This window comes from Novosphingobium tardum (assembly GCF_042652045.1).
GTDB classification, from domain to species: Bacteria; Pseudomonadota; Alphaproteobacteria; order Sphingomonadales; family Sphingomonadaceae; genus Novosphingobium; species Novosphingobium tardum.
In genome coordinates this window covers 1,068,908-1,121,618 of sequence record NZ_JBHSDR010000006.1, presented here as the reverse complement: position 1 = coordinate 1,121,618, position 52,711 = coordinate 1,068,908, and the positions used below count along the sequence as shown (strand labels likewise).

The following is a 52,711-nucleotide window of genomic DNA, read 5'->3' as shown; positions in this document are numbered from 1 at the left end:
TCTTCAACACCGACAAGGGCTTCGGCTTCATCCAGCCCGATGGCGAAGGCCCCGACGCTTTCGTGCACATCAGCGCGGTGCAGGAATCGGGCATGACCACGCTCGATCGCGACCAGCGCGTGAGCTACGAATTGACCGCGGACAAGCGCGGCAAGCAGGCTGCGACCAACATCAAGCCTGCCTGATCGCCTACCGGTGACGATGTCGCGGCGGGGTGCCTGACCAGGTCCTCCGCCGCGCCGTTCGAACCACCCTGCGGGGCATGGCCCCGCTCCGTCATCAACGAGGACACCGCCCGATGGCCCACCAGCACGAATTCTTCCGCGCCCGCGCCGACGAGGCTCGTGCCGAAGCCGGGGCGGCGAAGCTCGACAACGTACGCGAGCGGGCCCTGCGGGCCGCGGCCGCGTGGGAAGTCATGGCCGACCGCGAACTGCGACTGCAGGCCGAACGCCAGCGGCGCGACGCGGAAAAGGCGCACAACGCCGAAGTCGCGAGCCTTGCAGCCGATGACGCCGACGACAATTCCGGCGAAGTTACGGTTGACGGTGCCGATGCAGGCGCGTCTTATCCCCTGACCGCGGTCGAAATCCAGGAAGACGCCGACGAGGTCGTGCGCGCTACCGCAGCGGCCTGACGCTTTCCTGAGACCACGGCACCCTCGTGCCGGATCCGGGCGGCCACACATCGAGGCCGCCCTTCACCACCCTGGCTCCGCCTCAAGGTCACTGACAGACCGGTCAAGCCGCGCGCAGAACTCCGCGATATTCCTGCTCTTCCAACGCCCGGCCAGCGCCAAGTGCGACACAGCTTAGCGGGTTATCCGCAAGGCTGACGGGAAGCCCGGTTTCCTCTGCCAGGACGGTGCCGATCTCAGGCAGCAGCGAGCCGCCCCCGGTCAGGATGATCCCTGCATCGATGATGTCGGCCGCGATTTCTGGAGCAGTCTGTTCCAGCGCGGCCCGGACCGCGTGGACGATCTGGGCGACGGGTTCGGCAAGTGCCTCGGTCAGTTCGCCCTGCTCGATCTCGATCTCGCGGGGAACGCCGCGCGCAACGTCGCGGCCCTTGATCATCGCCTTCAGCGTCGCGCCCGTCGGCACGCGCGCGGTGCCCATTTCCTTCTTCACCCGCTCGGCGGTAGCCTCGCCGATCAAGAGGTTGTGGTGGCGGCGCACCACCGCCGAGATCGCCTCGTCCATCCGGTCGCCGCCCACGCGGACCGACATCGCAAGGTGCAGGCCCTGGATCGAGATGACTCCGACTTCGGTCGTGCCGCCGCCGATATCGACCACCATAGAACCGACCGGCTGCGTGACCGGCAGGTTGGCGCCGATCGCCGCCGCCATCGGCTCGTCGATCAGCCAGACCTTGCGCGCGCCGGCGTTCGACACCGCATCGCGGATCGCCCTGCGCTCCACCTGGGTCGAGCCCGATGGAACGCAGATCACCATTTCGGGAGCCGGTCGCAGCCGGCCCGCGCCGCGCGCCTTGGCGATGAAATGCTTGATCATCTGCTCGGCGATCTCGATGTCGGCGATCACCCCGTTGCGCAACGGGCGGATGGTCCGCACGTTGTCGGGCGTCTTGCCCATCATGAGCTTCGCGTCATCGCCCACCGCGCGCACGCTGGTATGGCCGTTGATCGTCTCCATCGCCACGACCGACGGTTCGGCCACGACCACGCCCTTGTCGCGCAGGTAGACGACCGTGTTGGCGGTGCCGAGATCGATCGCGAGGTCGGCCGAAGCCCCCCGGAACATATTGAAAATGGACATTCGACCCCAATCCCTCTCCTGCGGCCAGGACCCTTCCGGCCGTGCAGGTGCACGTGCGTTGCGGCCACGAAAGATGAGCGCCAGATTAACCATTTAGCGATGTCCGGCGGCGATGCGACGAAGCGCCGCGCAGCGGGGTCTTGTGGAGCCTGATGCAGCTTGCGAGGCTTGAGCGAGGCGCGCTGGCAGAGGCTCGCCAGACCGGCGGGATCGGCTTGACCTTTTGGACGAATCCCACTAGGGGCCGGCGCATCCGGAACGGGGTCGCTCCCCCTTCGGGCAGATAGAGCTGAACATTGTCGGCTTTGAGCGGAGGGCCTTGAGGGCGGCGAAAGCCGGCTCACAGGGTCTTTTTCTATTGGACGGTCTTCCGTGCCTTCGGGCGCCAGCGGCCACCCTTCGCTTGGAAACGGCACAGTAACCGGCGCTTCCCGCTTGCGGATGGGGCGTCAACTGACCGGGCACTGTCGCTCCGGTCAGCCAAAAAGGTGAAGCATTCATGCCAACGATCAACCAGCTGGTCCGCAAGGGCCGGGTGCCGCAGAAGGTGAAGTCCAAGGTTCCGGCCATGGAACAGAACCCGCAGAAGCGCGGCGTCTGCACTCGCGTCTACACGACGACCCCGAAGAAGCCGAACTCGGCGCTGCGCAAGGTGGCCAAGGTCCGCCTGACCAACCAGCGCGAGGTCATCAGCTACATCCCGGGCGAAGGCCACAACCTGCAGGAGCACAGCGTCGTGCTGATCCGCGGCGGGCGTGTGCGCGACCTTCCCGGCGTGCGCTATCACGTCCTGCGCGGCGTGCTCGACACGCAGGGCGTCAAGGACCGCAAGCAGTCGCGCTCGAAGTACGGGGCCAAGCGGCCGAAGTGATCGCGCGCGGCGGTTCGTTCCGCCGCGTTCCGCATCACGCTGGTTTATCGGCCCGCGCCGCATAGCGCGCCGGCCCGATTAGAAGGAATTATCCGATGTCACGTCGTCGTCGTCCCGAAAAGCGGGAAATCCTGCCCGATCCCAAGTTCGGTGATCAGACCCTGTCGAAGTTCATGAACAACCTCATGCTCGACGGTAAGAAGTCGGTTGCGGAGAGCATCGTCTACGGTGCGATGAGCACCATGGAAACGCGCGCCAAGGCGGATCCGCTGCAGCTGTTCCACGATGCGCTCAACAACGTCCGTCCCCAGATCGAAGTGCGTTCGCGCCGGGTCGGCGGCGCCACCTACCAGGTCCCGGTCGAGGTTCGCCCCGAGCGCGCCCAGGCCCTGGCGATCCGCTGGCTGATCTCGGCCGCGCGCAACCGTTCGGAAACGACGATGGCCGCACGGCTTTCGGGCGAGCTGATGGACGCCGCCAACAACCGCGGCAACGCGGTGAAGAAGCGCGAAGACACGCACCGGATGGCCGACGCCAACCGCGCGTTCTCGCACTACCGCTGGTAACTTTCGTAACTATATAGCGCGAGCGCCAGGCTGCTGCCTGGCGTTTCCCGCCACCCAAGGACAAAGATCATGGCCCGCAGCCATCCGCTCGCCAAATACCGCAACATCGGGATCATGGCGCACATCGACGCCGGCAAGACCACGACCACCGAGCGTATCCTCTATTACACCGGCAAGTCCTACAAGATCGGCGAAGTCCACGACGGCGCCGCGACCATGGACTGGATGGAGCAGGAGCAGGAGCGCGGGATCACGATCACGTCGGCCGCGACGACCTGTTTCTGGAACGACCACCGGATCAACATCATCGACACTCCGGGCCACGTCGACTTCACCATCGAAGTCGAGCGTTCGCTGCGCGTGCTCGACGGCGCGGTCGCGTGCTTCGACGGCGTTGCGGGCGTCGAGCCCCAGTCGGAAACGGTGTGGCGCCAGGCGGACAAGTACAAGGTTCCGCGGATGTGCTTCATCAACAAGCTCGACCGCACCGGCGCGAACTTCAAGTATTGCGTCCAGTCGATCATCGACCGTCTCGGCGCGACGCCGGCGGTGCTCTATCTTCCCATCGGCATCGAAGCCGACCTCAAGGGCCTGGTCGATCTCGTCAACAACCGCGCGATCATCTGGAAGGATGAGTCGCTGGGCGCCGAGTTCTTCTATGAGGACGTCCCGGCGGATATGGTCGACGAAGCGGCCGACTACCGCAACAAGCTGATCGAGCTGGCCGTCGAGCAGGACGATGCGGCGATGGAAGCCTATCTCGAAGGCAACGAGCCCGACGTCGACACGCTCAAGGCGCTGATCCGCAAGGGCACGCTGGCCCAGGCGTTCGTTCCCGTGTGCTGCGGCTCCGCGTTCAAGAACAAGGGCGTCCAGCCCCTGCTCGACGCGGTCGTCGACTACCTGCCTTCGCCGCTCGACATCGAGGACGTCCAGGGCGTCAAGATGGACAGCGACGAGCCCGACAGCCGTCCGCCGGCCGATGACGCGCCGTTCAGCGCACTCGCGTTCAAGGTCATGAACGATCCGTTCGTGGGCTCGCTCACCTTCATCCGCATCTATTCGGGCACGCTCAACAAGGGCACCTACCTGAACTCGGTGAAGGACAAGAAGGAGAAGGTCGGCCGCATCCTCGAGATGCACGCCAACGAGCGCAAGGACGTGGACGAGGCCTTCGCGGGTGACATTGTCGCGCTGGCCGGCATGAAGGAAACCACGACCGGCGACACGCTGTGCGCCGAACGCGCGCCGATCGTGCTCGAGCGGATGGAATTCCCCGAGCCGGTCATCGAGCTGTCGGTGGAGCCGAAGACCAAGGCCGACCAGGAAAAGATGGGCGTCGCGCTCAACCGCCTGTCGGCCGAGGATCCCTCGTTCCGCGTTTCGACCGATCACGAATCGGGCCAGACGATCATCAAGGGGATGGGCGAGCTTCACCTCGACATCATCGTCGATCGCATGCGCCGCGAGTTCAAGGTCGAGGCCAACGTCGGCGCCCCGCAGGTTGCCTATCGGGAATACCTCGCGAAGAAGGTGGACATCGATTACACCCACAAGAAGCAGTCGGGTGGTTCGGGTCAGTTCGCCCGCGTCAAGTTCACGGTCGCCCCGGGCGAGCGTGGCTCGGGCATCATCTTCAAGGACAACATCAAGGGCGGCAACGTTCCGAAGGAGTACATTCCTTCGGTCGAGAAGGGCATGCGCGAAACCGCGGCCTCGGGCAGCCTCGTCGGGTTCCCGATCATCGACTTCGAGATCGAGCTCTATGACGGTGCCTACCACGACGTCGACTCGTCCGCCCTGGCGTTCGAGATCGCGGGCCGTGCCGCCATGCGCGAAGCCGCGCAGAAGGCGGGGATCAAGCTGCTCGAGCCGATCATGAAGGTCGAGGTCGTTTCGCCCGAGGAATATCTCGGCGACGTCATCGGCGACATGAACAGCCGTCGCGGCCAGATCCAGGGCACCGACAGCCGGGGCAACGCCCAGGTCGTCGAGGCGCTGGTCCCGCTCGCCAACATGTTCGGCTACGTCAACCAGCTCCGGTCGTTCACGCAGGGCCGGGCGAACTATTCGATGTTCTTCTCCCACTACGACGAGGTCCCGGCAAACGTCGCGGCCGAGGTCAAGGAGAAGCTTGCCTGACCGGCAGGATCGTTCTAGGGGCGGCGCCTGATTTCAGGGCGTGATTCTGGCAGTCGCCGCTCCCACGCACTTATCAATTCCAAGCGAAAAGAAGGTTTGAACAATGGCCAAGGCTAAATTCGAGCGGACGAAGCCGCACTGCAACATCGGCACCATCGGTCACGTCGACCATGGCAAGACCACGCTGACCGCGGCGATCACCAAGGTGCTGGCCGAGACCGGCGGCGCGACGTTCACCGATTACGCCAACATCGACAAGGCGCCGGAAGAGCGTGAGCGCGGCATCACCATCTCGACCGCCCACGTCGAGTACGAGACCGCCAACCGCCACTACGCGCACGTCGATTGCCCGGGCCACGCCGACTATGTGAAGAACATGATCACCGGCGCCGCGCAGATGGACGGTGCGATCCTGGTCGTGAACGCCGCCGACGGCCCGATGCCCCAGACCCGCGAGCACATCCTGCTCGCCCGTCAGGTCGGCGTGCCTCAGCTGGTCGTCTACATGAACAAGGTCGACCAGGTCGACGACGAGGAAATCCTCGAGCTCGTCGAGCTGGAAGTTCGCGAGCTGCTCAGCTCGTACGGCTTCGAGGGCGACGATATTCCGATCATCAAGGGTTCGGCTCTCGCCGCGCTCGAAGGTCGTGACGACAACATCGGCAAGAACTCGATCAACGAGCTGATGGCCGCTGTCGACAGCTTCATCCCGCAGCCGCCGCGTCCGACCGACAAGCCGTTCCTGATGCCGGTCGAAGACGTGTTCTCGATCTCGGGCCGCGGCACCGTCGTGACCGGCCGTGTCGAGACCGGAATCGTCAAGGTTGGCGAGGAAGTCGAGATCGTCGGTCTCAAGGACACCCGCAAGACTGTCGTCACCGGCGTCGAAATGTTCCGCAAGCTGCTCGACCAGGGCGAAGCCGGCGACAACATTGGCGCGCTGGTTCGCGGCGTCGGCCGTGAAGAGGTCGAGCGTGGCCAGGTTCTCTGCAAGCCCGGTTCGGTTACGCCGCACACCGAGTTCAGCGCCGAGGTCTACGTGCTGTCGAAGGACGAGGGTGGCCGTCACACGCCGTTCTTCGCCAACTACCGCCCGCAGTTCTACTTCCGCACCACCGACGTCACCGGCGAAGTGATCCTTCCCGAGGGCACCGAGATGGTGATGCCGGGCGACAACGTCTCGATCGGCGTCAAGCTGATCGCGCCGATCGCGATGGACCAGGGCCTGCGCTTCGCCATCCGCGAAGGTGGCCGGACCGTCGGTTCGGGGGTTGTCAGCACCATCACCAAGTAATATAGGCCGCGCTCCGCCGGACGCCTCGCGAGATTCGCAAGGCATCCGGCGGCCGGTTTTTCGCGATCCGCGTGATGCCTCGGCCTTGGAAAAGGCGGGATTTTGCGCGGGCCGTTTTGTTTTTTGCTCTTTCGCATCGGTAGACGGACATGGAAGCCCAGAATATCCGCATTCGCCTGAAGGCATTTGACCACCGCGTGCTGGATCAGGCCACTGGCGAGATCGCGGATACCGCACGCCGCACCGGTGCGCTGATCCGGGGCCCCATTCCGCTCCCGACGCGCATCGAGAAGTTCACCGTGAACCGCGGCCCGCACATCGACAAGAAGTCGCGCGAGCAGTTCGAGGTGCGCACCTACAAGCGGCTGCTCGACATCGTGCAGCCCAACGCCGCCACCGTGGACGCGCTGATGAAGCTCGACCTCGCGGCCGGCGTCAACGTCGAGATCAAGCTCGCGTAACTATTTTCCTCCGGCCTCGGCCGGATGCTGATCGACCGCTTCGGCGGCGCGATCGGGACAAAGGGATACCTCCGGCGTACTGCCGGGCAAGCGTCCCCCGTCTCGCCTTTTCCTTCGCGGGGATCGGCACTCAGCCCAGACGGGGCTCGCTCTAATCTCGGGCTGAACACGCCTGTCGGATGGTCCGGCAGGCCTCTGTAAGGAGATTGATCATGCGCACAGGCGTGATCGCGAAGAAGGTGGGCATGACCCGCCTGTTCCAGGAAGACGGCCGGCACGTGCCGGTCACCGTCCTCGCCCTTGAGGATTGCCAGGTGGTTTCGGTACGCACCGCCGACCGTGACGGTTACGTCGCGCTCCAGCTCGGTGCCGGCGAAGCCAAGCAGAAGAACGTCGCCAAGCCGCAGCGCGAGCATTTCGCGAAGGCCGAGGTGCCGCTCAAGATGCGAGTTGCCGAGTTCCGCGTGTCCGACGATGCGTTGCTCGATGTCGGCGCCACGATCGCCGCTTCCCACTTCGTCGCCGGCCAGATGGTCGACGTCACCGGCCACACGCAGGGCAAGGGTTTTGCCGGTGCGATGAAGCGCTGGGGCTTCGGCGGCATGCGCGCGACGCACGGCGTCTCGATCAGCCACCGTGCCCACGGTTCGACCGGTCAGCGCCAGGATCCGGGCAAGGTCTTCAAGAACAAGAAGATGGCCGGCCACATGGGTGACAAGCAGCGCACCCAGCAGAACCTCGAAGTCGTGCGGATCGACGATGCCCGCGGCCTGATCTTCGTCAAGGGCTCCGTCCCGGGTGCGAAGAACAGCTGGATGCTGGTTCGCGACGCGGTGAAGCTGCCGCGCCACGCCGATGCGCCGTATCCCGGTGCCGTCCTCGACAAGAAGGGCGCCGCTCCCGAGCACGAGGAAGCTCCCGCCGGCATGGTTGAACCTGCCGCCGAGCACGAAGTCGATACCGGCCCGACCGCCGAGGAAGCCGCTGCGCTCCTCGCCGAGCAGCATGCCGGCGCTCAGACCGACGCCGAGATCGAACAGACCGCCGAGGGCAATGCCACCGGTGAAGAAAGCCAGGAGGGCTGAACGTGAAGGTCAAGGTCCAGAACCTGGATGGCACGGCGGCGAAGAACGCCGACGTCGAGCTGTCCGATGCCGTATTCGGCATCGAGCCGCGCGCCGACATCCTCCACCGCGTTGTCACCTGGCAGCTCGAGAACCGCCGCGGCACCGCCCGCGCGGCGCGCGAGCGTTCGGACGTGGCCCGCACCGGCAAGAAGTTCGGTCGCCAGAAGGGCGGCGGTACGGCTCGTCACGGCGATCGTCGTGCTCCGATCTTCATCGGCGGCGGCAAGGCCCACGGTCCGCGCAAGCGTGACTTCGAGCAGTCGCTGAACAAGAAGGTCCGTGCGCTCGGCTTGCGCATGGCGCTTTCGGCCAAGGCGAAGGACGGCCTCGTCGTCGTCGACAGCCTCGAGCTGAAGGACGCCAAGACCAAGGCGCTGAGCCAGCAGCTCGCCGGCCTTGGCTGGGGCAAGAAGGTCCTCGTGATCGATGGCGACGCAGTCGATCAGGGCTTCGCCCAAGCCTGCGGCAACATCGTCGGGATCAACGTGCTCCCCGCGGTCGGCGCCAACGTCTACGACATTCTCAAGCATGATACGCTGGTGCTGACGCGCGCCGCGGTCGAGAAACTGGAGGCGCGTTTCAATGGCTAAGGCACCTGCCAAGAAGGCGTCGACCGGCGTGGTCGACACCCGCCACTATGACGTGATCGTGGCTCCCCACATCACCGAGAAGACCACCCTGCTGTCCGAGCACAACGCGGTTGTCTTCAAGGTCGCCGGCAAGGCGACCAAGCCGGAGATCAAGGCCGCGGTCGAAGCGCTGTTCAGCGTGAACGTCACTGGCGTGAACACGTTGACCCAGAAGGGCAAGACCAAGCGGTGGAAGGGCAAGCCCTACCGCCGCTCCGATGTAAAGAAGGCGATTGTCACGCTGGCCGCCGGCCAGTCGATCGACATCACCGAAGGCGTCCGGGGCTAATCCGATGGCACTCAAGAACTACAAGCCGACATCGCCCGCGCGGCGCGGCCTCATCCTCGTCGACAAGTCGTCACTGTGGAAGGGCAAGCCCGTCAAGGCGCTGACCGAAGGCAAGCACAAGACCGGCGGCCGCAACAACAAGGGCCACGTCACTTCGCGCGGCATCGCGGGCGGTCACAAGCAGAAGTACCGCTACATCGATTTCAAGCGCCGCAAGTGGGACGCACCCGCGACGGTCGAGCGCCTGGAATATGATCCCAACCGCACCGCGTTCATCGCGCTGGTGAAGTACGCCGACGGCGAGCAGACCTATATCCTGGCGCCGCAGCGCCTGGCGGTCGGCGACGCTGTCGTCGCGGGCGAGAAGACCGACGTGAAGCCGGGCAACGCCATGTTGCTGGGTCAGATGCCGGTCGGCACCATCATCCACAACGTGGAGATGAAGCCGGGCAAGGGTGGCCAGATCGCCCGTTCGGCCGGCACGTATGCCCAGCTCGTCGGTCGCGACCGCGGGATGGTCATCGTTCGCCTGAACTCGGGTGAGCAGCGCTACCTGCGCGGCGATTGCATGGGCACGGTTGGCGCGGTTTCGAACCCCGACAACTCGAACCAGAACTTTGCCAAGGCCGGTCGCAGCCGCTGGATGGGCAAGCGCCCGCTGACCCGCGGCGTCGCCAAGAACCCGGTCGATCACCCGCACGGCGGTGGTGAAGGCCGGACCTCGGGCGGCCGTCACCCGGTCACGCCGTGGGGCAAGCCGACCAAGGGTGCGCGCACGCGCAACAACAAGCAGACGGACAAGATGATCATCCGTTCGCGGCACGCGAAGAAGAAGAGGTAACCCCTATGGCTCGTTCCATCTGGAAAGGTCCGTTCGTCGACCTCCATCTGCTTAAGAAGGCAGAGACCGCCCAGGACACCTCGGCGCGTTCCGGCCCGATCAAGACCTGGTCGCGCCGTTCGACGATCCTGCCGCAGTTCGTTGGCCTGACCTTCAACGTCTACAACGGACACAAATTCATTCCCGTCTCGGTCAACGAGGACATGGTGGGTCACAAGCTGGGTGAGTTCGCGCCGACGCGCACGTTCCCCGGTCACGCCGCCGACAAGAAGGGCAAGCGCTGATGGGCAAGGAAAAGTCTGGCCGTCGCGTGGGTGACAAAGAAGCACTGTCGGTGGGCACGCAGATTCGCGGCTCGGCGCAGAAGCTGAATCTCGTCGCTGCGCTGATCCGCGGCCGCAAGGTCGAGGAAGCGATGAACATTCTCGCTTTTTCGAAGCGGGCCATGGCCGTCGACGCGCGCAAGGTGCTCGCCTCGGCGATCGCCAACGCCGAGAACAACCACAACCTCGACGTCGATGCGCTGGTCGTTTCCGAAGCCAGCGTCGGCAAGTCGATCACCATGAAGCGGTTCCACACGCGCGGACGGGGCAAGTCGACCCGCATCCTCAAGCCGTTCTCGCGGCTGCGCATCGTCGTCCGCGAAGCCGAGGAGGCCTGAGCCATGGGTCACAAGAGCAATCCGATCGGGCTTCGCCTCCAGATCAACCGCACCTGGGACAGCCGCTGGTACGCCGAAGGGCGCAACTACGCGCAGATGCTCAAGGAAGACCTTGAGATCCGCAAGTTCATCATGACCTCGCTGCCGCAGGCCGCGATCTCGAAGGTGGTGATCGAGCGTCCTGCCAAGCTGTGCCGCGTGTCGATCTATGCCGCCCGCCCGGGCGTCATCATCGGCAAGAAGGGCGCCGACATCGAGAAGCTTCGTTCGCAGCTGGCCAAGATGACCAGCAGCGACGTGAAGCTGAACATAGTCGAGATCCGCAAGCCCGAAGTCGACGCCAAGCTCGTCGCCCAGGGTGTCGCCGATCAGCTGATCCGCCGCATCGCCTTCCGCCGCGCCATGAAGCGTGCGGTGCAATCGGCGCTGCGCCTTGGTGCAGAGGGCATCAAGATCACCTGCGGCGGCCGTCTCGGCGGCGCCGAGATCGCGCGGGTCGAGTGGTATCGCGAAGGCCGCGTTCCGCTGCACACGCTGCGCGCGAACGTCGACTACGCGGAAGCCGAAGCTCTCACCGCCTATGGGATCATCGGCATCAAGTGCTGGATCTTCAAAGGTGAAATCCTCGGCCACGATCCGATGGCGCAAGACCGGCTGATGATGGAGGCTCAAACCTCCGGCGTCCGTCCGGCGCGCTGAGCAGAGTAAAAGATCATGCTGCAACCCAAGAAAATGAAGTTCCGCAAGGCCTTCAAGGGCCGGATCAAGGGCAACGCCGCCGGCGGTTCGACGCTGAACTTCGGCTCGTATGGCCTGAAGGCGCTTGAGCCCGAGCGGATCACTGCCCGTCAGATCGAGGCCGCGCGCCGTGCGATCACCCGCCACATCAAGCGCCAGGGGCGCCTGTGGATCCGCGTGTTCCCCGACGTGCCGGTGTCGAAGAAGCCTGCCGAAGTCCGTCAGGGCAAGGGCAAGGGTTCGGTCGAATACTGGGCCGCGCGGGTGAAGCCCGGCCGGATCCTGTTCGAACTCGACGGCGTGCCCGGTCCGATCGCCGCAGTGGCGTTCGAGCGTGCGGCGATGAAGCTGCCGATCAAGGTCAAGGTCGTCGCCCGTCTTGGCGACACCTCGCATCTGGGAGCGGAATGATGGCTGCCAAGAATTCTATCGCGAACAAGGTCGGCGACATGCGCGCCAAGACCGACGACCAGCTCACCGGCGACCTCGCCGACCTGAAGCGCGAGGCTTTCAACCTTCGTTTCCAGGCCGCGACCAACCAGCTCGAGCGTCCGGCGCGGATCAAGGAAGTGCGCCGCGACATCGCGCGCATCAAGACGCTCAAGAACGAGCGCCAGAACGCCGAGCCCGCGCGCTCGAACGACAAGAAGGCCTGACGTCATGCCCAAGCGTATCCTGGTCGGCACCGTGGTGTCCGACAAGACCGACAAGACCGTGGTGGTCAAGGTCGAGCGCAAGGTGAAGCACCCGCTCTACGGGAAGATCATCCGCCGCTCGAAGAAGTACCACGCGCATGACGAGGACAATGCGTTCAAGGCGGGCGAGACGGTGCGGATCGAAGAGACCAAGCCGGTGTCCAAGCTGAAGACGTGGAAGGTGCTCGACCGGCTCGATGCCGGCAAGACCGCCGCCGTCGAAGCCGACGTCTGACCTGAAGATTTTGCGGAACTGCCGGGCGCGTCCCGGCAAGCCGAGTGAGAAGGAACCGGATCAATGATCCAGATGCAGTCCAATCTCGACGTCGCCGACAACAGCGGCGCGAAGCGCGTCCAGTGCATCAAGGTGCTGGGCGGGTCGAAGCGCCGGACGGCGGGCGTCGGCGACATCATCGTGGTGTCGATCAAGGAGGCGCAGCCCCGTGCGCGCGTGAAGAAGGGTGACGTTCACCGTGCGGTGATCGTGCGCACCCGCAAGGACGTGCGCCGGGCCGATGGCTCGGTCATCCGCTTCGACACCAACGCCGCGGTGCTCGTGAACAAGAACGAGGAGCCGATCGGCACCCGTATTTTCGGACCGGTGGTGCGCGAACTGCGTGGCCGTGGCTTCATGAAGATCATCAGCCTTGCGCCGGAGGTGCTGTAATGGCCGGAGCGAAGATCAAGAAGGGTGACAGCGTCGTCATCCGTTCGGGCAAGGACAAGGGCCGCACCGGCACTGTCCTTCAGGTGATGCCGAAGGACGGCAAGGTCCTTGTCGCCGGCATCAACGTCGCCGCGCGTCACCGCAAGCCGAGCCAGACGAACCCGCAGGGCGGGATCGACCGGAGCGAGGCACCGCTGCACCTGTCGAAGGTCGGCCTGGCCGATCCGAAGGACGGCAAGGCGACGCGGGTGCGTTTCGAGACCAAGGACGGAAAGAAGGTCCGCGTGGCCGTCAAGTCCGGGGAGACGATCGATGGCTAAGGAAGACACGGGCCGGTACATCCCCCGTTTGAAGCAGAAGTACGACGCCGACATCGCCAAGGCGATGACCGAGCGCTTCGGCTACAAGAACGCGATGGAAGTGCCCAAGATCGAGAAGATCACGATCAACATGGGTGTCGGCGAGGCGAGCCAGGACAAGAAGAAGGTCCAGACCGCCGCCGCCGAAATGGCGCTGATCGCCGGCCAGAAGCCGGTCATCACGATCGCGAAGAAGTCGATCGCGCAGTTCAAGCTGCGCGAAGGCATGCCGATCGGTTGCAAGGTGACCTTGCGCCGCGAGCGCATGTACGAATTCCTCGACCGCCTGATCACCATCGCCATGCCCCGCATTCGCGACTTTCGCGGCCTGAACCCGAAGAGCTTCGACGGGCGCGGCAACTACGCGATGGGTCTGAAGGAGCAGATCATCTTTCCGGAGATCAGCTACGACCAGATCGAAAAGGTGCGTGGGATGGACATCATCGTGACCACCACCGCGAAGACCGACGACGAGGCCCGCGAACTGCTGCGCCTGTTCGGTTTCCCGTTCCCGCTGGATGCTGCTGAAGATCAGCAGCAGGCCGCGTGATCAAGTTTTGAAGAAGAGAGCTTAAGTCCATGGCGAAACTGAGTTCCATCAACAAGAACGAGCGGCGCAAGAAGCTCGTGAAGAAGTATGCAGCGCGCTACGCGACGCTCAAGGCGAAGGCTGACGACAAGTCGGCCGACGAGAGCGAGCGCCTGATCGCGCGGCTCAAGCTGGCCGAGATTCCGCGCAACGGAAACCCGACCCGCGTGCGCAACCGCTGCACCACCACCGGCCGCCCCCGCGGCTACTACCGCAAGTTCGGCCTGTGCCGCATCGAGCTCCGTGATCTGGCCAACAAGGGCATGATCCCCGGTGTGACGAAGTCGAGCTGGTAAGGATCATCCGATGGCTATGACCGATCCCCTGGGCGATATGCTCACCCGCATCCGCAACGGCCAGCAGGCGAAGAAGGACAGCGTCCTTTCCCCTGCCAGCAAGCTGCGTGCGCATGTTCTCGAAGTCCTCCAGCGCGAGGGCTACATCCGCGGCTTCAGCGAAGACGATACCGGTGCCCACAAGGCGCTGCGCATCGAACTGAAGTATTTCGAAGGCCAGCCGGCAATCAAGCACGTCGCGCGCGTCTCGAAGCCCGGCCGTCGCGTCTATTCGGGGAGCCGCGAGCTGCCCGTCGTTCGTAACGGCCTTGGCATCACCATCGTCTCGACGCCGAAGGGCGTGCTCTCGGATGCCGAGGCACGTGCCCAGAACGTCGGCGGCGAAGTGCTCGCGGAGGTGTTCTGATGAGCCGCATCGGTAAACGTCCGGTTCCCGTTCCCAGCGGTGTCACCGCTGCGATCGCGGACAAGGTGCTGACCGTGAAGGGGCCGAAGGGCTCGCTCACGCTGCCGCTCGCCGACAGCATTGCATATGACGTGCAGGACGGACAGATTTCGGTCCTTCCCGCCAATGACTCCAAGGAGGCGCGCGCTTTCTGGGGCATGCAGCGCACGCTCGTCGAAAACCTCGTGACCGGGGTGACCGACGGGTTCACCAAGGTGCTCGAGATCACCGGCGTCGGCTATCGTGCCAACGCGCAGGGCAAGAACCTCAAGCTGCAGTTGGGCTACAGCCACGACGTCGACTTCGCGATTCCCGAGGGGATCGAGATCAAGACCCCGGATAACACCACGGTCGAGATTAGCGGGATCGACAAGCAGAAGGTCGGCCAGGTCGCCGCCGAGATCCGCCGCTGGCGCAAGCCCGAGCCCTACAAGGGCAAGGGCATCAAGTACCGCGGCGAGTACATCTTCCGCAAGGAAGGGAAGAAGAAGTAATGGCCAAGCTCTCTCTTTTCGATCGCCGCCGCCAGCGCGTGCGTTCCGCGCTGCGCGCCCAGAAGGGCGGACGTCCCCGCCTTTCGGTCCATCGTTCGGGCCGGCACATCTATGCCCAGATCATCGATGATGCCGCGGGCCGCACGCTGGCTTCGGCCTCGTCGCTCGCCAAGGGCAGCAAGGGCCCGGGCGCCACTGTCGATGCGGCCGTCCGCGTCGGCAAGGAGCTGGCCGAGAAGGCCCAGCAGGCGGGCGTGACCACCGTCGTGTTCGATCGCGGCGGGTTCCTGTTCCATGGTCGGGTCAAGGCGCTGGCCGATGCCGCGCGCGAAGCCGGGCTGGAGTTCTGATAATGGCTGATGAAACCAACACCCCCGAAGTGACCGCGGGCGAAACTCCCGAAACCGTGATCGCCAACGATCTCGGCCAGGGCGGCGATCCCGCACCGGCGCGCGAAGGTCGCGGCCCGCGAGGCGGACGTGGCGGTCCCGGCGGCGGCAACCGTGGCGGCAACGACCGCAATCGCGGCGGGCGCGGTCGTGACGACCGTCGCGGCGGACGCGGCGGCGGCGACGATGACGGCGGCGAGGAGCTGATCGAGAAGCTCGTTCACATCAACCGGGTGTCGAAGACGGTCAAGGGTGGCAAGCGCTTCGGCTTTGCGGCGCTGGTCGTGGTCGGCGACGGCAAGGGCCGGGTCGGTTTCGGCCACGGCAAGGCGCGCGAAGTGCCCGAGGCGATCACCAAGGCGACTTCGGCCGCCAAGAAGAAGATGGTTCGCGTTCCGCTCAAGGACGGCCGCACCCTGCATCACGACGGCAAGGGCCGTTTCGGTGCGGGCAAGGTCAACGTCCGTTCGGCCCCGGCCGGTACCGGCATCATCGCCGGTGGCCCGATGCGCGCCGTGTTCGAAAGCCTGGGCGTTGCCGACGTGGTGACCAAGTCGGTCGGCACCTCCAACCCCTACAACATGATCCGCGCCACGTTCGACGCGCTGACCGACCAGACTTCGCCGAAGTCGGTGGCCCAGCGCCGCGGCAAGAAGGTCGCCGACCTTCTCGGTCGCGGTGGCGCATCCACGGTGGAGGCAGAAGCCGCCGCCGAAGCGATCGCGGAGTAAGCGACATGGCCAAGATTCGTATCAAGCAGATCGGTTCGCCGATCCGCCGCCCCGAGAAGCAGAAGCAGATGCTGATCGGTCTCGGCCTGGGCAAGATGCACCGTGAAGTGGAACTCGAGGATACCCCCGAGGTCCGTGGTGCGCTGGCCAAGCTGCCCCACATGGTCCAGGTCCTCGATTGATCTGACCTGCTCCGCGCCCGGTCCCGATGGACCGGGTGACGGCGTTCTTTCTTCCAGCGCGACTTAAAGCGAAAGCGAGTGCACACCATGAAACTTACCGATCTTCGCGACAACGAAGGCGCCCGCAAGGGCCGGATGCGCGTCGGACGCGGCATCGGCTCGGGCAAGGGCAAGACCTCTGGCCGCGGCCAGAAGGGCGCCAAGGCGCGTTCGGGCGTCAGCGTCAACGGGTTCGAGGGTGGCCAGATGCCGCTCCACATGCGGATTCCGAAGCGCGGCTTCAACAACATCTTCGCCAAGGACCATGCCGAGGTGAACCTGGGCATGATCCAGAAGTTCATCGACGCTGGCAAGCTCGACGCCAGCAAGGTCATCGACCATGCCGCGCTCAAGGCCGCCGGCCTTTCGCGCGCCGCCAAGCATGGCGTCCGCCTGCTCGGCAAGGGCGAGTTCACGACCAAGGCTCTGTTCGACGTCGCCGGCGTGACGAAGGGTGCGCGCGAGATCGTCGAGAAGTTCGGTGGCTCGATCAAGCTGCCCGAACCCAAGGTTCCGGCCAAGCCCGCCAAGGAGCGCCCCGTCAAGGGCAAGGCGGCGGCAGCACGCGCCAAGGCCGCCCAGTAATTAACCTGTATGGCGGGTGCGGGGGGTTCGACTTCCCCGCGCCCGCCCTATATGGGGCGCGAGCGTCGGCTTGACGCAAGCGTCCTTACAAGGCTCAATCGTCCGATGGCATCACGCGCCGACAATATCGCGAGCAGTTTCAGCCTCGCCAAGTTCTCGCAGGCCACCGAGCTGCGCAAGCGGATGTGGTTCACGGTCGGCGCGTTGATCGTCTTCCGGTTTCTGAGCTTCGTGCCGCTGCCGGGCGTCAACCCGCTGATCCTCGAGACGCTTTACGCGCAGACGCAGGGCGGCATCCTCGACATCTTCAACACGTTCTCGGGCGGTTCGCTTCAGCGGATGAGCCTGATCGCGCTCGGCATCATGCCCTACATCACGGCTTCGATCGTGGTGCAGCTGGCCGCCTCGCTTCACCCGGCGCTCGCCGCGCTGAAGAAGGAAGGCGAGAGCGGGCGCAAGAAGCTGAACCAGTACACCCGGTACGGCGCGGTTTTTCTGACTGCGCTGCAGGGCTGGTTCCTGGCGGTCGGGCTTGAAAGCTACGCCGCGCAAAGCGGACTTCAGGCTGTCGTCGCACCGGGCATGCTGTTCCGCGTCGGGGCGGTCATCAGCCTCATCGGCGGGACGATGTTCCTGCTCTGGCTGGGCGAGCAGATCACCAGCCGCGGTATTGGCAACGGCGTTTCGCTGATCATCATGGCCGGCATCGTCGCGCAGATGCCGACGTTCGTCGCCAACATGTTCGAAGGCGGCCGCTCGGGCGCGATCTCTCCGTTCGTTATCGTCGGGCTCGTCGTGCTGATCGTAGGGCTGATCCTGTTCATCTGCTTTATGGAGCGAGCTCAGCGCCGGCTGCTGATCCAATATCCGAAGCGCGCGAGCCAGCGCGGGATGATGCAGGCCGACCGCAGCCATCTTCCGCTCAAGATCAATACCGCTGGCGTGATCCCTCCGATCTTCGCCAGCTCGCTCCTGCTTCTGCCGCTGACGATCACCCAGTTCGCGGGCAAATCCGTCAGCCCCGACAGCACCGCGGGCGGCATTCTGGTGACGCTGAATCAGTACCTTCAACACGGGCAGCCGGTATACATGGCGCTCTACGCGCTGGGCATCATCTTCTTTTGCTTCTTCTACACCGCTGTCGTCTTCAATCCCGAGGAAACCTCGGAGAACCTGAAGCGCAACGGCGGCTTCATTCCTGGCATCCGTCCGGGCAAGAACACCGCGACCTACCTCGATTACGTCCTGACCAGAATCACCGTGATCGGTGCGGCGTACATCACGCTTGTCTGCGTCATTCCCGAATACGTGATTGCGCAGACCGGGGTGAAGCTGTTCTTCGCCGGTGGCACGAGCCTGTTGATCGTGGTCAATGTGACGGTCGACACGATCACCCAGATCCAGTCGCACCTGCTGGCTCACCAGTATGGCGACCTGATCAAGAAGGCCAAACTGAAGGGTCGCCTGCGCTAGAACGCGCGGGGACGGAGGGGAGCAGCTAGTCGTGAACATCATCCTGCTGGGACCGCCGGGTGCGGGCAAGGGCACCCAGGCGCAACGGCTGGTCGATCGCCACGGCATGCGCCAACTTTCCACCGGCGACATGCTGCGCGCCGCGGTCAAGGCCGGAACACCCGTTGGGGTCAAGGCCAAGGCCGTGATGGATGCGGGCGAACTCGTCTCGGACGAGATCGTCTCCGCGCTTATCGGCGACGAGCTTGACGCGATGCCTGCCGGACAGGGCGCGATCTTCGACGGATATCCCCGCACCGCCGCGCAGGCAGAGGCGCTCGACACGATCCTCGCAGATCGGCGGCGCACGCTCGACTACGTGATCGAGCTCGAGGTGGACGAGGACGCGCTGGTCGAGCGGATCACCGGGCGCTTCACCTGCGCCCAGTGCGGCAAGGGCTATCACGACAAGTTCGAGCGGCCCAAGGTCGAGGGCACCTGCGACCGCTGCGGCAGCCACGAATTCAAGCGCCGGCCTGACGACAACGAGGACACCGTGCGCACACGCATGGCCGAGTACCGCGCCAAGACCGCGCCGATCCTACCGCTCTACGATGCCCGCGGCATCGTCCGCCGGATCGACGGGATGGCCGACATGGACGCCGTGAGCGCGGCGATCGAGGAGGTTCTGGCCGGTTGATCGTTTCCCCCGCGACGCGCATGCTGTGCGCGTCGTCGAGGGGACTTTCATGATACTACGCGAACTTGCAGCGGCTGCGGCGCTTGCGCGCCTGGCCGCTAGTCCGGCAGCCGCTGAGGTCATCCAGCAATCGCCGGAAGGGTTTGTCGTTCGCACGACTGCCGAGACGACCGCGGCTCCGGGGTCGGCCTGGTCCGCTCTCGTTGCGCCTGCCGCCTGGTGGAACAAGGCGCATACCTTTTCGGGCGATGCGGCCAATCTCAGCCTCGATCCCCGCCCCGGCGGCTGCTTCTGCGAACAATTGCCGTTGTCCCCCGTCGCTCCGGCAGGCGCGCCGCGTGGCGGGGTGGAACACATGCGTGTCGTCTTTGCCGATCCCGGCAAGGCGCTGCGCATGGTCGGATCGCTGGGCCCGCTAGGATCCGAGGCGCTGACCGGCACCCTCACGATCACCCTGAAGCCGGCGGGAAGCGGTACGCGGATCCTGTGGGAATACGTCGTGGGGGGGTACATGCGCTACAAGACGGAAGAGATCGCGCCCGCGGTGGACAAGGTGCTGAGCGGCCAACTGGCGAGCCTCGTCGCAGCGCTCGGTCCGGCCGCGCCGGCCCCGAAGACGCCTCCGGCAAAGGGCCGTTAAATCACCATTTCCCTCTTGCCTGGGAAAAATCCGGGCGGTGCTTTTGCCGCGCGGAAAAGCGGCTAAAGTCGCGCTCGCGCCGAACCGCGACTCGCAAAGAAGGTCGCGGCGGCATCATCGATGGGTCGCATCGCCTCACTTGCGGGGAATGGCATTCGCTCTCCCGCGCCTTTCAGACGGGGGAATTACCTGTGGCCGTTACCGATCATGTCGACCTGCCGACCTTCATGGAGGGCGTGAACAAGCGCAATCCGCACCAGCCTGAGTTCGTCCAGGCGGTTCAGGAGGTCGCTGAGGATATCTACGACTTCATCCAGGACAAGGAAGAGTACCACTCGCAGCAAATCCTGCGCCGGATCGCCGAGCCCGACCGGGTCATTTCCTTCCGCGTCTGCTGGGAGGACGACAACGGCAACATCCGCGTCCAGCGCGGCTACCGTATCCAGAACAACAACGCGATCGGGCCCTACAAAGGCGGCATCCGTTTTCACCCCTCGGTCAACGAGAGCGTGCTCAAGTTTCTTGCGTTCGAGCAGACATTCAAGAATGCGCTGACAGGCCTGCCGATGGGCGGGGGCAAGGGCGGCTCGAATTTCAATCCCAAGGGCAAGAGCGTGCGCGAGATCATGCGCTTCTGCCAGAGCTTCATGACCGAACTCTATCGCCACATCGGCGCCGACATCGACGTGCCGGCGGGCGACATCGGCGTGGGCGGCCGCGAGATCGGCTTCATGTTCGGCCAGTACAAGCGGATCACCAACGAATTTACCGGCGTGCTGACCGGCAAGGGGCTGGAATATGGCGGCTCGATGATCCGGCCCGAAGCGACCGGTTATGGCGCGGTCTACTTCCTCGAGAACATGCTCAAGCACAAAGGCGACGGGCTGCAAGGCAAGACTGCGGTCATCTCGGGCTCGGGCAACGTGGCGACCCATGCCGCAGAGAAGATCAACCAGCTCGGCGGCAAGGTCCTTACGCTCTCGGACTCGGGCGGCTTCATCCACGATCCCAAGGGCATCGACCAGGAGAAGATCGACTGGGTGAAGACCCACAAGACCCATCGTCGCGGGCGCATCCAGGATTATTGCGACGAGTTTGAGGGATCATCGTTCCACGCCGGCAAGACCCCGTGGAACGTGCCGTGCGACGTTGCACTGCCCTGCGCGACTCAGAATGAACTGCTGGGCGAGGACGCCAAGGCGCTGGTCGCGAACGGCTGCATCGGGGTTTCGGAGGGCGCGAACATGCCGACCAACCTCGAAGGCGTGCATGTCTTCAAGCACGCCAAGATGCTGTTCGCACCGGGCAAGGCTGCGAATGCCGGCGGTGTCGCGGTTTCCGGCCTCGAGATGAGCCAGAATTCCGGGCGTCGCGCCTGGAAGGAAAGCGAGCTTCAGCAGATGCTCCGCGACATCATGGACGGCATCCACGACAGTTGCCTCACCTATGGTGATCAGGGCGGCGGCTACATCGACTACGTGAAGGGGGCCAATATCGCCGGCTTCAAGAAAGTCGCCGACGCCATGCTGGCCTTCGGGGTGGTCTGACGGCGAGCCGGTCCGGGCGGGTGCTGCGACAGTCTGTCGCCGCACCCGCCCGGCAGGTTTTGACGCCGCCCGCCCGCTGCCCTATAGCGCAATGCAGTCGCAGGAGGGGGCACGAACCAGGGTTCGGTGCTTCGATGTCGCGTGGATGACGTCCCCTGTTGACTGCGGCGACGAATCGCCCTAATCGCGCGTTTCACTCGAAACCATCGGTGTTGTCCGGCAGGTGCCCATTCCTTGCGCGCCATCCGGGCTTTTTGCCGTTCGGTCCGGGTGTTCGCGATGAGATAGGGGCCGTCGCACCAGCGACCTCCCCCTGTGGAGCAGGAGAAACAAGTGGCTCGTATTGCCGGGGTAAATATCCCCACCAACAAGCGCGTGATCGTGGCGCTGACCTACATTCACGGTATCGGTCCGGCCAAGGCGAAGCAGATTGCTGCCAAGCTGGGCATCGATGAAAGCCGCCGGGTGCAGGACCTGACCGATCAGGAAGTGCTGCATATCCGCGAGACGATCGACGCCGACCACATGGTCGAAGGCGATCTGCGCCGGACTACCGCAATGAACATCAAGCGCCTGATGGACCTGGCCTGCTACCGCGGCCTGCGTCATCGCAAGGGCTTGCCGGTTCGCGGCCAGCGCACTCACACCAACGCCCGCACCCGCAAGGGCAAGGCCAAGCCGATCGCCGGCAAGAAGAAGTAAGCGCCGCCAGCGTCGCGCGATGCGACGCCTGACGACCTTTCCTTCCAGTTTCTCGACAGGATTACCGATATGGCACGCGAACCCCAGCGCATCAAAAGGCGGGAGCGCAAGAACATCTCCAGCGGCGTCGCTCACGTGAACGCCAGCTTCAACAATACCATGATCACCATCACCGACGCGCAGGGCAATGCGATCAGCTGGTCCAGCGCGGGCATGATGGGCTTCAAGGGCAGCCGCAAGTCCACGCCTTACGCAGCCCAGGTTGCTGCGGATGACGCGGGCAAGAAGGCCGCTGAGCACGGCGTCCGCACGCTCGAGGTGGAAGTCAAGGGACCGGGTTCGGGCCGCGAGAGCGCGCTTCGCGCACTGCAGGCGGTGGGCTTCACCATCACCGCCATCCGCGACGTGACCCCGATCCCGCACAACGGCGTGCGTCCTTCTAAGCGCCGCCGCGTCTGATCCTGCCTGTCGGCGGCTGATTGCCGCCGACGACTTTTTTGCCGGCTCCACGTCACCCGGATCCGGCCCACGGAAAACCCTAGGGGAAGTCCATGACTGTCAACATCAAGAACTGGCAGGAACTGAAGAAGCCCAACAACCTCGAGGTCAAGGCCGGCACCGACAGCAAGCGCAAGGCGACCTTCGTGGCCGAGCCGCTGGAGCGCGGCTTCGGTCTCACCCTCGGCAACGCGCTGCGTCGCGTGCTGCTTTCCTCGCTGCAGGGTGCGGCGATCACCTCGATCAAGATCGAAAACGTTCTCCACGAGTTCTCCAGCCTTGCCGGCGTGCGCGAGGACGTGACCGACATCGTCCTGAACGTGAAGCAGATCGCGCTCAAGATGGAAGGCGAAGGCCCCAAGCGGCTGCAGCTTTCGATGACCGGTCCTGCCGAGGTGAAGGCGGGCGATATCGCGGTCTCGGGCGACATCCAGGTCCTCAACAAGGACCTCGTCATATGCCACCTCGACGAAGGCGCCACGTTGAACATGGAACTGACCGCGGACAGCGGCAAGGGCTATGTTCCGGCCGTGGGCAACCGCCCCGCCGACGCGCCGATCGGCCTCATCCCGGTCGATTCGCTTTATTCGCCGGTTCGCCAGGTGAGCTACAAGGTCGACAACGCCCGCATTGGTCAGGAACTCGACTTCGACAAGCTGAGCCTGACGATCGAAACCGACGGCACTGTGACGCCGGAAGATGCGGTGGCCTATGCCGCGCGTATCCTCCAGGACCAGCTCGCGCTGTTCGTCCACTTCGAGGATGCGGTTCCCGCCGGGCACGTTCCGCAGATGGCCGGCCTTGCCGCCCATTCGCCGGAAGAAGGCGATACCAACCAGCTCAACCGCTACCTTCTCAAGAAGGTCGACGAACTGGAGCTGTCGGTGCGTTCGGCCAATTGCCTCAAGAACGACAACATCATCTACATCGGTGATCTGGTCCAGAAGACCGAGGCGGAGATGCTGCGGACGCCGAATTTCGGCCGCAAGTCGCTCAACGAGATCAAGGAAGTGCTGTCCAGCATGGGCTTGCGCCTGGGCATGGACATCCCTGGCTGGCCGCCCGAGAACATCGAGGAAATGGCCAAGAAGCTCGAGCAGGAATTGCTCGGCTAAATCGGTCGACATGGGTTTCGGCGGCCACCCTGAGTGCCGCCAGGATCGGGCTACCTGACACGGGCCCAATACGAACGGAGTTGAGAAAATGCGTCACAAGATGGGCGGCCGCAAGCTTCAGCGGACCTCGAGCCACCGCCGCGCGCTGCTGCGCAACATGTCTGCCGCTTTGATCAAGCATGAGCAGATCACCACCACGACGGCCAAGGCGCGCGAACTGCGTCCCTACGTCGAGAAGCTGATCACTCTCGCGAAGCGTGGCGGTCTTTCCAATCGTCGCCTGGCGCACGCCCGTCTGCTCGACGACACGCAGCTGACCAAGCTGTTCGACGTGCTGGCATCGCGTTACGCAGGGCGTGACGGCGGCTACACCCGCATCGTCAAGGCTGGCTACCGGGCCTCCGACGCAGCTCCGGTCGCGGTGATCGAGTTCGTCGATCGCGACACGTCGGCCAAGGGTCAGGATTCGGGCCCGGTGATGACCGAGGACGAATACGCCGACAACTGAGACAGCGCCTCGCGACAAGATGTCGCGGAGTGTTAGGCATAGGCAGGCGCGAGTGGTAAGCTCGCTGCCTGCCTTTTGCGTTTAGGAACTGCAGACGATGTCCCTGCGGCACTTGCGCCGTCTCCTCGTCGCGATTTGGCTCGTGGCGCTGTCGGGTGCCGCCGCAGCCAGTGATCCGCCCGCGCGGCTCAAGCTGTCGGACTACCCCCAAAGCCGCCGTGAAAGCGTCGTCGAGACCCGGTTTGGGCAGCGCGTACCCGATCCCTATCGCTGGCTCGAACGCGATGCCCGCCGCGATCCCGCGGTAGCCGCGTGGGTCGAGCAGCAAAATGACCTGAGCAGCGCGTATCTGCGTTCTCTGCCCGGCCGCGAGCATTTCGCAGCCCGAATCCGTGCGATACTGAATTACGAACGCTTCGGCATTCCGCGCAAGGCGGGGCGACTGTACTTCTACCTCCACAATACCGGGCTTCAGAGCCAGTCCTCGCTGCTCGTCCGTCGTGGCCTGTCCGGCAAGCCGCGCACTTTGCTCGATCCCGAAGGATGGTCCCCGGGCGGCACGACTGCTCTCGACGCATGGGAGCCATCGCGCGACGGCGCCCTCCTGGCTTACAGCGTGCAGGAAATGGGCAGCGACTGGCGGACCGTCCGCTTTCTGGACGTCGATTCCGGTCGGATGCTCGAAGACCAGCTTTCGTGGGTGAAATTTTCCGGACTCGCCTGGGTCGGCACCAAAGGCATTCTCTACTCGCGCTTTCCCGGAGAAGGCGATCAGTTCGACCGCACCTTGCCAAGCTTCGGTCAGGCGATCTGGTTTCACCGCATCGGAACGCCGCAATTCGCCGACCGTCTTGTCTATTCCACCCCGGATCACCCCGAATATGGCCACAGCGCCACCGTTACGACAGACGGACGCTATGCCGTCATCACCAGTGGTATGGGCAAGATCGCGCGGCATGAAATCCGGGTGATCGACCTGGCCGAACCCGATCCCGCGAAATGGGTCGTGAGGCCCCTCGTCACAGGATTTAACGACGACTGGACCTTCGTCGATGGACTTGGCCGCAACCTCTGGCTGCGGACCAATTCCGGCGCGCCTCGTTACCGACTGGTCAGGGTCGAACTCGGCGAGAGCGAAATGCGCTGGACCGAGGTTATTCCCCAGACGACTTCGGTGCTGGCGGGCGCCAACGTCGTCGGCAATCGGCTCCTGCTCTCCTACCTCGACAATGCCGCGACGCGTGCGCTCGTCACCGATTTCAGCGGGCGGGCGGTTCGAGGGATCGCACTGAACGTCATCGGCAGCGCCGCGGGGTTCGAAGGCCGGCCAGGCGATCCCGAGACGTTCTACCAGTTTTCAAGCTATGCGCAGCCGCCGGCGGTCTACCGGCTCGATCTCGATACCGGACGGATCCGGGCATTTTCCGCGCCACAGTTCGCGTTCGATCCTGCCGCCTACGTGGTGGAGCAGCGGTTCTATCCTTCGCGCGATGGTACGCGCGTGCCTTTGTTCCTCGTGCGCAGCCGTGCGCTGGCCACCAGCGGGCGCGCGGCACCGACCATTCTTTACGGTTACGGCGGGTTCGATGTTTCGCTCACTCCCGGCTTCTCGGCGGTTCGCATGGCATGGATCGAGGCGGGCGGAGCGTTTGCCGTGGCAGGGGTCCGGGGCGGAGGCGAATACGGGTCCGAATGGCACGATGCAGGGAGGCTGGCGAACAAGCAGAACGCGTTCGACGATTTCATCGCGGCTGGCGAATACCTCGTCTCCCAAGGCATCACGCCCGCCGGTGGCCTGGCCTTGCAGGGCTCTTCCAACGGCGGGATGATGGTAGCTGCGGTTATGAACCAGCGGCCCGATCTCTTCGCCGCAGCCAATCCCGACGTTGGCGTCATGGATATGCTGCGCTTCGATCGCTTCGGCGCTGGGCGCTATTGGTACGAAGATTACGGCCACCCGGATCGACAGCCCGACTTCGAATGGCTGCGCGCATATTCCCCCTACCACAACATCCGCAAGGGGGATTACCCGGCCATCCTCGTCACCGCGGCCGACAGCGACGACCGGGTCGTTCCGGCGCATAGCTTCAAATATGTCGCCGCGCTCCAGGCCGCCGACCTCGGGGCCAAGCCCCGCATCCTCCGCGTCGAAGCGAACGCGGGTCATGGGCCGGGAAGGCCGACCGAGATGGTGATCGCGTCGGGTGCCGATGTCCTGGCCTTTCTGGCTTTCTGGACGGGCCTTCACGTCAGCAATTAGCCTGCCAATTCGTTCAGAGTGGGGCTGGTTTTCCTTAACGGTCGCTGACATCTGAATTCAGGCAAGCCTCACTGCCGGACCGCTAGTCAGATATCCGACCGGGAAGCGTCCCGGCCTGTGCGACAAGGATATGACCATGAATCTTTATACGAAAGCCCTGGTCGGGACCGTCGCCGCGGCTGCGGTGGCAGTTTCTTCGGCAACTCCCGCGCTCGCCCGTGATCGCGGCGGCATCGACGTTGGCGATGTAATCGCCGGTGCGGTGGTCCTGGGCGGAATCGCGGCTGTGGCCGGCTCGATCGGCAACCACGGCTACGGCAGCACTTACGGTCAGCCCTACGGCTACAACGACCGCTACAACAACGGCTATTACAACAACGGTTACTACAACAACGGCAACTACAATAACCGCTACTACCAGGGCGACCCGCGCCAGGCGGTGGAGCAGTGCGTACGTTACGCCGAGCAGAGCGCTGGCCGCTACAGCTATGGCCGCGCCGATGTGACCGACATTCGTAGCGTCGACCGCAACAGCCGCGGTTACACCGTCCGTGGGCGGATCGCGGTGAACTCCAACAACCGCGACTGGCGCAATGGCGACAGCTATTACGGCCGCGGCTGGAACGGCGACTATCGCGGATGGAACAGCAACCTGCGCGGCTATGACGCGGGCTCGTTCAAGTGCCGCGTCGAGTATGGCCGGATCGTGGACCTCGACTTCAGCGGGATCCGCGGGCTCTAAGCACTGATACAACCTGACGAAGGCTGCGGTAATTGGCAGGCGGTTCAGGCATTTGAAAGCCTGGGCCGCCTAGCCTTTTGTATCCGGCGGGTTTTGAGTCCCGGCCTCGTGGCCGTCAGCGGCAGGGCCAGGGCGCCAGCGCGGTGAGGGGAACGTTGCTATGAGCCGCACTATCAGCCTCGTTGGACGCGCTGCGGCGCTGCTGGCCTGCACCACCATGATCGCGATGCCAGCGATGGCGCGCCGAGTCCCCCTGAATATTCCGCTGACCGCCCGACCGGCAGCTGCCGCTGCGTGGAGTGGCGACCTCGAAACCTACAACGAACATCGCCGCTATCGCTATCGCCATCATGACGGGATCGATGGCGGCGACCTGCTGGGAGGTCTCCTTGTCCTGGGCGGCATCGCGGCGGTCGCTGCGGCTATCGACAAGTCCAACAGCGAGAAGACCCGCGGAGAGGATTACCGTAATCCGCGGCAGCCTGATTATGACAACCGCGACTATGATTATCGCGATTCACGCCGGGCGCTTCCTCCGCAGGACCGCTACGGATCGGGCAGGGCTGGCGAGTTTCGCCCGGACGAGGCGCGCCGCGCTGCCGATGCCTGTGCCGCCGAGGCCGGGCGCGACGGGCGCGTTGCGGGCATCGACGGAGTGGAGCAGAGCGGACAGGATTGGCGCGTGCGCGGCAACTACGCCGGCGGAAGCGACTTTTCATGCACGGTGGACCGGGAAGGGCATGCATGGGTCGGCAAGGGAACTGGCCTGAACGATTCAGATCGGCCCGCGCGCGATGTTGACGGCACGCCAGACCGCTACGACGAACAAGATGCCTACCCGCAGGCAGTGCCGCAGAGCGGCAACGACGACCGTTACCAGACCGGCAATACCCCTGATTTCAAAGCGGCGCCCGCCGCCTGATTCAGGCCGCGCAGCGCGGAACTATCCGCGCGACACGTCTTCCAGCTTTTCGCGCGTCACAGGATAGCCAAGGTCGTCGGGGATCGTCAGCCAGCGCGCACCTTCGTGATCGACGATCCGCGGTGTCAGCATCCGCACCGGGATGTCGCGAGCATGGGCCACCGCATCGGCAAAGCTTGAGAATTGCGCCAGTCGCTCGAGATTGCGACGCGTCGGGAAGATCACCATGATCTTGCCGCTGTCGGCCAGGTCCAGCGCTTCCTGCGCAGTGGCCCAGAACAGGTGCGTGTTCTCGGTCGCATCGACCATGAGGTCGACGGCTCCGGTGCCGATGTCGTAAAGGTAGAACCGCGTGTCGAAGATGCGCAGGTGCCGATGGCGCGGGCACCACCGCGCAAAGGGCACCAGCCGGTCGAGCGCGAGTTGCCAGCCGAATTCCTCGAGCACCGGCCCGATAGCGCCCTGCGCCAGTAGCGAAGCGCGCGCGGCATGCGCCTGTTCCAGCGTAACCGGACTGTCGATCCCCAGGGCAAGCCCCGTTTCCTCAAGCGTCTCGCGCACCGCTGCGATGCGGGCAGCGTGTTCTTCGATCTCCTCCTCGCCGAGATACGGCGCAAGGACAGCGGCAAGTTCCCGATCCGCAGGATCGACGCGGCCGCCTGGAAAAACCGCCGCACCCCCGGCAAAAGTCATCGACGCCGATCGTTCGACCATCAGCAATTGTGGCGGGCCACCTGCGGGATTGGCCCTGAAGATGACCAGAGTCGCGGCGGGAATTGCGGGAGGCGGGCTTTCGTCCGCGCCGAAGTCTTCGAATGGTTCCATCCCGACCGGAATGCGATGCAAAGGCGGGCTTGCCAAGTGGTAATACGCTTGGTGGTCACCCTTGCCGTGTCGGCAGACTTTACAGCGAACCTCGAATTGAACGTGTGAACGCGGCAAAAAACATTACTTTACGGCCATTTCTGGAGTTTGGCACGGCACGTGCATTAATAGTGACATCCCAATCAGTCTTCCATGAGGCGGAGCCGACCCCCCCCCCCCGGTCTCCAACGGCTCCGCCTCCCCCCTCGCAAGACGAGCGGGAAGCGAAGGCGCAATCCGAAAGATTACAAGTAGAAGTCCGCTCAGGCGGCTCGCTGGACGTCCGCTTCGTTCATCAGCTCTTCGAGCTCGCCGGCCTCGAACATCTCCATCATGATGTCGCTGCCACCGATGAATTCGCCCTTCACGTAAAGCTGGGGAATCGTGGGCCAGTCGGAATAGGCCTTGATCCCCTGGCGGATTTCCATGTCCTGCAGCACGTCGACCGTTTCGTAGCCTACCCCAAGGTGATCGAGGATGGCGATTGCCTTGCTGGAAAAGCCGCACTGCGGAAACAGCGGCGTACCTTTCATGAAGAGGACGACATCGTTGCCGTTGACGATTTCGGCGATGCGGGCGTTCGGGTCGGACATCGGGAGAATTTCCTTTCGCGCCCTAGCTGGGAACGGCGGTGGTGAGTTGCAAGGCGTGAAGAACGCCGCCCATGCGGCCGCCGAGTGCTTCGTAGACCGCCTTGTGCTGAGCGACGCGGGTCTTGCCGGCGAAGCTGGCGGAGACAACGTGCGCGGCGTAATGATCGCCGTCTCCGGCAAGGTCGGTGATCGTCACTTGCGCATCGGGGATCGCCCCGCGGATCAGCGTCTCGATCTCGGCTGCCGGCATTGCCATTGTGGTGCTTCCTTCAGACCCGCTCAGACTTCGCCCATAAGCGCGCGGCGCGCCTCGACCTGCTTGGCCTCGAGCGCCGAGCGGATTTCGTCCTCGTCGATGTCCACGCCCGCCGACACCAGATCGCCCAGAAGCTTGCGGATCACGTCCTCGTCGCCGGTTTCCTCAAAGTCGGCCTGGACCACCGATTTGGCGTATGCATCGGCCTCCGCCACGCTCAATCCCATCTTCTCGGCCGCCCACGCGCCGAGAAGGCGATTGCGCCGCGCGTGAACGCGAAAAAGCATTTCCTCGTCGTGCGCAAACTTGGCCTCTTCGGCGCGTTCACGGTCCTTGAAGTCAGTCATGCGGCAATCCTCGTGCAATACTTCAAAATTGGATAGCAGCGCAGGCAGGCGCCGCAAGCGAGATCACGGCGCCACGCGCACCACAACCTTGCCCACTGCCTTGCGATCCTGAAGCAGCGCGATCGCTTCTCCCCCCCGCTCGAGCGGAAGCACTTCGCTCACCAGCGGATTGATCTTTCCCGCCTGAAGCAGGTCCAGCAGCTCCGCGACCTGGGCGCGGTATGCTTCGGGCTCGCGAGCAGTGAACGCGCCCCAGAACACACCGCAGATATCGCAAGACTTCAGCAGCGTGAGGTTGAGCGGCATCCGGGCGATTCCCGCAGGAAAGCCCACAACCAGAAAACGGCCTTCCCAGCCGATCGCGCGCAGCGCGGGCTCGGAATAATCACCGCCGACGATATCGTAGATCACTTGCGCGCCGTCGGGGCCGCAGGCCGCCTTGAACTGCTCGGTCAAGGCCCGGCTCTGGTCCTTGTCGAACGGGGGACGTCCGTAGATGACCACGTCGTCGGCACCGGCGTTGCGTGCGATCTGCGCCTTCTCTTCACTCGAGACAGCGGCGATCACGCGCGCGCCCATGACCTTGCCCAGCTCAACGGCCGAGAGTCCCACCCCGCCGGCCGCGCCCAGCACCAGAAGGGTGTCGCCGGCCTTGAGGTGCCCGCGATCGCGCAATCCGTGGATCGTCGTGCCGTAAGTCATCAGCAGCGACGCCGCCTGCTCGAAGGATACGCCTTCGGGAATGCGGAACAGCCGGCCGGGATCGACCACGACCTTCTCGCACAGTCCGCCGTTGCCGGTTCCGGCCAGGACCTTGTCGCCGACGCTCCATCCGGTCACGCCTTCGCCGATCGCCTCGATCACCCCGGCGATTTCGCCGCCCGGGGAATAGGGGCGCTGCGGCTTGAACTGATACATGTCGCGGATCATCAGCGTGTCGGGAAAATTGATCGCGCAGGTCTTTACCGCCACCAGCACCTGGCCCGGTCCGGCGACAGGCGGATCGATTTCGTCGAGAGTAAGGGTCTCGGGTCCGCCGATGGCGTGGGTGCGTAGCGCTTTCATTGTGATCCTCTCATCCGGCCGCTTGTCCGGGCCTGTTCATGCCGCTTGTCCGGTGCCGCGCGCGAGCCAGGGCAGGTCGCGGCGCTGGCGTTTTTCGTAATCGCCGATTGCGGTGTCGCGGGCCAGGGTCAGCCCGATCTCGTCCAGCCCTTCGGCAAGGCACTGCTTGCGGAACGGATCGATGGCGAAGACGAAGCGGTCTTGGAAAGGCGTGGTGACCGTCTGGTGCTCGAGATCGACCGCAATGGGATCGGTCTGGGCCACTTCGAGGAGGCGATCGATCGCCTCCTGCGGCAGGGCGATGGCAAGAATGCCGTTCTTGAAGGCGTTGCCCGCAAAGATGTCCGAGAAGCTGGGCGCGATCACGCAGGTTATGCCAAGATCGAGCAGGGCCCATGCGGCGTGCTCGCGGCTGGAGCCGCAACCGAAGTTGTCGCCGGCAATCAGGATCGGCGCTCCCGCAAAGCGGGGATCGTCGAACAGGTTGTTCGGCTCCTTGCGGATCGTTTCGAAAGCGCCGCGGCCAAGCCCCTCGCGGGTGATGGTCTTGAGCCAGTGCGCGGGAATGATGACGTCGGTATCGACGTTCTTGCGGCCGAGCGGGATGGCCCGGCCTTCGATCTGGCTAACCGGTTGCATGGCGCTCGCTATAGCGGGGCGGCGGCCCCGCGCAACTAGTCGGTTTCGGGCGGCGGAGCGCTGGGCCGTGGCTTGGCGGCAGCGTCGGCGCGCTCCTTGCGGCGCGAGGCGAAAAGGAGGGCGGCGGCCAGAGCGGCCGAGCCGATGGCGGCACCGGCAAGGGCGGCCGGGCCGGCCCACTTGGTGCTGTCGGTCGTTTTCTTGGTCATCGCGGCGCAAACTGGCATTCCGCGCGCGCCCTCGCAAGAGTCGTCGCGAGCTTCAGGCCAGGAATTCGCGCAGCTGCGCCCAGGCCTGTGCCTTCTCGTCCACGGAAATGCGGCAGTAGGCGGGACTCGACGACGGCAGGTCGATGAGGGCGAGCGGTGTGTCGGACGGCAATGCCTTGCGCCCGATCCGCGCCGCCGCGCCGCCGTTGAAGCCGAGCGCACGCAGCTTCGGCGCGCGTTCAAGCACATCGGCCAGCGGGTTGCGCGTGACGTTGCGCAGCGCGGTGTCGAGGCTGCCCGCGCGTTCCGCCGATGCCACTGTATCCCAAAGACCGATGCCACCATCGCGCAGCGCTGCCAGCCTGTCTTCGTACTCGAGCGGAACCAGATCGCGCTCGATGACGCTGCCGATCAGGCGCCAGAACTGGTTGCGCGGGTGGGCGTAGTAGCGATCGGCGGCCAGGGAGGCCCGGCCGGGCAGGCTGCCGAGAACGATGACCTGCGTATCTGGCGCGATCACCGCCGGAAACGACGCGTGCCTCAGAACGCGGTCCCGTCGCCGATGCGGCCCTGGGCGGTGCAGACGAAGTCGTCGTCTTCGCGGTCCACTTGGCGACCGTCCTCGAACCGCGCTTCGATTCCCGCCAGATGGTCCTGCAAGAACAGGCGCATGTTCACGCCGACCCGCTCGCTCGGGTGCTGCGGAGTTGCGGAGTAGTGAGTCGTGGCGCCGCAGGTGGGACAGAAATGCTTGATCAGCCACGCGTCGTCGATGTCGTCGCGGGTGAACTCGCGAGTCTCTCCGGCAACGGTCACCTGCGCACGCTCGTAATAGCCCCATGCCGCTCCCGAACTGCGGCAGAAGCGGCAGTTGCAGATATTTATGTAGTCCGGCCTGGCAGCGACCGTGACGCAGACGCCGCGGCACAGGCATTCGCCGTTCACGCCAGTTCGCGCACGTCAGTCAGATGGCCGGTAACGGCGGCCGCGGCGGCCATCGCGGGACTGAGCAGGTGAGTCCGCGCGCCGGGACCCTGGCGTCCAACGAAATTGCGGTTCGAGGTGCTGGCGCAACGTTCCCCCGGCGGGACCTTGTCGGGATTCATCGCCAAGCAGGCGGAGCACCCGGGCTCGCGCCATTCCAAGCCCGCATCGGTGAACACCTTGTCCAAACCTTCGGCCTCGGCCTGGCGCTTGACGAGGCCCGAGCCCGGCACGACGATCGCCCAGTGCACGTTCGGCGCCTTGCGACGGCCCCGCAGGACCTCGGCGGCGGCGCGCAGGTCTTCGATGCGGCTGTTGGTGCAACTGCCGATGAACACGTTCTGGATCTCGACCTCGGACATCTTCTGTCCCGGGCGCAACCCCATGTATTCGAGGCTGGCGCGGGCCGCTTCCTGTTTGGAAGGGTCGGCGAAGCTTTCCGGTGCGGGGACGGAGCCGCCGATGGCGACGACGTCTTCGGGACTGGTGCCCCAGGTGACGGTCGGCTGGACATCGGCGGCGTTGATCACGACGGTCTTGTCGAACTGCGCGCCGGGGTCGGTCGCCAGGCTACGCCACCATGCGACCGCCGCGTCCCATTCTGCGCCTGTCGGCGAATATGGGCGGCCCTTGAGGTAGGCGAAGGTCGTTTCGTCGGGTGCGATCAGGCCGGCACGGGCACCGGCTTCGATGCTCATGTTGCAAACCGTGAGACGCCCCTCGACGCTCATCTTCTCGAACACCGGGCCGCGATACTCGATCACGTGGCCCGTGCCGCCCGCTGTGCCGACCACGCCGACGATATGGAGGATGAGGTCCTTGGGAGTGATGCCGGGCCCAAGCTCTCCTTCGACGCGCACTTCCATGGTCTTCGAGCGGCGCAGGAGCAGGGTCTGCGTGGCCAGCACATGCTCGACCTCGCTCGTGCCGATCCCGAACGCTAGCGCCCCGACCCCGCCGTGAGCCGCGGTGTGGCTGTCGCCGCAGACGATGGTGGAACCGGGCAGCGAGAACCCCTGCTCGGGCCCGACGACATGAACGATGCCTTGCTCGGGGGCGACCGCGTCGATGTAACGGATGCCGAAGCCCGGCGCGTTGCGCTCGAGCGCGGCAAGCTGGGCGGCGCTTTCGCTGTCGGCGATGGGCAGGCGCTGGCCAGCGGAATCGAGTCGCGGCGTAGTGGGAACGTTATGGTCCGGCACCGCCAGGGTGAGGTCGGGGCGGCGGACCTTCCGACCCGAAAGGCGCAGCGCCTCGAATGCCTGCGGGCTGGTCACCTCGTGGACCAGGTGGCGGTCGATGAAGATGAGCGCGGTCCCGTCCTCGCGCGTTTCGACGACGTGGGCGTCCCAGATCTTTTCGTAGAGTGTGCGGGGTCGGCTGGCCATGGCGCCTCGCTAGAAACGGCGGGCCTGGTTGGCAAGCGCGAAGGCGCCCCGCGGGGTCGCGGGACGCCTTCGGCCGTGTGTGACGATGGTTACCAGCGGCGACCGTCGTTATCGCGACGCTCGTAGGAGAGGCGAGCGCGGATCTGGTTGATGCGGTCCTGCAGGATGCGCGTTTCGCGCTGCGACAGGCCGTTGCGGTTGTAGTCGCGGAACTGCTGCTGCAGCTGGTTCACCGCGCGGCGCAGTCCGGCTGCTTCGCGCTCCGAGATCCGGTCGCGGGCATCAGTGCGCTGGATTCGCATCCGCAGCTGCTGGATCTGCTGGTAGATCGCATTCGCATTGCCGCGATAGTTGCGGTCGTAGCCGTTGTAGTCGCGGCGATCCTGCTCGTGGCGATTCTGCTCGTAGCGGTTAGCCTGCGGATATGACTGGGCCTGCGCGGGAAGTGCAGCGGTCAGCGCCGAACCCGCGATCAGGGCAGTGGCGAGGATTTTCGTGCGGGTACGCATAATCGATTTCCTTTTTCGGTCGAGCCATGTTTCGGGCTCGTGTTAAGGATTGCACCTCTTTTTATGAACGAACGCTGCACCCCGATCGGTCGAAATCGTATGAAAGTGTCGCAAAATATGTGGCGGCGGCGTATGTCCGGCGGGTGTCGCCGTATTCAGCCTTCGCCCTCGTACTCGCCACCGTCGCCGTGATGGAGGGAGTCGCGTGGGCCAGCCACAAGTGGATCATGCACGGCTTCGGCTGGGCCTGGCACCGCGACCATCACGAGTCGCATGACAAGCTGCTCGAGAAGAACGATCTCTTCGCGCTGTTCGGCGCCGCGCTTTCCATCGGCCTCTTTTCCGCCGGCAGCCCGCTGGTTGCCGGCGCGGCTGCGTGGGAGCCGGCGACCTGGATGGGGTTGGGCGTGCTGGTTTACGGCATCATCTACACGCTCGTTCACGACGGCCTCGTCCACCAGCGCTACTTTCGCTGGGTTCCGCGCGGCGGATATGCCCGGCGGATCGTGCAGGCGCACAAGCTCCATCACGCCACCGTGGGCCGTGAAGGCGGCGTCAGTTTCGGGTTCGTCGTCGCGCGGCGGCCCGAGACGCTCAAGCGCGAACTGGCCGCGCAGCGCCGCGCCGGGACGGCGATCCTGCGCGACGCGGCCGACGCCGCAGGCTGATCTCCTGCAGCCGAGGGTGACACAAGTGACACCTGTAACCCTCGTGTCGCCCTGAACCAAGCACCTGAAATTACAGACGAATATTCCCGATCTCGCGATCCGGTGCGTCAGGGGAATAAAAAATCCGGTCCACGATGGGAAAGAGCGGCTCGCCACGTGCCGTGGCAGCGATTCCCCGTGTAGGACAGCCTTGCGATCAGCCGGCGACGAGGCGCGCCGCGGTCTGGCGGATCAGCGCGATCATGTTGGGTATGCCTTGCGTGCGGTTCGACGAAAGCTGGTTGCCGAGGTCGAACGGCGCAAGCGCGGCAGCAATGTCCATCCCCGCCACTTCGGCGGCCGGGCGATCCTGCACCGCCGCCAGCACCAGGGCGACGATGCCCTTGGTGATCGCGGCATTGCTGTCGGCAAGGAAGTGCAGCCTGCCGCCGGGCTGCGGCACCGGATAGACCCAGACGCTGGCCGAACAGCCGCGGACGAGCGTGGCGTCGGTCTTCAGCGCGTCGGGCATGGGTTCAAGGCTGCGGCCCAGGTCGATCAGCAGGCGATATCGTTCGTCGCCGTCGAGGAAATCGTATTCTTCGAAAATGTCGTCGAGGCTGCGCATGGACGCGGCCTCTATCATGTGGGCCCTAGAGGTCCACCCCCGCGGCAATAGCTTCCAGCTTGCGGATCCGTTCCTTGAGATCGGCGATTTCGATCCGTGCCATGCCCGGGGCCGAGCCGAGGTCGGGTCCGCGCGCCTGTTCCAGTTCGCGGGTCTTGAGCTCGAGCCAGCCCTGCCAGCCCTTCAGCGCGGTTGCCGCGATCACCACCAGGCCCACCAGAGAGGCGGCAGCGATCAGAAGATAATCGTAAGCCATGATCGTGGTCCCTTCATGCGGGCGTGCGCACCGTTACCGGTCGCGCAGCGATTCTATTTCCTGCGCGATCGACCGGCTCTGCCGCTCGTCCGTCGCGATACGTTCCAGCACCGCCAGGCGCTTCTTCAGGTCGGCGACCTCGCGTTCGAGGTCGGCCTCACGCGGGCTCTGGGGCAGCGCGTCCATCGCGTCGCCATGATGGCCGCGAAGCCCCCGCATCCCGCGAACCTCGTCGCGCAGGCTTTCGCGGGCGCCGCCGCGATATTTGGCCATCCGCATGTTCGTGAACGCGATGATCGCGACCATGACGACAATGGCGGTCCAGAAGTTCACTGCAGTTCTTCCTTCAGCGGATGCGGCTGGCGCAGATCCTCGATCGCGGCGGCGAGGCGGCCCGGATTGTCGGTTGCGATGCGTTCGAGCACGCGCACCCGCTGTTCCAGCTTTGCCACGTCGTCGGTGCTGCGCGCCGGAGCGGCGGAGTTTTCCTGCGCGATCCGCAGTTCGAGCTGGCGCTCCTTGAAGGCCAGGCGGCGCGAATACATGCTTCCCATCACGCCCAGCCCGACGATTATCAGGATGACGACGGCAATCAGCGCGATGGTCTCGCCGGGTCCCATCAGTTGCGGATCTTGCTTTCGGACTGGTCGATCAGCGCCTCGGTGCGGCGCGCATCGCGCAGCGCCTCGATCTGCGTTGCCACGTCATAGCCCTTGTCGGTCACGATCCGCTCCAGCACCCGGACGCGGTCCTCGAGCTGCTGGGTGTGGGCGGCATATTGCGCCGCCTTTTCCGCGCTGAGTTCGCTCGTCGACTGGATCCGCTGCTGCGCCAGCTTGCTCTGGTGGCGGGTCCAGATCGCGAAGCCCCCCAGCAGAAACGGCGCAAGCGGAATGAGAAGTGCAAGTTCGCCCATTTTCAAAGTCCCCAATAATGCGTGTCGATCAGCGCAGGCGTTCGATCTCGGCCGAAAGGCGCGGGTTGCTGGTCACGTAGAACGATTCCACTTCGGCCAGGCGGCGGTCGATGTCGCGGAAGCTGGCGCGCACCTCGCGGGCGGTCCGGCCCGGCGACTGGCGCACGCGCTGCCAGAACTTCTGCTCGCCGCTGTCGCCGTAGAGGTGGGCGGGCTTCTTGTTCGCGAAAAACCCGGCGATGAAGTAGGCGGGGATCACGATCCCGGCCCCCATCAGGACCAGCGCGATCGCGCCCAGCCGGACCCACAGCACGTCGACCCCGGTGTAGTCGGCGATCCCGGCGCACACGCCCATGATCTTGCCGTTCTGCTTGTCGCGGTAAAAGCGGGTGCGCAGGCTGTTCACTTCGAGGTCCTTCCCTTTTCGGCGAGCATGCGGTCGAGCTCGCGCAGCGGCTGGTTGTCTATTTCGCGGTCGTGCACGATGCGGGCAGGGCGAAATTCGGGGTTGTCGGAAGCGACCAGGCGCTCGACCGTGTCCATCCGTTCGTCCAGCCGCCGGGCGAGCTGGTACAGCTCTTCCAGCAGGGTCTCGTCGTCATTGGTCAGGGTCGCGGCGGTCTTCCACCGGGTGATGTAGTGGAGCACGATCCACGGCAGGCCGATGAAGATGCCCAGGATCGCGACGAGCGGGATGAAACCATCGTCCATGACTTCAGCCCTCCTTGCCGTCGGCGTCGCCCTTGAGCGCGCGCTTCATTTCTTCCAGTTCCTCGTCGATCTTGTCGCTGCCGGCGAGGGCCGAGATCTGGTCGGCCAGGCTCGGCGTCGCGGTCCCGTCGGCCAGGCTCAGCGCGTCGGCGCGGCCTTCGGCATAGTCGACCCGGCGTTCGAGCTGATCGAACCGCGCCATCGCGTCGTCGACCCGCTCGGTCGCGAGCAGGGTGCGCAGCTTGACCCGGTTCTCGGCGCTTTCGAGGCGCGCGGCGATCGCGGTCTGGCGGCTGCGGGCTTCGCGCAGGCGGTTCTGGAGCTTGTCGATATCCTGCTCGTAGGCGCGCAGGGCGTCGTCGAGCACGCCGATCTCGATCTTGATCTGCTCGGCCATGTCGGCGGCCTTCTTCTTCTCGACCAGCGCGCCGCGGGCCAGGTCCTCGCGGTCCTTGCTGAGCGCGAGCTGCGCCTTTTCGCCCCAATCGGCCTGGAGCTGGTCGAGCTTGAGCGTGTGGCGGTGCATTTCCTTCTGGTCGGCGATCGTGCGCGCCGCGCTGGCGCGCACCTCGACCAGCGTTTCCTCCATCTCGAGGATGATCATGCGGATCATCTTGGCGGGATCGTCGGCCTTGTCGAGCAGGTCGTTGAAATTGGCGGCAATGATATCGCGGGTCCGCGAAAAGATGCCCATGAATTGAACTCCGGCTTGGGGACGGGGGGATGATTGGCGGGTTTCGCCGGCGCGGCTGCGGCGCAGGCTTTCGACTTCCTCCTCGAACCGCCCGAAGGGGCGCGAGGAGGAACGGGCCGGAGCGTCGGCACGATGGCGGGACTGGGTGCCATCGCGGGGGGGTGGGGCCATGCGCTCCGGCCCGAGGTCGAACGGATCGCCCGGATCGCTCATGCCAGTTCCACCATGGGCGAGCCCGAGGCATAGGCCGTCGGGATCGCGTGGAGCTGCGCATTGAGCGCTACGACGTTCATCGCCAACATGGCCGCAATGCTGACGACCGCGGCGCGGCCGAGCTTGGTGCGGAAGAAGCTGGGGTGGTACATCGTCGGGGCCTTCCTGGCTGATTGTTTGCGGTAATGTTCACCTTTCAGCAAGGTGCGTGCCAAGTCGAACCAGTGGCGGATATTCGCCATTCCGGCAGGTCGCGGCGGCATCCGCGTTAGTGACCATTGCCCAATGTTGGGAAAATCCGCTATGGCTTGGGACAAGAGGGACAGCCATGGATCGTGAAGTCCAGTTCATCGGCCAGTCGGGCGCTTTTCTCGATGCGGTCGAGCGCGCCAGCCGCGCCGCGCCCATGCGCCGCCCGGTGCTCGTCATCGGCGAGCGCGGGACGGGCAAGGAACTGATCGCCGAGCGGCTCCACCGCCTGTCCACGCGCTGGGACGAGCCGCTCATCACCCTCAACTGCGCGGCCTTGCCCGAAACGCTGATCGAGGCCGAATTGTTCGGGCACGAGGCCGGCGCCTTCACCGGCGCGACCCGCGCCCGCGCGGGGCGGTTCGAGGAAGCCGACAAGGGCACCCTGTTCCTCGACGAGCTGGCGACGCTCTCGATGGCCGCGCAGGAACGGCTGCTGCGCGCGGTCGAGTACGGCGAGGTCACGCGCATCGGCGCCTCGCGCCCGATCCGGGTCGACGTGCGGATCGTGGCCGCGACCAACGAGGACCTGCCGCGCCTGGCCGAGCGCGGCGATTTTCGTGCCGACCTGCTCGATCGGCTCAGCTTCGAGGTCATCACCCTGCCGCCGCTGCGGGTCCGCGAGGGCGACGTTTATGTCCTCGCCGAATACTTCGGGCGGCGCATGGCGACCGAGCTCGAATGGGACGCCTGGCCGGGCTTTGCCGACAATGCGATGCGCATGCTCGAGGACTATGCCTGGCCCGGCAACGTGCGCGAGCTGCGCAACGTGATCGAGCGCGCGGTCTATCGCTGGGACGACGCGGCGCAGCCCATCGCCCACATCCAGTTCGACCCGTTTGATTCGCCGTGGAAGCCCGCCGCGCCGGCGACGAGCGCCGCCCACACCCCCGCGCCCGGGCTGCCGGCAAACGAGAACCGGCAGGCGCCCGTGCCCGGCTACGACCAGGTCGAGGACCTGCGCCGCGCGGTGGATGCGCACGAGCGCGCGATCATCGAGCATCATCTGGGGCGCAACCGCTACAACCAGCGGCAGACTGCAAAGGCGCTGGGCCTGACCTACGACCAGCTGCGTCACTGCATGAAGAAGCACGGACTGATGGACAGCGCGGCCAAGGCGTGATCTGAAGGCGCCGGTGGGGGGGCGGATGTTCGACAAGCTTTTCAGGCGGCTGGGAATTCTTGCCCTGGCGGTGATCGCGGCCGCGGGCCTCGCCTCGTGGTGGATGGTCAATAACGAAGGCGCGTTGACCGCGGCGGTGAAGGATGCCGGCGGAGCCCGCGACGCGCAGTGCGCGGCGATGCGCGCCGAGGCGCAGGCCTACTGGGACCAGGCGGTCGAGCGCGGCACGGTCGAGGCGGACAGCGAGATGCTGGACCGGGTGGACAGGGATATCGAGGCCAAGTGCGGGGCGGCCTGACTTCGGCCTTGCAAAGCGCGGCCTGACGACCTATCTGGCCGCTTATCCAGACATTGTTAGCAACGTCCGGGCTGGCGCCGAAAGGGGCCGGCACCAACCGCCTTTGCTTCGCGATGTCACACCCTGACGGAGACCATCTTGGCCGATCTTGCCGCCCTGACCCAGATCGTCGAACCCGAGGCCAAGGCCCTGGGTTTCGTGCTGGTGCGCGTGGCGCTGTTCGGCGAGGGCGAGGACCGGACGCTTCAGGTGATGGCCGAGCGGCCTTCCACCCGCCAGCTCAACATCGACGATTGCGCCGCGCTCTCGCGCCGCATTTCCGACCGGCTCGACGCGCTCGAGGAAGCCGGCAGCGACCCGATCGAGGGCGGCTACCGGCTCGAGGTCAGCTCGCCCGGGATCGACCGGCCGCTGACCCGCCTCGCCGACTTCGCCGACTGGGCGGGGCACGAGGCACGGGTCCAGTTGGCCAACCCGGTGGTGACCGAGCAGGGTGAGCGCAAGTCGCTCAACGGCACGATCACCGGGGTCGACGTCGGCACGATCGCGTTTGTCGACCGCAAGTCGGGCCCGGTACGTTTCGCCTTTGACGACGTCGCATCGGCCAAGCTGCTGCTGACCGACCGGCTGATCGCTGCGACCCGCCCGCTGGATACGTCCGGCGTGGAAGAGGAGGAACTGACCGCGGTCGCCGACGAAGACGACATCGACACAGAATTCTTGGATCAGGAACAGGACGCGTAAACTCATGGCCAGTGCGATTTCCGCCAACAAGGCTGAACTGCTTGCAATCGCGAACTCGGTCGCCACCGAGAAGATGATCGACAAGTCGATCGTCATCGAGGCGATGGAAGAAGCGATCCAGAAGTCCGCGCGCAACCGCTACGGTGCCGAGAACGACATCCGCGCCAAGCTCGATCCGCGCACCGGCGACCTGCGCCTGTGGCGCGTGGTCGAGGTCGTCGAGGAGGTTGAGGACTACTTCAAGCAGGTCGATCTCAAGCAGGCCGAGAAGCTCCAGCCCGGCGCCGCGCTGGGCGATTTCATCGTCGACCCGCTACCCCCGGTGGACCTGGGCCGGATCGACGCCCAGTCGGCCAAGCAGGTGATCTTCCAGAAGGTCCGCGATGCCGAGCGCGAGCGCCAGTACGAGGAATTCAAGGACCGCGCCGGCGAGATCATCACCGGCGTGATCAAGTCGGTCGAATTCGGCCACGTGATCGTCAACCTGGGCCGCGCCGAGGGCGTGATCCGCCGCGACCAGCAGATCCCGCGCGAAGCCGCCCGCGTGGGCGAGCGCGTGCGTGCGCTGATCCTGAAGGTGGAGCGTCAGAACCGCGGCCCGCAGATCTTCCTCAGCCGCGCGCACCCCGAGTTCATGAAGAAGCTGTTCGCGCAGGAAGTGCCCGAGATCTACGACGGCATCATCGAAATCAAGGCCGCCGCCCGCGATCCGGGCAGCCGCGCCAAGATCGGCGTGATCAGCCGCGACAGCAGCATCGACCCGGTCGGCGCCTGCGTCGGCATGAAGGGCAGCCGCGTCCAGGCGGTCGTCCAGGAAATGCAGGGCGAGAAGATCGATATCATTCCGTGGTCGGAAGACACCGCCACGTTCGTGGTCAACGCGCTGCAGCCCGCGACGGTCAGCCGCGTGGTGATCGACGAAGAGGAAAGCCGGATCGAGGTGGTCGTGCCCGACGACCAGCTTTCGCTCGCCATCGGCCGCCGCGGCCAGAACGTTCGCCTCGCCTCGTCGCTGACCGGCTCGGCGATCGACATCCTGACCGAGGCGGAAGCCAGCGAGAAGCGCCAGCGCGAATTCGCCGAGCGCTCAAAGCTGTTCGAGGAAGAACTCGACGTCGACGAGACGCTGTCGCAGTTGCTCGTCGCTGAAGGCTTCACCGACCTCGAGGAGGTGGCCTACGTGCCGATCGAGGAACTCGGCGGGATCGAGGGCTTCGACGAGGAACTGGCCGAAGAACTGCAGAGCCGTGCGTCCGAAGCGCTCGAACGCCGCGACGAAGCCCTGCGCGCGCAGCGCCGCGAGCTTGGCGTCGACGATGCCCTGGCCGAACTGCCGCATCTGACCGAGGCGATGCTCGTCACGCTCGGCAAGGCTGGGATCAAGACGCTCGACGATCTTGCCGACCTGGCGACCGACGAACTGATCCAGAAGAAGCGCGCCGAGCCGCGCCGCCGCGAAGGTTCGCCCCCGCCGCTGGTGCGCCGCGACCCGCGTCCCGAGGACAAGGGCGGCGTTCTGGGCGAGTATGGCCTGAACGAAGAGCAGGGCAACGAGATCATCATGGCTGCCCGCGCGCACTGGTTCGACGAAGAACCCGCGGCGGATGCAGCCGCGACCCCTCCGGCAGAGGAGGCCGCCGATGCGGGTTCCTCACAATGAGCCGCTAGACGTCGACATCGTTGACGGCCGGCCGGCGGACAAGGGTTCGCCGGAACGGCGCTGCATCGTGTCCGGCGCGCACGGATCGCGCGACGATTTCGTGCGGCTGGCGATTGCGCCCGACGGACAGGTCTTTCCCGATGCCCTGGCACGCGCGCCGGGCCGCGGCGCATGGCTCGGCATTGACCGCGCCGCGCTCGACGAGGCCGTGGCCAAGGGCAAGCTGAAGGGCGCACTGGGGCGGGCGTTCAAGGGTGCCGCGATGGGCGTTCCGGCCGACCTGGGGGCGATGGTCGAAGCCGCGCTGACCCGTGCGTTCACCGATCGCCTCGGCCTCGAAATGCGCGCCGGGCGGCTGCTCCTGGGATCCGATCGGATCGCGGAACATGCCCGCAGCGGCCGGGTGGCGTGGCTGGCCCATGCCGCCGACGCGGGCGAGGACGGCTCGCGCAAGCTCGACCAGGCCTGGCGCGTGGGACGCGATGCCGAAGGTTCCGGCCACACGGGCACGACCTTGCCACTGGACCGGGCCTCGTTGTCTGTGGCATTGGGCCGCGACAACGTCGTCCACCTGGCGCTGACCGATTCCGCGGCCGCCGCCAGGGTGGCGGTTCCGCTGGGGCGCCTGATGCGCTTTCTCGGCCGTGCGAGCGGACCGGATGCAGGTTCAGCAGATGAAGATAGCGGGGATCCGGCGGTGCTGTCGCTCGGCCGGATCGATGACGACGAAAAGATGACGAAGGACGCAACAGTTCGATGAGTGATACCGACAACAAGCCGACCCTGGGCCGCCGTCCGCTGGGACTGAAGCGTTCGGTCGAAGCGGGTGAGGTCAAGCAGACCTTCAGCCACGGCCGCACCAACAAGGTCGTGGTCGAGGTGAAGCGCCGCAAGCTCGTCGGCAAGCCCGGCAGCGCGCCCGAGGCAGCGCCCGTCGCGGCCCCGCCGCCGCCGCCCGTCGCAGCGCCTGCCGCTCCGCCGCCGCCCCCGCGGCGCACGCCGCTGGCCGATGCCGAGACTCGCCAGGAAATGCAGGCTCGCCTGCTGCGCGAGGCCGAAGAGGCCCGTATGGCCGCGCTCGAGGAAACGAGCCGCCGCGAGGCCGAGGAGCGTGCCCGCGCCGCCGAGGAAGAAAAGCGCCGTGCCGAGGCTCGCGCCAAGGGTGAGGCCGAGCCTGCCCCGGCGAAGCCCGCCGCCGCGCCCGCTGCGCCTGCAGCCGCTCCCGCGGAAGCGGCCGCCGCTACGCCTGCTGTCGAACAGCCTGCCGCTGCCGCGCCGACGGCTGAAGAGGCGCCGGCTGCCGAGGAAGCCGCCACCACTGGCGAAGCCGCGCCCGCCCCGCGCCGGTTCACCCCGGTCGCGCCGATCAAGCGGCCCGAACCGGCCAAGAAGGTTGCGCACCCGCGCGACAAGTCGGGCGTCAACGAACGCCGCCAGGCTGGCAAGCTCACCGTCAACCGTGCGCTCAACGAGGACGAGGGCGCACGCGCCCGCAGCCTCGCCGCGCTCAAGCGTGCGCGCGAGAAGGAAAAGCGCGCTCACTTCGGCGGAGCGGCCCAGCCGCGCGAGAAGCAGGTCCGCGACGTCGTCGTCCCCGAGGCGATCACCGTCCAGGAACTGGCCAACCGCATGGCCGAGAAGGGCGCCGACCTGGTGAAGGCGCTGTTCAAGATGGGCATGATGGTCACCGTCAACCAGACGATCGACCAGGACACCGCCGAATTGCTGGTGACCGAGTTCGGCCACAACCTGACCCGCGTTTCGGCCAGCGACGTCGACATCGACACCGCCGGCGACGTCGATGCCGCCGAGACGCTGAAGCCGCGTCCCCCGGTCGTCACGATCATGGGCCATGTCGATCACGGCAAGACCAGCCTGCTCGACGCATTGCGCGGGACCGACGTGGTCGCGGGCGAGGCGGGCGGCATCACCCAGCATATCGGCGCTTACCAGATCAAGACGAAGAACGGCGATCTCGTCACCTTCCTCGACACTCCGGGCCACGAAGCGTTCACCGAGATGCGCCAGCGCGGCGCCAACGTGACCGACATCGTGGTGTTGGTGGTCGCGGCGGACGACGGGCTGATGCCGCAGACGATCGAGGCGATCAATCACACCAAGGCCGCCGGCGTGCCGATGATCGTCGCGATCAACAAGGTCGACAAGCCAGAGGCCAATCCGCAGCGGATTCGCGAGCGGCTGCTCGAGCACGAGATCGTCGTCGAGGCGATGTCGGGCGACGTGCAGGACGTCGAGGTTTCGGCCAAGAACAGGACCGGGCTTGACGACCTGATCGAGAAGATCCTGCTCCAGGCCGAACTCATGGAACTGCGCGCCAACCCCGACCGCGAGGCCGAGGGCACGGTGATCGAGGCCAAGCTCGACAAGGGCAAGGGCCCGCTGGCGACCGTCCTGGTCAACCGCGGCACGCTCCGTACCGGCGACGTGCTGGTGGTCGGCACCCAGTCGGGCCGCGTCCGCGCGATGACCGACGACAAGGGGCGGCAGATCAAGGAAGCCACTCCTTCGATGCCGGTCGAGGTCCTCGGCATCGGCGGCGTTCCCCACGCCGGCGACACTCTGACCGTGGTCGAGAACGAGGCCCGGGCGCGCGAAGTCGCTGCCTATCGCCAGGAGTTGGCGACCGAGCGGCGCACCGCCATCGCGCCCGCCAGCCTCGACACGATGTTCTCGGCGCTGGCCGACAAGGCCAACGTGATCGAATATCCGATCGTGGTGAAGGCCGACGTCCAGGGCTCGACCGAGGCGATCGTCAACGCGCTGCACAAGATCTCGAACGACATGATCAAGGTCCGCGTGCTCAATTCGGGCGTGGGTGCGATCACCGAGAGCGACGTGACCCTGGCCCAGGCCAGCGGCGCGCCGATCGTCGGCTTCAACGTCCGCCCGAACGCCAAGGCGCGCGAGCTGATCGAGCGCCACAAGGTGCGGATGAAGTACTTCGACGTGATCTACCACCTGACCGACGACATCCGTAAGGAAATGGCCGGCGAACTGGGTCCGGAGCGGATCGAGACGGTGGTCGGCAGGGCCGAGATCAAGGAGATCTTCCCCGCCGGCAAGCACGACAAGGCCGCCGGCTTGCTCGTCACCGACGGTTATATCCGCAAGGGCATCCACGCCCGCATCACCCGCGACGACGTCATCGTCAGCAAGACCACCGTGGCTTCGCTGCGGCGGTTCAAGGACGACGTTGCCGAGGTCCGCGCCGGGCTCGAATGCGGTGTCGTCCTTCAGGACACGAACGACATCAAGGCGGGCGACGTGCTCGAGACGTTCGAAGTCGAGATGCGCGAACGGACGCTGTGATAACCTCCCCTCCCGCGTGCGGGAGGGGCTGACCGCCGATGCCCCGCTATGTCGCCTTGCTCGGTTCCATCAACGTCGGGGGCAACCGGCTGACGATGGCCGATTTGCGCCGCGCGTTCGAGGACGAGGGATTCGAACGGGTGGAGACGGTCGTCGCCAGCGGCAACGTCCTGTTCGACTTTCCCGCGCGGCCCACGCCGGGCCTCGAGGAAAAGCTCGGACTGATGATGCGGGACCGGTTCGGTATGGACAGCGCGATCTGCGTGCGCAGCCGTGACGAAGTGGCCGCGGCGATTGCCGACAACCCGTTTGCGGCAGCGGGCGAGGACCGGATGGTCCACACCCACTTTCTCGAGCGCGAGGCCGATGCCGACCAGTTCGCGGTCCTCGCCGCCGACCATGCGGACCGGGGCCCCGAGAAGTTGGCGCTGGGCGACCGCGCGCTCTATATCGATTTCGTCGATGGGGTGGCCGACAGCCGCATGACCGGCAAGTTTCTCGAACGGCGGCTGGGATGCCGCGGCACGGCGCGCAATATGCGCAGCCTGGCCCGCATCCTTGCCAAGATGGATGACGACTGATGGCCCGCCCCGCCGCCACGCCCGAAACGCGCTCGGTCCGCCTGCTCAAGGTGGGCGAGCAGGTGCGCCACGTCCTGTCCGAGTTGCTGATGCGCCAGGAAGTGCATGACGACGTGCTGGCCTCGCACACCGTCTCGATCACCGAAGTACGCATGTCGCCCGACCTGCGCCACGCCACCGCCTTCGTGAAGCCCCTGCTCGGCGCGGACGAGGAGGAAGTCCTTAAGGCGCTGCGCACGCACACCGCCTTCTTCCAGAAGGAAGTCGCCCGCCGGGTCAAAACGAAATACGCGGCGCGGATCCGCTTCCTCTCGGACGAGAGCTTCGACGAGGCGGCCCGGATCGAGGCCCTGCTTCGCGATCCGAAGGTGGCGCGCGACCTTGAAGCGCGGGCCGACGAAGACGACGCGAACGAGGCCGGCTGAACCGTCGCGATGGCCAAGCTCTATTTCTACTACGCCAGCATGAATGCCGGCAAATCGACCACTTTGCTCCAGGCGGACTTCAACTACCGCGAGCGCGGCATGGCGACGATGCTGTGGACGGCGGCGATCGACGACCGCAGCGGCGACCGCGCGATTGCGAGCCGCATCGGTCTCGATGCCGCAGCGCATCGCTATGATCCCGAAACCGACATCTGGGCGTCGATCAGCGCCGAACACTCGCGCACCCGGCTCGCTTGCGTGCTTGTCGACGAGGCCCAGTTCCTCACGCCCGCGCAGGTCTGGCAGCTTGCCCGGCTGGCCGACGAGGGCAATATCCCGATCCTGTGCTACGGGCTGCGCACCGATTTCCAGGGCGCGCTGTTTCCCGGCTCGGCGGTCCTTCTGGGCATCGCCGATTCGCTCGTCGAGCTGAAGGCCGTCTGCCACTGCGGGCGCAAGGCGACGATGAACCTGCGCGTCGACGAAAGCGGCGCGGCGGTGCGCGCCGGGGCGCAGACCGAGATCGGCGGCAACGACCGCTATGTTGCGCTGTGCCGCCGCCATTTCAGCGAAGCCCTGCGATGACGGAGGCGGCCAGGCCCCGCCCGATCGTTCACATCGGCTATCACAAGACCGCCACGACCTGGCTGCAGAAGGCGATCTTCCCCGCCGCGACCAGCCACGCCTGGGTGCCGCGCGCCACCACCCAGAAGGCGCTGCTGAGCCCGCCGGGGATGCATTTCGATGCGGATGCCGCTCGCGCTGTGCTCGGCATGGCGGATCAGGCGCTGCCCGTGGTCCTGTCGGAGGAAAACCTCTCGGGCTATCCGCACAACGGCGGGCTGCACGGGCTGATCGGCCCGGAAATGGCGCGGCGGATCCATGCCGCGCTGCCCGATGCGCGGATCGTCGTGTTCATCCGCAACCAGCCCGACATCGTGCGTTCGACGTACGCGCAATATGTCTCGGGCGGGGGGACCTGGGGCCTTTCGCGCTATCTCCACACCCATTCCCGCGTGCGCGGTGCGCTGACTCGGGCCTACAAGGCCCCGGCGTTCGAGTTCGAGCATTTCGAATTCGACCGGCTCATCACGATCTATGACGAGTTGTTCGGTGCGGACCGCGTCCATGTCTTCGCCTACGAAGCATTGCGCGATCGCGACGCGATCCTTGCCCGGTTACGTACCGAGGTGGGGCTGACGCTACCGGAGGACTTCGCCCCGGCCGCCTCGGCGAATCGCTCGTTCGGGCCGGCGTCGCTGCTGGCGCTGCGTTTCGTGAACCTTTTCACGCGCCAGTCGGTCGTCAACAAGTCGTGGCTGATCGACCTGCCGGGCGGGCAGGGCATCCGCCACGGCGCCAAATGGGTGCTCGGTCACCTTCCCGGCAGCAGCGCGCGGGGGCATCGCCTGCCCGACGCGGTTCACCGGCGCGTGGTCGAGCACTACGCGGCATCGAACCGGCGCCTTGCAGCCATGCTCGACGCCACCGGGCGCGGCCTTCCGCTGGCAGAGCTTGGCTATCCGCTGGAAACAGGGCAGGTCGAGGCCGGCACAGTGAGGAACCCTGCTTGAACGACACGATCTACCAGGCCGCGGCACTCATCATCCCGCTGGTCATCGCTATCGTCTTTCACGAAGTGGCTCACGGCTACGTCGCCAACCTGCTCGGCGATCCGACCGCGCGCGAACAACGGCGTCTCAGCCTCAACCCCATTCGCCACGTCGATCCGGTGGGCACCGTGATCCTGCCGGGGCTCCTCGCGCTGGTGAAGGCGCCGATCTTCGGCTGGGCAAAGCCGGTGCCTGTGATCAAGCAGCGCCTTCGCAATCCCCGCTCGGGGATGATGCTGGTCGCTGCCGCCGGGCCGGGAACGAACCTGATCCTCGCCGCGATCGGCGCAGTGGTTCTGGGCGTGCTGGTAAGGGCCTATGGCGCAGCCGCGCCGGGCGACGCGGTTCGGTTCATTGCGCTCAATCTCAACAATTTCATCCTGATCAATATCTTCCTGGCGCTGTTCAACCTGCTGCCGATTCCCCCGTTCGACGGTTCGCATATCGTCGAGGGCGCGCTGCCCCAGCGCGCCGCCGCGACATACGAGAAGCTGCGCCCGCTCGGCCTGCCGCTGATGTTCATCCTGCTGCTGGGCCTGCCCTACCTGTTCCCGCAAGCGAACATCGTCCAGCGCGTGGTCCTGCCGCCGGTCGAATGGCTCGCGGATCATTACTTCATGCTCGCCCGGATCGTCGCGGGGGCCTGACGCCTGTGGTTGCCGGCTGGCTGATCCTCGACAAGCCGGTGGGGCTCGGCTCGACCCAGGCGGTCGCCGCGGTAAAGCGTAATTTGCGCCAAGCCGGCTACGGCAAGGTCAAGGTCGGCCACGGGGGCACGCTCGACCCGCTGGCGTCGGGCGTGCTGCCGATCGCGCTGGGCGAGGCGACGAAGCTTGCCGGACGGTTGCTGGACGCCACCAAGCAGTACGAGTTCACGGTCCGCTTCGGCGAAGAGACCGACACCCTCGACGGCGAGGGCAAGGTCGTGGCGACGAACGAAGTGCGACCCGGGGCGGATGAGCTGGCGAACATCCTGCCCACGTTCACCGGACCCATCAGCCAGGTTCCACCCGCATTCTCGGCGCTGATGATCGACGGGGTGCGCGCCTATGACCGGGCGCGGGCCGGGGAGGAGGTGGCGATGCCGACCCGCGCGGTGACGATCCACGCGCTGACGCTGCTCGCCACCGGGCCAGACGAGGCGACGCTGGCTTGTACCGTGTCGAAGGGTACCTATATCCGGAGCCTGGCGCGCGACCTCGCTGACGCGCTGGGCAGCGTCGGCCATGTGACCATGCTTCGCCGCACCCGGGCCGGACCTTTCGGGCTCGATCGGGCGATATCTCTGGACAATCTCAACGCAATCGGCCAAGGGGCCGCGCTTGAGAACGTGATCTTGCCGCTGGAGGCAGGGCTGGACGACATCCCGGCTCTGGACCTCGGCCCGGAACAGGCAAGGGCGGTCCGCGAGGGCCGGGTTCTGACCGGGCTGGCCTTTCAGGACGGGGTCTGCTGGGCGCGCTGCGGCACTTTGCCGATCGCGCTGATGCAGGTCGATGGCGGCGACGCCAGGGTTCTGAGAGGCTTCAATCTCCCCGATGTCGCGAAGGAAGATGAATGTCGGTAAGTCCCGAAGCCAAGCAGAAGATCATCAAGGACCACGCGCAGGGCGCAAACGACACCGGTTCGCCGGAAGTCCAGGTCGCCATCCTGACCACGCGGATCAACAACCTCGCTCCGCACTTCAAGGCGAACCACAAGGACAACCATTCGCGCCGCGGCCTGCTGATGATGGTCAACAAGCGCCGCAGCCTGCTCGACTATCTTAAGAAGAAGGATGTCGACCGCTACAACGCGCTGATCGGCAAGCTCGGACTGCGCAAGTAATTACGCCGGAGCGGCCCCTCGGGAAAAAACCGGGCGGGCCGCTTCGAGTATCTGGACCCTGTGCGCAATGAGGCGCCGGGCCAGCAAGGGGGGCGCAACGACGCGCTCCGACCGGGCCGGGACGGCAACCCCGGCAATCAGAGGCCCCGCACCGCAATAGGGCGATCGCGGGATCGACAAGGAAAACTCATGTTCGACACAAAGACCGTATCCATGGAGTGGGGCGGAAAGACCCTCACGCTGGAAACCGGCCGCATCGCCCGTCAAGCCGACGGCGCCGTGCTGGCCACTTATGGCGAAACCGTGGTGCTTTGCGCCGTGACCGCCGCCAAGTCGGTGAAGGAAGGCCAGGATTTCTTCCCGCTGACCGTTCACTACCAGGAAAAGTTCTCCGCCGCCGGGCGCATCCCGGGTGGCTTCTTCAAGCGCGAGCGCGGTGCGACCGAAAAGGAAACGCTGACCAGCCGCCTGATCGACCGTCCCGTCCGTCCTCTGTTTCCCGAAGGTTTCTACAACGAGATCAACGTCATCGCGCAGGTCATGTCGTATGACGGCGAGACCGAGCCCGACGTTCTGGCGATGATCGCCGCGTCGGCCGCGCTGACCATCTCGGGCGTGCCCTTCATGGGCCCGATCGGCGCCGCGCGCGTCGGCTACGTGGATGGCGAATTCACCCTCAACCCCAAGCAGGAAGATGCCGCCGCCGGCGCGCTCGACCTGATCGTCGCCGCCACCGGCAACGCGGTGATGATGGTCGAATCCGAAGCCAAGGAGCTTTCGGAAGAGATCATGCTCGGCGGCGTCATGTTCGCGCACGACGAGATCAAGAAGGTCGTCAACCTCATCATCGACCTGGCCGAAAAGGCCGCCAAGGATCCCTGGGACGTCGCGATCTCCGACAATTCGGCGATCAAGGACAAGCTCAAGGGTGTGGTCGGGGGCGATATCGCCGCCGCCTACAAGATGACCGACAAGTCGGCCCGCTCGAACGCGCTCAACGCGGTTCGCGCCAAGGCCAAGGAAGCCTTCGCCAGCGAAGACGGCCAGACCCAGATGGCCGCCGGCAAGGTGGTCAAGAAGCTCGAAGCCGAAATCGTGCGCGGCGCCATCCTCAAGGACGGCCAGCGCATCGACGGACGCCGCACCGATCAGGTTCGCCCGATCGAGGCGATCGTCGGCTTCCTGCCCCGCACCCACGGTTCGTCGCTGTTCACCCGCGGCGAAACGCAGGCGATCTGCACCACCACCCTCGGCACCCGCGAAAGCGAGCAGATGATCGACGGGCTGGAGGGGCTGACCTACTCCAACTTCATGCTGCACTATAACTTCCCGCCCTATTCGGTCGGCGAAGTGGGCCGTTTCGGCGCCCCCAGCCGGCGCGACATCGGCCACGGCAAGCTTGCCTGGCGCGCGCTGAAGGCGGTTCTGCCGACGAAGGAGGACTTCCCCTACACGATCCGCGTGCTGTCCGACATCACCGAGTCCAACGGCTCGTCGTCGATGGCCACGGTCTGCGGCGGCTGCCTGTCGATGATGGACGCCGGCGTGCCCGTGACCCGTCCGGTTTCGGGCATCGCCATGGGCCTGATCCTCGAAGGGACCGAGTTCACCGTGCTCAGCGACATTCTCGGCGACGAGGATCACCTGGGCGACATGGACTTCAAGGTGGCCGGCACGAGCGAGGGCATCACCTCGCTGCAGATGGACATCAAGGTCGCCGGGATCACCCGCGAGATCATGGAGAAGGCGCTCAGCCAGGCCAAGGAAGGCCGCGCGCACATCCTGGGTGAAATGACCAAGGCCCTGGGCAGCGCCCGGACCGAGCTTTCGGCCCACGCCCCCCGGATCGAGACCCTGCAGATCGACAAGTCGAAGATCCGCGAAGTCATCGGCACCGGCGGCAAGGTAATCCGCGAGATCGTCGCCGAGACCGGCGCCAAGGTCGACATCGACGACGAGGGGCTGATCAAGATCAGCAGCTCGGACGC

The 52,711-nt window shown here is 65.5% G+C and carries 74 protein-coding genes (2 of these 74 cut by a window edge); 53 read left to right on the top strand and 21 right to left on the bottom strand.

The annotated features are described in order from the left end of the window. Both ACFO0A_RS13470 and ACFO0A_RS13465 read left to right on the top strand, forming a co-directional pair. Positions 1–185, top strand: partial view of a cold-shock protein gene (locus tag ACFO0A_RS13470; protein WP_379539517.1) — the 3' portion only. It extends 22 nt beyond the left edge of the window; 185 of the gene's 207 nt are visible here — the last part of the coding sequence; the start codon falls outside the window, past its left edge; its stop codon occupies positions 183–185. Positions 186–298: 113 nt separating this feature from the next. Beyond that, positions 299–637, top strand: a complete 339-nt coding sequence (locus ACFO0A_RS13465; protein WP_379539516.1) for a hypothetical protein — start codon at positions 299–301, stop codon at positions 635–637. Positions 638–740: 103 nt separating this feature from the next. Here ACFO0A_RS13465 and ACFO0A_RS13460 read toward each other — a convergent pair whose 3' ends face one another. Then, positions 741–1,778 carry a rod shape-determining protein gene (locus ACFO0A_RS13460; RefSeq protein ID WP_379539515.1) on the bottom strand — a complete coding sequence of 346 codons (1,038 nt, stop codon included), beginning with the start codon at positions 1,776–1,778 and terminating at the stop codon, positions 741–743. A 499-nt stretch (positions 1,779–2,277) separates the two neighbouring features. On the opposite strand from ACFO0A_RS13460, the gene rpsL reads away from it, so the two are divergent. The 36 genes from rpsL (at position 2,278) to ACFO0A_RS13280 (ending at position 27,954) form a co-directional block, all read left to right on the top strand. Continuing rightward, the gene (gene rpsL, locus ACFO0A_RS13455; RefSeq protein ID WP_164116470.1) at positions 2,278–2,649 is read left to right on the top strand and encodes a 30S ribosomal protein S12; all 372 of its coding nucleotides are present in this window, start codon (positions 2,278–2,280) and stop codon (positions 2,647–2,649) included. A 95-nt stretch (positions 2,650–2,744) separates the two neighbouring features. Further along, positions 2,745–3,215 carry a 30S ribosomal protein S7 gene (gene rpsG, locus ACFO0A_RS13450; RefSeq protein ID WP_379539514.1) on the top strand — a complete coding sequence of 157 codons (471 nt, stop codon included), beginning with the start codon at positions 2,745–2,747 and terminating at the stop codon, positions 3,213–3,215. Positions 3,216–3,284: 69 nt separating this feature from the next. Then, a complete protein-coding gene (fusA, locus tag ACFO0A_RS13445; RefSeq protein WP_379539513.1) occupies positions 3,285–5,357 on the top strand; it encodes an elongation factor G in 2,073 nt (690 codons plus the stop codon). Between the two features lie 103 nt (positions 5,358–5,460). Continuing rightward, the gene (gene tuf / locus ACFO0A_RS13440) at positions 5,461–6,651 is read left to right on the top strand and encodes an elongation factor Tu (protein ID WP_379539512.1); all 1,191 of its coding nucleotides are present in this window, start codon (positions 5,461–5,463) and stop codon (positions 6,649–6,651) included. A gap of 149 nt (positions 6,652–6,800) precedes the next feature. Continuing rightward, a complete protein-coding gene (gene rpsJ / locus ACFO0A_RS13435; RefSeq protein ID WP_068072885.1) occupies positions 6,801–7,112 on the top strand; it encodes a 30S ribosomal protein S10 in 312 nt (103 codons plus the stop codon). A gap of 212 nt (positions 7,113–7,324) precedes the next feature. After that, positions 7,325–8,197, top strand: a complete 873-nt coding sequence (rplC, locus tag ACFO0A_RS13430; RefSeq protein ID WP_379539511.1) for a 50S ribosomal protein L3 — start codon at positions 7,325–7,327, stop codon at positions 8,195–8,197. A 2-nt stretch (positions 8,198–8,199) separates the two neighbouring features. Continuing rightward, positions 8,200–8,829, top strand: a complete 630-nt coding sequence (rplD, locus tag ACFO0A_RS13425; protein WP_379539510.1) for a 50S ribosomal protein L4 — start codon at positions 8,200–8,202, stop codon at positions 8,827–8,829. Continuing rightward, a complete protein-coding gene (locus ACFO0A_RS13420; RefSeq protein ID WP_379539509.1) occupies positions 8,822–9,157 on the top strand; it encodes a 50S ribosomal protein L23 in 336 nt (111 codons plus the stop codon). The genes rplD and ACFO0A_RS13420 overlap by 8 nt, the downstream gene beginning before the upstream one ends. Positions 9,158–9,161: 4 nt before the next feature. Then, entirely contained in the window at positions 9,162–9,998 is an 837-nt protein-coding gene (gene rplB / locus ACFO0A_RS13415) for a 50S ribosomal protein L2 (protein ID WP_379539508.1), read from the top strand. Between the two features lie 5 nt (positions 9,999–10,003). After that, positions 10,004–10,282, top strand: coding sequence for a 30S ribosomal protein S19 (rpsS, locus tag ACFO0A_RS13410; RefSeq protein WP_379539507.1), 279 nt, complete (start codon positions 10,004–10,006; stop codon positions 10,280–10,282). Then, the gene (gene rplV, locus ACFO0A_RS13405; protein ID WP_379539506.1) at positions 10,282–10,659 is read left to right on the top strand and encodes a 50S ribosomal protein L22; all 378 of its coding nucleotides are present in this window, start codon (positions 10,282–10,284) and stop codon (positions 10,657–10,659) included. The genes rpsS and rplV overlap by 1 nt, the downstream gene beginning before the upstream one ends. Positions 10,660–10,662: 3 nt before the next feature. After that, positions 10,663–11,358: a 30S ribosomal protein S3 gene (rpsC, locus tag ACFO0A_RS13400; protein WP_379539505.1), complete on the top strand. Its 696-nt coding sequence runs from the start codon at positions 10,663–10,665 to the stop codon at positions 11,356–11,358. 15 nt (positions 11,359–11,373) lie between these two features. Next, positions 11,374–11,808 (top strand): 50S ribosomal protein L16, encoded by a 435-nt coding sequence (rplP, locus tag ACFO0A_RS13395; RefSeq protein WP_379539504.1) that lies wholly within the window; start codon positions 11,374–11,376, stop codon positions 11,806–11,808. Continuing rightward, positions 11,805–12,053, top strand: coding sequence for a 50S ribosomal protein L29 (rpmC, locus tag ACFO0A_RS13390; RefSeq protein ID WP_379539503.1), 249 nt, complete (start codon positions 11,805–11,807; stop codon positions 12,051–12,053). Before rplP ends, rpmC begins: the two co-directional genes overlap by 4 nt. 4 nt (positions 12,054–12,057) lie before the next feature. Next, the gene (gene rpsQ, locus ACFO0A_RS13385) at positions 12,058–12,327 is read left to right on the top strand and encodes a 30S ribosomal protein S17 (RefSeq protein ID WP_379539502.1); all 270 of its coding nucleotides are present in this window, start codon (positions 12,058–12,060) and stop codon (positions 12,325–12,327) included. Positions 12,328–12,390: 63 nt separating this feature from the next. After that, complete coding sequence (gene rplN / locus ACFO0A_RS13380) at positions 12,391–12,759, top strand: 50S ribosomal protein L14 (protein WP_379539501.1); 369 nt, start codon at positions 12,391–12,393, stop codon at positions 12,757–12,759. Next, on the top strand, positions 12,759–13,079 hold the full coding sequence (rplX, locus tag ACFO0A_RS13375; protein WP_379539500.1) for a 50S ribosomal protein L24: 321 nt from the start codon (positions 12,759–12,761) through the stop codon (positions 13,077–13,079). The genes rplN and rplX overlap by 1 nt, the downstream gene beginning before the upstream one ends. Then, complete coding sequence (gene rplE, locus ACFO0A_RS13370) at positions 13,072–13,668, top strand: 50S ribosomal protein L5 (RefSeq protein WP_379539499.1); 597 nt, start codon at positions 13,072–13,074, stop codon at positions 13,666–13,668. The genes rplX and rplE overlap by 8 nt, the downstream gene beginning before the upstream one ends. A 29-nt stretch (positions 13,669–13,697) precedes the next feature. After that, positions 13,698–14,003: a 30S ribosomal protein S14 gene (rpsN, locus tag ACFO0A_RS13365; protein ID WP_379539498.1), complete on the top strand. Its 306-nt coding sequence runs from the start codon at positions 13,698–13,700 to the stop codon at positions 14,001–14,003. Positions 14,004–14,013: 10 nt separating this feature from the next. Further along, positions 14,014–14,409 carry a 30S ribosomal protein S8 gene (rpsH, locus tag ACFO0A_RS13360; RefSeq protein WP_379539497.1) on the top strand — a complete coding sequence of 132 codons (396 nt, stop codon included), beginning with the start codon at positions 14,014–14,016 and terminating at the stop codon, positions 14,407–14,409. After that, a complete protein-coding gene (gene rplF / locus ACFO0A_RS13355; RefSeq protein WP_379539496.1) occupies positions 14,409–14,942 on the top strand; it encodes a 50S ribosomal protein L6 in 534 nt (177 codons plus the stop codon). Before rpsH ends, rplF begins: the two co-directional genes overlap by 1 nt. Beyond that, positions 14,942–15,292, top strand: coding sequence for a 50S ribosomal protein L18 (rplR, locus tag ACFO0A_RS13350; RefSeq protein ID WP_379539495.1), 351 nt, complete (start codon positions 14,942–14,944; stop codon positions 15,290–15,292). Before rplF ends, rplR begins: the two co-directional genes overlap by 1 nt. Positions 15,293–15,294: 2 nt before the next feature. Continuing rightward, positions 15,295–16,062, top strand: coding sequence for a 30S ribosomal protein S5 (gene rpsE, locus ACFO0A_RS13345; protein ID WP_379539494.1), 768 nt, complete (start codon positions 15,295–15,297; stop codon positions 16,060–16,062). Between the two features lie 5 nt (positions 16,063–16,067). After that, the gene (gene rpmD / locus ACFO0A_RS13340) at positions 16,068–16,244 is read left to right on the top strand and encodes a 50S ribosomal protein L30 (RefSeq protein WP_379539493.1); all 177 of its coding nucleotides are present in this window, start codon (positions 16,068–16,070) and stop codon (positions 16,242–16,244) included. A gap of 87 nt (positions 16,245–16,331) precedes the next feature. Beyond that, positions 16,332–16,868, top strand: coding sequence for a 50S ribosomal protein L15 (rplO, locus tag ACFO0A_RS13335; RefSeq protein WP_379539492.1), 537 nt, complete (start codon positions 16,332–16,334; stop codon positions 16,866–16,868). Between the two features lie 105 nt (positions 16,869–16,973). Beyond that, entirely contained in the window at positions 16,974–18,341 is a 1,368-nt protein-coding gene (gene secY, locus ACFO0A_RS13330) for a preprotein translocase subunit SecY (RefSeq protein ID WP_379539491.1), read from the top strand. A gap of 31 nt (positions 18,342–18,372) precedes the next feature. After that, positions 18,373–19,020 carry an adenylate kinase gene (locus ACFO0A_RS13325; protein ID WP_379539490.1) on the top strand — a complete coding sequence of 216 codons (648 nt, stop codon included), beginning with the start codon at positions 18,373–18,375 and terminating at the stop codon, positions 19,018–19,020. 49 nt (positions 19,021–19,069) lie between these two features. Continuing rightward, complete coding sequence (locus ACFO0A_RS13320; protein WP_379539489.1) at positions 19,070–19,660, top strand: SRPBCC family protein; 591 nt, start codon at positions 19,070–19,072, stop codon at positions 19,658–19,660. Between the two features lie 191 nt (positions 19,661–19,851). After that, positions 19,852–21,207, top strand: a complete 1,356-nt coding sequence (gene gdhA, locus ACFO0A_RS13315; protein ID WP_379539488.1) for an NADP-specific glutamate dehydrogenase — start codon at positions 19,852–19,854, stop codon at positions 21,205–21,207. A 333-nt stretch (positions 21,208–21,540) separates the two neighbouring features. Beyond that, the gene (gene rpsM / locus ACFO0A_RS13310; protein ID WP_379539487.1) at positions 21,541–21,909 is read left to right on the top strand and encodes a 30S ribosomal protein S13; all 369 of its coding nucleotides are present in this window, start codon (positions 21,541–21,543) and stop codon (positions 21,907–21,909) included. 69 nt (positions 21,910–21,978) lie between these two features. After that, on the top strand, positions 21,979–22,368 hold the full coding sequence (gene rpsK / locus ACFO0A_RS13305) for a 30S ribosomal protein S11 (protein ID WP_338468127.1): 390 nt from the start codon (positions 21,979–21,981) through the stop codon (positions 22,366–22,368). A 92-nt stretch (positions 22,369–22,460) separates the two neighbouring features. Next, on the top strand, positions 22,461–23,522 hold the full coding sequence (locus ACFO0A_RS13300; protein ID WP_379539486.1) for a DNA-directed RNA polymerase subunit alpha: 1,062 nt from the start codon (positions 22,461–22,463) through the stop codon (positions 23,520–23,522). An 88-nt stretch (positions 23,523–23,610) separates the two neighbouring features. Continuing rightward, positions 23,611–24,030, top strand: coding sequence for a 50S ribosomal protein L17 (gene rplQ / locus ACFO0A_RS13295; RefSeq protein WP_379539485.1), 420 nt, complete (start codon positions 23,611–23,613; stop codon positions 24,028–24,030). Between the two features lie 97 nt (positions 24,031–24,127). After that, positions 24,128–26,290 (top strand): prolyl oligopeptidase family serine peptidase, encoded by a 2,163-nt coding sequence (locus tag ACFO0A_RS13290; protein ID WP_379539484.1) that lies wholly within the window; start codon positions 24,128–24,130, stop codon positions 26,288–26,290. Between the two features lie 136 nt (positions 26,291–26,426). Continuing rightward, positions 26,427–27,032: a hypothetical protein gene (locus ACFO0A_RS13285; protein ID WP_379539483.1), complete on the top strand. Its 606-nt coding sequence runs from the start codon at positions 26,427–26,429 to the stop codon at positions 27,030–27,032. Positions 27,033–27,192: 160 nt separating this feature from the next. After that, positions 27,193–27,954, top strand: a complete 762-nt coding sequence (locus ACFO0A_RS13280; RefSeq protein ID WP_379539482.1) for a hypothetical protein — start codon at positions 27,193–27,195, stop codon at positions 27,952–27,954. 21 nt (positions 27,955–27,975) lie between these two features. On the opposite strand, the gene ACFO0A_RS13275 is transcribed toward ACFO0A_RS13280, so the two are convergent. From ACFO0A_RS13275 to ACFO0A_RS13225, 11 genes are all read right to left on the bottom strand, one after another. Continuing rightward, positions 27,976–28,779 carry an NUDIX hydrolase gene (locus tag ACFO0A_RS13275; RefSeq protein ID WP_379539481.1) on the bottom strand — a complete coding sequence of 268 codons (804 nt, stop codon included), beginning with the start codon at positions 28,777–28,779 and terminating at the stop codon, positions 27,976–27,978. 302 nt (positions 28,780–29,081) lie between these two features. Beyond that, entirely contained in the window at positions 29,082–29,411 is a 330-nt protein-coding gene (gene grxD / locus ACFO0A_RS13270) for a Grx4 family monothiol glutaredoxin (protein WP_379539480.1), read from the bottom strand. 22 nt (positions 29,412–29,433) lie between these two features. Then, positions 29,434–29,667, bottom strand: coding sequence for a BolA/IbaG family iron-sulfur metabolism protein (locus ACFO0A_RS13265; RefSeq protein WP_379539479.1), 234 nt, complete (start codon positions 29,665–29,667; stop codon positions 29,434–29,436). A gap of 23 nt (positions 29,668–29,690) precedes the next feature. Further along, on the bottom strand, positions 29,691–30,014 hold the full coding sequence (locus tag ACFO0A_RS13260) for a DUF1476 domain-containing protein (protein ID WP_379539478.1): 324 nt from the start codon (positions 30,012–30,014) through the stop codon (positions 29,691–29,693). A gap of 63 nt (positions 30,015–30,077) precedes the next feature. Continuing rightward, positions 30,078–31,079 (bottom strand): NADPH:quinone oxidoreductase family protein, encoded by a 1,002-nt coding sequence (locus ACFO0A_RS13255; RefSeq protein ID WP_379539477.1) that lies wholly within the window; start codon positions 31,077–31,079, stop codon positions 30,078–30,080. A gap of 36 nt (positions 31,080–31,115) precedes the next feature. Next, positions 31,116–31,718 (bottom strand): 3-isopropylmalate dehydratase small subunit, encoded by a 603-nt coding sequence (gene leuD, locus ACFO0A_RS13250; RefSeq protein ID WP_379539476.1) that lies wholly within the window; start codon positions 31,716–31,718, stop codon positions 31,116–31,118. A gap of 35 nt (positions 31,719–31,753) precedes the next feature. Next, the gene (locus tag ACFO0A_RS13245; RefSeq protein ID WP_379539475.1) at positions 31,754–31,927 is read right to left on the bottom strand and encodes a hypothetical protein; all 174 of its coding nucleotides are present in this window, start codon (positions 31,925–31,927) and stop codon (positions 31,754–31,756) included. Between the two features lie 52 nt (positions 31,928–31,979). Further along, positions 31,980–32,447 carry a DNA-deoxyinosine glycosylase gene (locus ACFO0A_RS13240; protein WP_379539474.1) on the bottom strand — a complete coding sequence of 156 codons (468 nt, stop codon included), beginning with the start codon at positions 32,445–32,447 and terminating at the stop codon, positions 31,980–31,982. Positions 32,448–32,467: 20 nt separating this feature from the next. Continuing rightward, positions 32,468–32,872: a GFA family protein gene (locus ACFO0A_RS13235; RefSeq protein ID WP_379539473.1), complete on the bottom strand. Its 405-nt coding sequence runs from the start codon at positions 32,870–32,872 to the stop codon at positions 32,468–32,470. Continuing rightward, positions 32,869–34,299 (bottom strand): 3-isopropylmalate dehydratase large subunit, encoded by a 1,431-nt coding sequence (gene leuC, locus ACFO0A_RS13230; protein ID WP_379539472.1) that lies wholly within the window; start codon positions 34,297–34,299, stop codon positions 32,869–32,871. The genes ACFO0A_RS13235 and leuC overlap by 4 nt, the downstream gene beginning before the upstream one ends. Positions 34,300–34,388: 89 nt before the next feature. Next, positions 34,389–34,808 (bottom strand): hypothetical protein, encoded by a 420-nt coding sequence (locus ACFO0A_RS13225; RefSeq protein WP_379539471.1) that lies wholly within the window; start codon positions 34,806–34,808, stop codon positions 34,389–34,391. Between the two features lie 143 nt (positions 34,809–34,951). Here ACFO0A_RS13225 and ACFO0A_RS13220 point away from each other — a divergent pair, with 143 nt between their 5' ends. Further along, entirely contained in the window at positions 34,952–35,476 is a 525-nt protein-coding gene (locus tag ACFO0A_RS13220; protein WP_379539470.1) for a sterol desaturase family protein, read from the top strand. A gap of 196 nt (positions 35,477–35,672) precedes the next feature. Here the strand turns inward: ACFO0A_RS13220 and ACFO0A_RS13215 are convergent, their stop codons facing one another. The 9 genes from ACFO0A_RS13215 to ACFO0A_RS13175 are packed head-to-tail and all read right to left on the bottom strand — an operon-like array spanning position 35,673 to position 39,025. Continuing rightward, entirely contained in the window at positions 35,673–36,083 is a 411-nt protein-coding gene (locus tag ACFO0A_RS13215) for a SufE family protein (protein WP_379539469.1), read from the bottom strand. Between the two features lie 25 nt (positions 36,084–36,108). Then, positions 36,109–36,339 (bottom strand): hypothetical protein, encoded by a 231-nt coding sequence (locus ACFO0A_RS13210; protein ID WP_379539468.1) that lies wholly within the window; start codon positions 36,337–36,339, stop codon positions 36,109–36,111. Between the two features lie 33 nt (positions 36,340–36,372). After that, entirely contained in the window at positions 36,373–36,672 is a 300-nt protein-coding gene (locus tag ACFO0A_RS13205; RefSeq protein ID WP_379539467.1) for a hypothetical protein, read from the bottom strand. Further along, the gene (locus ACFO0A_RS13200) at positions 36,669–36,959 is read right to left on the bottom strand and encodes a hypothetical protein (RefSeq protein WP_379539466.1); all 291 of its coding nucleotides are present in this window, start codon (positions 36,957–36,959) and stop codon (positions 36,669–36,671) included. Before ACFO0A_RS13200 ends, ACFO0A_RS13205 begins: the two co-directional genes overlap by 4 nt. Continuing rightward, positions 36,959–37,255, bottom strand: a complete 297-nt coding sequence (locus ACFO0A_RS13195; protein WP_379539465.1) for a hypothetical protein — start codon at positions 37,253–37,255, stop codon at positions 36,959–36,961. The genes ACFO0A_RS13200 and ACFO0A_RS13195 overlap by 1 nt, the downstream gene beginning before the upstream one ends. A 28-nt stretch (positions 37,256–37,283) precedes the next feature. Further along, positions 37,284–37,661, bottom strand: coding sequence for an envelope stress response membrane protein PspC (gene pspC / locus ACFO0A_RS13190; protein ID WP_379539464.1), 378 nt, complete (start codon positions 37,659–37,661; stop codon positions 37,284–37,286). Then, positions 37,658–37,966: an envelope stress response membrane protein PspB gene (gene pspB / locus ACFO0A_RS13185; protein WP_379539463.1), complete on the bottom strand. Its 309-nt coding sequence runs from the start codon at positions 37,964–37,966 to the stop codon at positions 37,658–37,660. Before pspB ends, pspC begins: the two co-directional genes overlap by 4 nt. A 4-nt stretch (positions 37,967–37,970) precedes the next feature. Next, positions 37,971–38,873: a phage shock protein PspA gene (gene pspA, locus ACFO0A_RS13180; RefSeq protein WP_379539462.1), complete on the bottom strand. Its 903-nt coding sequence runs from the start codon at positions 38,871–38,873 to the stop codon at positions 37,971–37,973. Further along, positions 38,870–39,025 (bottom strand): hypothetical protein, encoded by a 156-nt coding sequence (locus ACFO0A_RS13175; protein WP_379539461.1) that lies wholly within the window; start codon positions 39,023–39,025, stop codon positions 38,870–38,872. Before ACFO0A_RS13175 ends, pspA begins: the two co-directional genes overlap by 4 nt. Before the next feature lie 176 nt (positions 39,026–39,201). Between ACFO0A_RS13175 and pspF the strand changes: the two genes are divergently transcribed. From pspF to pnp, 14 genes are all read left to right on the top strand, one after another. Further along, on the top strand, positions 39,202–40,245 hold the full coding sequence (gene pspF, locus ACFO0A_RS13170) for a phage shock protein operon transcriptional activator (RefSeq protein WP_379539460.1): 1,044 nt from the start codon (positions 39,202–39,204) through the stop codon (positions 40,243–40,245). A gap of 25 nt (positions 40,246–40,270) precedes the next feature. Further along, positions 40,271–40,543, top strand: a complete 273-nt coding sequence (locus tag ACFO0A_RS13165; protein WP_379539459.1) for a hypothetical protein — start codon at positions 40,271–40,273, stop codon at positions 40,541–40,543. A 138-nt stretch (positions 40,544–40,681) separates the two neighbouring features. Further along, positions 40,682–41,287, top strand: coding sequence for a ribosome maturation protein RimP (gene rimP / locus ACFO0A_RS13160; protein WP_379539458.1), 606 nt, complete (start codon positions 40,682–40,684; stop codon positions 41,285–41,287). Between the two features lie 4 nt (positions 41,288–41,291). Next, on the top strand, positions 41,292–42,947 hold the full coding sequence (gene nusA, locus ACFO0A_RS13155; protein WP_379539457.1) for a transcription termination factor NusA: 1,656 nt from the start codon (positions 41,292–41,294) through the stop codon (positions 42,945–42,947). Beyond that, the gene (locus ACFO0A_RS13150) at positions 42,928–43,707 is read left to right on the top strand and encodes a DUF448 domain-containing protein (RefSeq protein ID WP_379539456.1); all 780 of its coding nucleotides are present in this window, start codon (positions 42,928–42,930) and stop codon (positions 43,705–43,707) included. Before nusA ends, ACFO0A_RS13150 begins: the two co-directional genes overlap by 20 nt. Next, the gene (infB, locus tag ACFO0A_RS13145; protein ID WP_379539455.1) at positions 43,704–46,277 is read left to right on the top strand and encodes a translation initiation factor IF-2; all 2,574 of its coding nucleotides are present in this window, start codon (positions 43,704–43,706) and stop codon (positions 46,275–46,277) included. Before ACFO0A_RS13150 ends, infB begins: the two co-directional genes overlap by 4 nt. Before the next feature lie 38 nt (positions 46,278–46,315). Beyond that, positions 46,316–46,858: a DUF1697 domain-containing protein gene (locus tag ACFO0A_RS13140; protein ID WP_379539454.1), complete on the top strand. Its 543-nt coding sequence runs from the start codon at positions 46,316–46,318 to the stop codon at positions 46,856–46,858. Next, entirely contained in the window at positions 46,858–47,283 is a 426-nt protein-coding gene (gene rbfA / locus ACFO0A_RS13135; protein ID WP_379539453.1) for a 30S ribosome-binding factor RbfA, read from the top strand. The genes ACFO0A_RS13140 and rbfA overlap by 1 nt, the downstream gene beginning before the upstream one ends. A 9-nt stretch (positions 47,284–47,292) precedes the next feature. After that, positions 47,293–47,868, top strand: coding sequence for a thymidine kinase (locus ACFO0A_RS13130; protein WP_379539452.1), 576 nt, complete (start codon positions 47,293–47,295; stop codon positions 47,866–47,868). Next, positions 47,865–48,857, top strand: coding sequence for a hypothetical protein (locus tag ACFO0A_RS13125; protein WP_379539451.1), 993 nt, complete (start codon positions 47,865–47,867; stop codon positions 48,855–48,857). Before ACFO0A_RS13130 ends, ACFO0A_RS13125 begins: the two co-directional genes overlap by 4 nt. Next, positions 48,854–49,543 (top strand): site-2 protease family protein, encoded by a 690-nt coding sequence (locus ACFO0A_RS13120; RefSeq protein WP_379539450.1) that lies wholly within the window; start codon positions 48,854–48,856, stop codon positions 49,541–49,543. The genes ACFO0A_RS13125 and ACFO0A_RS13120 overlap by 4 nt, the downstream gene beginning before the upstream one ends. 5 nt (positions 49,544–49,548) lie before the next feature. Continuing rightward, entirely contained in the window at positions 49,549–50,463 is a 915-nt protein-coding gene (truB, locus tag ACFO0A_RS13115) for a tRNA pseudouridine(55) synthase TruB (protein WP_379539449.1), read from the top strand. Further along, positions 50,454–50,723 (top strand): 30S ribosomal protein S15, encoded by a 270-nt coding sequence (gene rpsO, locus ACFO0A_RS13110; protein ID WP_379539448.1) that lies wholly within the window; start codon positions 50,454–50,456, stop codon positions 50,721–50,723. The genes truB and rpsO overlap by 10 nt, the downstream gene beginning before the upstream one ends. Before the next feature lie 189 nt (positions 50,724–50,912). Beyond that, positions 50,913–52,711, top strand: the 5' portion of a protein-coding gene (gene pnp, locus ACFO0A_RS13105; RefSeq protein ID WP_379539447.1) for a polyribonucleotide nucleotidyltransferase. 529 nt of this gene lie beyond the right edge of the window; only the first 1,799 of its 2,328 coding nucleotides appear in the window; its start codon is at positions 50,913–50,915; its stop codon lies beyond the right edge, outside the window.

Coding starts and splice junctions, on each gene's coding strand:
- ACFO0A_RS13290 (WP_379539484.1), top strand. CDS start 24,128: ATGTCCCTGCGGCACTTGCGCCGTCTCCTCGTCGCGATTTGGCTCGTG.
- rplB (WP_379539508.1), top strand. CDS start 9,162: ATGGCACTCAAGAACTACAAGCCGACATCGCCCGCGCGGCGCGGCCTC.
- leuC (WP_379539472.1), bottom strand. CDS start 34,299: ATGGCCAGCCGACCCCGCACACTCTACGAAAAGATCTGGGACGCCCAC.
- rpsJ (WP_068072885.1), top strand. CDS start 6,801: ATGGAAGCCCAGAATATCCGCATTCGCCTGAAGGCATTTGACCACCGC.
- rpsG (WP_379539514.1), top strand. CDS start 2,745: ATGTCACGTCGTCGTCGTCCCGAAAAGCGGGAAATCCTGCCCGATCCC.
- rplR (WP_379539495.1), top strand. CDS start 14,942: ATGGCCAAGCTCTCTCTTTTCGATCGCCGCCGCCAGCGCGTGCGTTCC.
- ACFO0A_RS13150 (WP_379539456.1), top strand. CDS start 42,928: ATGCGGGTTCCTCACAATGAGCCGCTAGACGTCGACATCGTTGACGGC.
- ACFO0A_RS13130 (WP_379539452.1), top strand. CDS start 47,293: ATGGCCAAGCTCTATTTCTACTACGCCAGCATGAATGCCGGCAAATCG.
- rplF (WP_379539496.1), top strand. CDS start 14,409: ATGAGCCGCATCGGTAAACGTCCGGTTCCCGTTCCCAGCGGTGTCACC.
- rplX (WP_379539500.1), top strand. CDS start 12,759: ATGGCCGGAGCGAAGATCAAGAAGGGTGACAGCGTCGTCATCCGTTCG.
- ACFO0A_RS13215 (WP_379539469.1), bottom strand. CDS start 36,083: ATGCGCAGCCTCGACGACATTTTCGAAGAATACGATTTCCTCGACGGC.
- rplC (WP_379539511.1), top strand. CDS start 7,325: ATGCGCACAGGCGTGATCGCGAAGAAGGTGGGCATGACCCGCCTGTTC.
- ACFO0A_RS13245 (WP_379539475.1), bottom strand. CDS start 31,927: ATGACCAAGAAAACGACCGACAGCACCAAGTGGGCCGGCCCGGCCGCC.
- ACFO0A_RS13255 (WP_379539477.1), bottom strand. CDS start 31,079: ATGAAAGCGCTACGCACCCACGCCATCGGCGGACCCGAGACCCTTACT.
- rplE (WP_379539499.1), top strand. CDS start 13,072: ATGGCTAAGGAAGACACGGGCCGGTACATCCCCCGTTTGAAGCAGAAG.
- rplP (WP_379539504.1), top strand. CDS start 11,374: ATGCTGCAACCCAAGAAAATGAAGTTCCGCAAGGCCTTCAAGGGCCGG.
- ACFO0A_RS13320 (WP_379539489.1), top strand. CDS start 19,070: ATGATACTACGCGAACTTGCAGCGGCTGCGGCGCTTGCGCGCCTGGCC.
- ACFO0A_RS13260 (WP_379539478.1), bottom strand. CDS start 30,014: ATGACTGACTTCAAGGACCGTGAACGCGCCGAAGAGGCCAAGTTTGCG.
- tuf (WP_379539512.1), top strand. CDS start 5,461: ATGGCCAAGGCTAAATTCGAGCGGACGAAGCCGCACTGCAACATCGGC.
- rpsO (WP_379539448.1), top strand. CDS start 50,454: ATGTCGGTAAGTCCCGAAGCCAAGCAGAAGATCATCAAGGACCACGCG.
- ACFO0A_RS13200 (WP_379539466.1), bottom strand. CDS start 36,959: ATGGGACCCGGCGAGACCATCGCGCTGATTGCCGTCGTCATCCTGATA.
- fusA (WP_379539513.1), top strand. CDS start 3,285: ATGGCCCGCAGCCATCCGCTCGCCAAATACCGCAACATCGGGATCATG.
- ACFO0A_RS13210 (WP_379539468.1), bottom strand. CDS start 36,339: ATGGCTTACGATTATCTTCTGATCGCTGCCGCCTCTCTGGTGGGCCTG.
- ACFO0A_RS13140 (WP_379539454.1), top strand. CDS start 46,316: ATGCCCCGCTATGTCGCCTTGCTCGGTTCCATCAACGTCGGGGGCAAC.
- ACFO0A_RS13175 (WP_379539461.1), bottom strand. CDS start 39,025: ATGTACCACCCCAGCTTCTTCCGCACCAAGCTCGGCCGCGCCGCGGTC.
- ACFO0A_RS13420 (WP_379539509.1), top strand. CDS start 8,822: ATGGCTAAGGCACCTGCCAAGAAGGCGTCGACCGGCGTGGTCGACACC.
- ACFO0A_RS13465 (WP_379539516.1), top strand. CDS start 299: ATGGCCCACCAGCACGAATTCTTCCGCGCCCGCGCCGACGAGGCTCGT.
- ACFO0A_RS13280 (WP_379539482.1), top strand. CDS start 27,193: ATGAGCCGCACTATCAGCCTCGTTGGACGCGCTGCGGCGCTGCTGGCC.
- rpsS (WP_379539507.1), top strand. CDS start 10,004: ATGGCTCGTTCCATCTGGAAAGGTCCGTTCGTCGACCTCCATCTGCTT.
- rplQ (WP_379539485.1), top strand. CDS start 23,611: ATGCGTCACAAGATGGGCGGCCGCAAGCTTCAGCGGACCTCGAGCCAC.
- pspF (WP_379539460.1), top strand. CDS start 39,202: ATGGATCGTGAAGTCCAGTTCATCGGCCAGTCGGGCGCTTTTCTCGAT.
- rpsK (WP_338468127.1), top strand. CDS start 21,979: ATGGCACGCGAACCCCAGCGCATCAAAAGGCGGGAGCGCAAGAACATC.
- ACFO0A_RS13195 (WP_379539465.1), bottom strand. CDS start 37,255: ATGGGCGAACTTGCACTTCTCATTCCGCTTGCGCCGTTTCTGCTGGGG.
- secY (WP_379539491.1), top strand. CDS start 16,974: ATGGCATCACGCGCCGACAATATCGCGAGCAGTTTCAGCCTCGCCAAG.
- rpsC (WP_379539505.1), top strand. CDS start 10,663: ATGGGTCACAAGAGCAATCCGATCGGGCTTCGCCTCCAGATCAACCGC.
- nusA (WP_379539457.1), top strand. CDS start 41,292: ATGGCCAGTGCGATTTCCGCCAACAAGGCTGAACTGCTTGCAATCGCG.
- rpsN (WP_379539498.1), top strand. CDS start 13,698: ATGGCGAAACTGAGTTCCATCAACAAGAACGAGCGGCGCAAGAAGCTC.
- rbfA (WP_379539453.1), top strand. CDS start 46,858: ATGGCCCGCCCCGCCGCCACGCCCGAAACGCGCTCGGTCCGCCTGCTC.
- grxD (WP_379539480.1), bottom strand. CDS start 29,411: ATGTCCGACCCGAACGCCCGCATCGCCGAAATCGTCAACGGCAACGAT.
- rpmC (WP_379539503.1), top strand. CDS start 11,805: ATGATGGCTGCCAAGAATTCTATCGCGAACAAGGTCGGCGACATGCGC.
- ACFO0A_RS13225 (WP_379539471.1), bottom strand. CDS start 34,808: ATGCGTACCCGCACGAAAATCCTCGCCACTGCCCTGATCGCGGGTTCG.
- pspA (WP_379539462.1), bottom strand. CDS start 38,873: ATGAGCGATCCGGGCGATCCGTTCGACCTCGGGCCGGAGCGCATGGCC.
- ACFO0A_RS13460 (WP_379539515.1), bottom strand. CDS start 1,778: ATGTCCATTTTCAATATGTTCCGGGGGGCTTCGGCCGACCTCGCGATC.
- rpsE (WP_379539494.1), top strand. CDS start 15,295: ATGGCTGATGAAACCAACACCCCCGAAGTGACCGCGGGCGAAACTCCC.
- ACFO0A_RS13125 (WP_379539451.1), top strand. CDS start 47,865: ATGACGGAGGCGGCCAGGCCCCGCCCGATCGTTCACATCGGCTATCAC.
- rpmD (WP_379539493.1), top strand. CDS start 16,068: ATGGCCAAGATTCGTATCAAGCAGATCGGTTCGCCGATCCGCCGCCCC.
- pspB (WP_379539463.1), bottom strand. CDS start 37,966: ATGGACGATGGTTTCATCCCGCTCGTCGCGATCCTGGGCATCTTCATC.
- rplO (WP_379539492.1), top strand. CDS start 16,332: ATGAAACTTACCGATCTTCGCGACAACGAAGGCGCCCGCAAGGGCCGG.
- rpsQ (WP_379539502.1), top strand. CDS start 12,058: ATGCCCAAGCGTATCCTGGTCGGCACCGTGGTGTCCGACAAGACCGAC.
- rplV (WP_379539506.1), top strand. CDS start 10,282: ATGGGCAAGGAAAAGTCTGGCCGTCGCGTGGGTGACAAAGAAGCACTG.
- rpsL (WP_164116470.1), top strand. CDS start 2,278: ATGCCAACGATCAACCAGCTGGTCCGCAAGGGCCGGGTGCCGCAGAAG.
- infB (WP_379539455.1), top strand. CDS start 43,704: ATGAGTGATACCGACAACAAGCCGACCCTGGGCCGCCGTCCGCTGGGA.
- leuD (WP_379539476.1), bottom strand. CDS start 31,718: ATGCAACCGGTTAGCCAGATCGAAGGCCGGGCCATCCCGCTCGGCCGC.
- ACFO0A_RS13300 (WP_379539486.1), top strand. CDS start 22,461: ATGACTGTCAACATCAAGAACTGGCAGGAACTGAAGAAGCCCAACAAC.
- ACFO0A_RS13275 (WP_379539481.1), bottom strand. CDS start 28,779: ATGGAACCATTCGAAGACTTCGGCGCGGACGAAAGCCCGCCTCCCGCA.
- ACFO0A_RS13165 (WP_379539459.1), top strand. CDS start 40,271: ATGTTCGACAAGCTTTTCAGGCGGCTGGGAATTCTTGCCCTGGCGGTG.
- ACFO0A_RS13265 (WP_379539479.1), bottom strand. CDS start 29,667: ATGGCAATGCCGGCAGCCGAGATCGAGACGCTGATCCGCGGGGCGATC.
- rpsH (WP_379539497.1), top strand. CDS start 14,014: ATGGCTATGACCGATCCCCTGGGCGATATGCTCACCCGCATCCGCAAC.
- rplN (WP_379539501.1), top strand. CDS start 12,391: ATGATCCAGATGCAGTCCAATCTCGACGTCGCCGACAACAGCGGCGCG.
- ACFO0A_RS13285 (WP_379539483.1), top strand. CDS start 26,427: ATGAATCTTTATACGAAAGCCCTGGTCGGGACCGTCGCCGCGGCTGCG.